Source organism: Nocardiopsis coralliicola (assembly GCF_054779695.1).
Genome location: NZ_BAAGXT010000022.1, coordinates 1 through 57040, shown reverse-complemented (window position 1 = coordinate 57040; position 57040 = coordinate 1). Strand labels below are relative to the sequence as shown.

At 75.2% G+C, this 57040-nt stretch carries 47 protein-coding genes and 3 tRNA genes (1 of these 50 cut by a window edge); 32 read left to right on the top strand and 18 right to left on the bottom strand.

The genetic code is table 11. The annotated features are described in order from the left end of the window. Both ACYVGT_RS16460 and ACYVGT_RS16455 read right to left on the bottom strand, forming a co-directional pair. Positions 1-590 carry the 5' portion of an alpha/beta fold hydrolase gene (locus ACYVGT_RS16460; protein ID WP_460859156.1) on the bottom strand. Its footprint begins 295 nt before the window's first position, so the window shows 590 of its 885 coding nt (coding positions 1-590); it begins with the start codon at positions 588-590; its stop codon lies beyond the left edge, outside the window. Between the two features lie 241 nt (positions 591-831). After that, positions 832-2310, bottom strand: a complete 1479-nt coding sequence (locus ACYVGT_RS16455) for a DEAD/DEAH box helicase (RefSeq protein ID WP_460859227.1) — start codon at positions 2308-2310, stop codon at positions 832-834. A gap of 669 nt (positions 2311-2979) precedes the next feature. On the opposite strand from ACYVGT_RS16455, the gene ACYVGT_RS16450 reads away from it, so the two are divergent. The 3 genes from ACYVGT_RS16450 to ACYVGT_RS16440 all read left to right on the top strand — a co-directional run bounded on the left by ACYVGT_RS16450 (position 2980) and on the right by ACYVGT_RS16440 (position 4720). Continuing rightward, complete coding sequence (locus tag ACYVGT_RS16450) at positions 2980-3720, top strand: ferritin-like fold-containing protein (RefSeq protein WP_460859154.1); 741 nt, start codon at positions 2980-2982, stop codon at positions 3718-3720. A gap of 214 nt (positions 3721-3934) precedes the next feature. Then, positions 3935-4246 carry a DUF6401 family natural product biosynthesis protein gene (locus ACYVGT_RS16445; RefSeq protein WP_460859152.1) on the top strand — a complete coding sequence of 104 codons (312 nt, stop codon included), beginning with the start codon at positions 3935-3937 and terminating at the stop codon, positions 4244-4246. A gap of 231 nt (positions 4247-4477) precedes the next feature. Then, positions 4478-4720 (top strand): hypothetical protein, encoded by a 243-nt coding sequence (locus ACYVGT_RS16440; protein ID WP_460859150.1) that lies wholly within the window; start codon positions 4478-4480, stop codon positions 4718-4720. Positions 4721-5170: 450 nt separating this feature from the next. Here the strand turns inward: ACYVGT_RS16440 and ACYVGT_RS16435 are convergent, their stop codons facing one another. The 3 genes from ACYVGT_RS16435 to ACYVGT_RS16425 all read right to left on the bottom strand — a co-directional run bounded on the left by ACYVGT_RS16435 (position 5171) and on the right by ACYVGT_RS16425 (position 7620). After that, on the bottom strand, positions 5171-6019 hold the full coding sequence (locus ACYVGT_RS16435; RefSeq protein WP_460859147.1) for a mechanosensitive ion channel family protein: 849 nt from the start codon (positions 6017-6019) through the stop codon (positions 5171-5173). Positions 6020-6426: 407 nt separating this feature from the next. Continuing rightward, positions 6427-7059 carry a TetR/AcrR family transcriptional regulator gene (locus tag ACYVGT_RS16430; RefSeq protein ID WP_460859144.1) on the bottom strand — a complete coding sequence of 211 codons (633 nt, stop codon included), beginning with the start codon at positions 7057-7059 and terminating at the stop codon, positions 6427-6429. A 309-nt stretch (positions 7060-7368) separates the two neighbouring features. Next, the gene (locus tag ACYVGT_RS16425) at positions 7369-7620 is read right to left on the bottom strand and encodes a hypothetical protein (RefSeq protein WP_460859142.1); all 252 of its coding nucleotides are present in this window, start codon (positions 7618-7620) and stop codon (positions 7369-7371) included. A gap of 226 nt (positions 7621-7846) precedes the next feature. Between ACYVGT_RS16425 and ACYVGT_RS16420 the strand changes: the two genes are divergently transcribed. From ACYVGT_RS16420 to ACYVGT_RS16395, 6 genes are all read left to right on the top strand, one after another. Continuing rightward, positions 7847-8791, top strand: coding sequence for an alpha/beta fold hydrolase (locus ACYVGT_RS16420; RefSeq protein ID WP_460859140.1), 945 nt, complete (start codon positions 7847-7849; stop codon positions 8789-8791). Positions 8792-8940: 149 nt separating this feature from the next. Next, complete coding sequence (moeZ, locus tag ACYVGT_RS16415; protein ID WP_460859138.1) at positions 8941-10119, top strand: adenylyltransferase/sulfurtransferase MoeZ; 1179 nt, start codon at positions 8941-8943, stop codon at positions 10117-10119. Between the two features lie 208 nt (positions 10120-10327). After that, positions 10328-10690 (top strand): hypothetical protein, encoded by a 363-nt coding sequence (locus tag ACYVGT_RS16410; RefSeq protein ID WP_460859136.1) that lies wholly within the window; start codon positions 10328-10330, stop codon positions 10688-10690. A gap of 146 nt (positions 10691-10836) precedes the next feature. After that, the gene (locus ACYVGT_RS16405) at positions 10837-11193 is read left to right on the top strand and encodes an MGMT family protein (RefSeq protein ID WP_460859134.1); all 357 of its coding nucleotides are present in this window, start codon (positions 10837-10839) and stop codon (positions 11191-11193) included. An 87-nt stretch (positions 11194-11280) separates the two neighbouring features. Continuing rightward, positions 11281-14679, top strand: coding sequence for an ATP-dependent helicase (locus ACYVGT_RS16400; protein ID WP_460859224.1), 3399 nt, complete (start codon positions 11281-11283; stop codon positions 14677-14679). Next, positions 14676-18167, top strand: coding sequence for a UvrD-helicase domain-containing protein (locus ACYVGT_RS16395; RefSeq protein WP_460859132.1), 3492 nt, complete (start codon positions 14676-14678; stop codon positions 18165-18167). The genes ACYVGT_RS16400 and ACYVGT_RS16395 overlap by 4 nt, the downstream gene beginning before the upstream one ends. Positions 18168-18220: 53 nt before the next feature. Here ACYVGT_RS16395 and ACYVGT_RS16390 read toward each other — a convergent pair whose 3' ends face one another. The 4 genes from ACYVGT_RS16390 to ACYVGT_RS16375 all read right to left on the bottom strand — a co-directional run bounded on the left by ACYVGT_RS16390 (position 18221) and on the right by ACYVGT_RS16375 (position 23402). Then, positions 18221-19297: a type III PLP-dependent enzyme domain-containing protein gene (locus ACYVGT_RS16390; protein ID WP_460859130.1), complete on the bottom strand. Its 1077-nt coding sequence runs from the start codon at positions 19295-19297 to the stop codon at positions 18221-18223. Between the two features lie 127 nt (positions 19298-19424). Continuing rightward, positions 19425-20243, bottom strand: a complete 819-nt coding sequence (locus tag ACYVGT_RS16385) for an alpha/beta hydrolase (protein ID WP_460859128.1) — start codon at positions 20241-20243, stop codon at positions 19425-19427. 99 nt (positions 20244-20342) lie between these two features. Continuing rightward, entirely contained in the window at positions 20343-21002 is a 660-nt protein-coding gene (locus ACYVGT_RS16380) for a response regulator (RefSeq protein WP_460859126.1), read from the bottom strand. A 9-nt stretch (positions 21003-21011) separates the two neighbouring features. Continuing rightward, positions 21012-23402: an ATP-binding protein gene (locus tag ACYVGT_RS16375; RefSeq protein WP_460859124.1), complete on the bottom strand. Its 2391-nt coding sequence runs from the start codon at positions 23400-23402 to the stop codon at positions 21012-21014. A 305-nt stretch (positions 23403-23707) separates the two neighbouring features. Between ACYVGT_RS16375 and ACYVGT_RS16370 the strand changes: the two genes are divergently transcribed. Together ACYVGT_RS16370 and nudC are read left to right on the top strand one after the other, a co-directional pair. Next, entirely contained in the window at positions 23708-25084 is a 1377-nt protein-coding gene (locus ACYVGT_RS16370) for a dipeptidase (RefSeq protein WP_460859122.1), read from the top strand. A gap of 123 nt (positions 25085-25207) precedes the next feature. Next, positions 25208-26188 carry an NAD(+) diphosphatase gene (nudC, locus tag ACYVGT_RS16365; protein WP_460859120.1) on the top strand — a complete coding sequence of 327 codons (981 nt, stop codon included), beginning with the start codon at positions 25208-25210 and terminating at the stop codon, positions 26186-26188. A gap of 222 nt (positions 26189-26410) precedes the next feature. On the opposite strand, the gene ACYVGT_RS16360 is transcribed toward nudC, so the two are convergent. Then, complete coding sequence (locus tag ACYVGT_RS16360; RefSeq protein ID WP_460859118.1) at positions 26411-26896, bottom strand: ANTAR domain-containing protein; 486 nt, start codon at positions 26894-26896, stop codon at positions 26411-26413. A 73-nt stretch (positions 26897-26969) separates the two neighbouring features. Further along, a complete protein-coding gene (locus tag ACYVGT_RS16355; RefSeq protein ID WP_460859116.1) occupies positions 26970-27230 on the bottom strand; it encodes a mycoredoxin in 261 nt (86 codons plus the stop codon). Positions 27231-27707: 477 nt separating this feature from the next. On the opposite strand from ACYVGT_RS16355, the gene ACYVGT_RS16350 reads away from it, so the two are divergent. The 6 genes from ACYVGT_RS16350 (at position 27708) to ACYVGT_RS16325 (ending at position 33148) form a co-directional block, all read left to right on the top strand. Continuing rightward, positions 27708-29882 (top strand): ATP-dependent DNA helicase UvrD2, encoded by a 2175-nt coding sequence (locus ACYVGT_RS16350; RefSeq protein ID WP_460859114.1) that lies wholly within the window; start codon positions 27708-27710, stop codon positions 29880-29882. After that, positions 29872-30798 carry an acyl-CoA thioesterase II gene (gene tesB, locus ACYVGT_RS16345; protein WP_460859112.1) on the top strand — a complete coding sequence of 309 codons (927 nt, stop codon included), beginning with the start codon at positions 29872-29874 and terminating at the stop codon, positions 30796-30798. The genes ACYVGT_RS16350 and tesB overlap by 11 nt, the downstream gene beginning before the upstream one ends. A 323-nt stretch (positions 30799-31121) precedes the next feature. Beyond that, positions 31122-31493 carry a hypothetical protein gene (locus ACYVGT_RS16340; protein WP_460859111.1) on the top strand — a complete coding sequence of 124 codons (372 nt, stop codon included), beginning with the start codon at positions 31122-31124 and terminating at the stop codon, positions 31491-31493. Positions 31494-31659: 166 nt separating this feature from the next. After that, the gene (locus ACYVGT_RS16335) at positions 31660-31938 is read left to right on the top strand and encodes a WhiB family transcriptional regulator (RefSeq protein ID WP_460859109.1); all 279 of its coding nucleotides are present in this window, start codon (positions 31660-31662) and stop codon (positions 31936-31938) included. Positions 31939-32062: 124 nt separating this feature from the next. After that, positions 32063-32230: a hypothetical protein gene (locus tag ACYVGT_RS16330; RefSeq protein WP_460859107.1), complete on the top strand. Its 168-nt coding sequence runs from the start codon at positions 32063-32065 to the stop codon at positions 32228-32230. A gap of 312 nt (positions 32231-32542) precedes the next feature. Beyond that, positions 32543-33148, top strand: a complete 606-nt coding sequence (locus ACYVGT_RS16325) for a M48 metallopeptidase family protein (RefSeq protein ID WP_460859105.1) — start codon at positions 32543-32545, stop codon at positions 33146-33148. Between the two features lie 352 nt (positions 33149-33500). Here ACYVGT_RS16325 and ACYVGT_RS16320 read toward each other — a convergent pair whose 3' ends face one another. Together ACYVGT_RS16320 and ACYVGT_RS16315 are read right to left on the bottom strand one after the other, a co-directional pair. Then, positions 33501-34052, bottom strand: a complete 552-nt coding sequence (locus tag ACYVGT_RS16320; RefSeq protein WP_460859103.1) for an NUDIX hydrolase — start codon at positions 34050-34052, stop codon at positions 33501-33503. Further along, a complete protein-coding gene (locus ACYVGT_RS16315) occupies positions 34049-35566 on the bottom strand; it encodes a zinc-dependent metalloprotease (RefSeq protein ID WP_460859222.1) in 1518 nt (505 codons plus the stop codon). The genes ACYVGT_RS16320 and ACYVGT_RS16315 overlap by 4 nt, the downstream gene beginning before the upstream one ends. An 89-nt stretch (positions 35567-35655) precedes the next feature. Here ACYVGT_RS16315 and ACYVGT_RS16310 point away from each other — a divergent pair, with 89 nt between their 5' ends. From ACYVGT_RS16310 to ACYVGT_RS16300, 3 genes are all read left to right on the top strand, one after another. Beyond that, a complete protein-coding gene (locus ACYVGT_RS16310) occupies positions 35656-36861 on the top strand; it encodes an NAD-dependent epimerase/dehydratase family protein (protein WP_460859100.1) in 1206 nt (401 codons plus the stop codon). A gap of 265 nt (positions 36862-37126) precedes the next feature. Beyond that, complete coding sequence (locus ACYVGT_RS16305) at positions 37127-37606, top strand: molybdenum cofactor biosynthesis protein MoaE (protein ID WP_460859097.1); 480 nt, start codon at positions 37127-37129, stop codon at positions 37604-37606. 193 nt (positions 37607-37799) lie between these two features. Continuing rightward, positions 37800-38918 carry a YlbL family protein gene (locus tag ACYVGT_RS16300; RefSeq protein WP_460859094.1) on the top strand — a complete coding sequence of 373 codons (1119 nt, stop codon included), beginning with the start codon at positions 37800-37802 and terminating at the stop codon, positions 38916-38918. 240 nt (positions 38919-39158) lie between these two features. Here ACYVGT_RS16300 and ACYVGT_RS16295 read toward each other — a convergent pair whose 3' ends face one another. Further along, a complete protein-coding gene (locus ACYVGT_RS16295) occupies positions 39159-39680 on the bottom strand; it encodes a PPA1309 family protein (protein WP_460859092.1) in 522 nt (173 codons plus the stop codon). A gap of 374 nt (positions 39681-40054) precedes the next feature. Here ACYVGT_RS16295 and ACYVGT_RS16290 point away from each other — a divergent pair, with 374 nt between their 5' ends. From ACYVGT_RS16290 to ACYVGT_RS16270, 5 genes are all read left to right on the top strand, one after another. Further along, on the top strand, positions 40055-43099 hold the full coding sequence (locus ACYVGT_RS16290; protein ID WP_460859091.1) for a UPF0182 family membrane protein: 3045 nt from the start codon (positions 40055-40057) through the stop codon (positions 43097-43099). Positions 43100-43222: 123 nt separating this feature from the next. After that, a tRNA-Met gene (locus ACYVGT_RS16285) sits at positions 43223-43299 on the top strand. A gap of 280 nt (positions 43300-43579) precedes the next feature. Next, positions 43580-44527, top strand: coding sequence for a hypothetical protein (locus ACYVGT_RS16280; protein ID WP_460859089.1), 948 nt, complete (start codon positions 43580-43582; stop codon positions 44525-44527). Positions 44528-44719: 192 nt separating this feature from the next. Further along, positions 44720-44796 (top strand) — tRNA-Met (locus ACYVGT_RS16275). Positions 44797-46348: 1552 nt separating this feature from the next. After that, positions 46349-46425: transfer RNA gene (locus ACYVGT_RS16270), tRNA-Met, on the top strand. A gap of 59 nt (positions 46426-46484) precedes the next feature. Here the strand turns inward: ACYVGT_RS16270 and hisN are convergent. Further along, positions 46485-47282, bottom strand: coding sequence for a histidinol-phosphatase (gene hisN / locus ACYVGT_RS16265; RefSeq protein WP_460859086.1), 798 nt, complete (start codon positions 47280-47282; stop codon positions 46485-46487). A gap of 166 nt (positions 47283-47448) precedes the next feature. Here hisN and ACYVGT_RS16260 point away from each other — a divergent pair, with 166 nt between their 5' ends. The 3 genes from ACYVGT_RS16260 (at position 47449) to ACYVGT_RS16250 (ending at position 50659) form a co-directional block, all read left to right on the top strand. Continuing rightward, a complete protein-coding gene (locus ACYVGT_RS16260) occupies positions 47449-48093 on the top strand; it encodes a TetR family transcriptional regulator (RefSeq protein ID WP_460859084.1) in 645 nt (214 codons plus the stop codon). 87 nt (positions 48094-48180) lie between these two features. Further along, complete coding sequence (locus ACYVGT_RS16255; RefSeq protein ID WP_460859081.1) at positions 48181-48894, top strand: HAD family hydrolase; 714 nt, start codon at positions 48181-48183, stop codon at positions 48892-48894. 406 nt (positions 48895-49300) lie between these two features. Continuing rightward, complete coding sequence (locus ACYVGT_RS16250) at positions 49301-50659, top strand: YeeE/YedE family protein (RefSeq protein WP_460859079.1); 1359 nt, start codon at positions 49301-49303, stop codon at positions 50657-50659. A gap of 154 nt (positions 50660-50813) precedes the next feature. Here the strand turns inward: ACYVGT_RS16250 and rsgA are convergent, their stop codons facing one another. Both rsgA and aroA read right to left on the bottom strand, forming a co-directional pair. Continuing rightward, a complete protein-coding gene (rsgA, locus tag ACYVGT_RS16245; RefSeq protein WP_460859076.1) occupies positions 50814-51788 on the bottom strand; it encodes a ribosome small subunit-dependent GTPase A in 975 nt (324 codons plus the stop codon). Positions 51789-51805: 17 nt separating this feature from the next. Further along, entirely contained in the window at positions 51806-53083 is a 1278-nt protein-coding gene (gene aroA / locus ACYVGT_RS16240) for a 3-phosphoshikimate 1-carboxyvinyltransferase (RefSeq protein ID WP_460859074.1), read from the bottom strand. A 133-nt stretch (positions 53084-53216) separates the two neighbouring features. Between aroA and ACYVGT_RS16235 the strand changes: the two genes are divergently transcribed. Continuing rightward, positions 53217-53699 carry an OsmC family protein gene (locus tag ACYVGT_RS16235; protein WP_460859072.1) on the top strand — a complete coding sequence of 161 codons (483 nt, stop codon included), beginning with the start codon at positions 53217-53219 and terminating at the stop codon, positions 53697-53699. Between the two features lie 49 nt (positions 53700-53748). Further along, complete coding sequence (locus tag ACYVGT_RS16230) at positions 53749-54636, top strand: SOS response-associated peptidase (protein WP_460859070.1); 888 nt, start codon at positions 53749-53751, stop codon at positions 54634-54636. Between the two features lie 25 nt (positions 54637-54661). Here ACYVGT_RS16230 and ACYVGT_RS16225 read toward each other — a convergent pair whose 3' ends face one another. Beyond that, positions 54662-55507, bottom strand: a complete 846-nt coding sequence (locus tag ACYVGT_RS16225; protein ID WP_460859068.1) for a methyltransferase domain-containing protein — start codon at positions 55505-55507, stop codon at positions 54662-54664. 390 nt (positions 55508-55897) lie between these two features. On the opposite strand from ACYVGT_RS16225, the gene ACYVGT_RS16220 reads away from it, so the two are divergent. Both ACYVGT_RS16220 and rsrA read left to right on the top strand, forming a co-directional pair. Then, positions 55898-56530: a sigma-70 family RNA polymerase sigma factor gene (locus tag ACYVGT_RS16220; protein ID WP_460859065.1), complete on the top strand. Its 633-nt coding sequence runs from the start codon at positions 55898-55900 to the stop codon at positions 56528-56530. Then, positions 56527-56817, top strand: coding sequence for a mycothiol system anti-sigma-R factor (rsrA, locus tag ACYVGT_RS16215; protein ID WP_460859063.1), 291 nt, complete (start codon positions 56527-56529; stop codon positions 56815-56817). Before ACYVGT_RS16220 ends, rsrA begins: the two co-directional genes overlap by 4 nt. Positions 56818-57040: the final 223 nt, after the last annotated feature.

The window sequence follows — 57040 nt, the reverse complement described above, 5'->3', positions numbered from 1 at the left end:
CGCAGGAAGTCCTGGATCTCGCCCGGCAGGCCGCTGGCCTTGTTCACCGCATCGAGGTGGTCGTCCCACAGCCGCTGCAGCTGCGCCGGACTCGGGTCGGCGTGCAGGTAGGAGATCAGCTGCCGGGCGCTGGCCACCCGTCCGGCCGAGACCACGGGGCCCGGGCCGGAGCTCATCAGCACGAGCGACAGCAGCGGCACCTCCGCGCCGATTGCGGTCTCGCGCACCACCTGGCCGCCGTAGGAGTGGCCGAGGAGGTGCAGCGGCCCCTCATCGATCGCGTCCACGACGCTCGCCACCGCGCGGCCGAGCCATCCGGTGCCGTAGGAGCCGAAGTCCTGCGGTTCGGGCGACTGGTACTGGCCGGGCAGGTCGATCGCGACGACCGAGCGGCCCGCCTGGGCGAGGGTCTGCAGGAGTGCGATGAAGTCTTCTTTGCTCCCGGTGAGTCCGGGGACCAGGAGCGCGGTGCGGCGGTCCCGGCCGCCCGCGGCGGGTTCAGCGCGCAGGGCGGCAACCGGCCCGATGTCGGTGGTGATCTCGACGCGCTCGACGCCGGGAGGAAGCTCCAGAAACCGCGGTGTACTCACGACGGATCAGCCTAGACGATGGCGCCGCGCGGCCCGTTCGGGGCCGCTGGCGGCGGGTCGGCTGCGCTGCGGCGCGCCGCTGGGCGAAGGCCGCCGCGCCCGCATGGAGGCCCGGCGCAGAACGGGTGCGGGGCGTGGAGCGGGGGATGGGGGATGTGGTCGGTGACCGCAGTGCGCCGCCGCGGGGCGGTGGCGCCTGCGGGGCCCGTGCGGTGCACGGGCCGCCTGGTACGTGCCTCGGCTACTCGGCGGAGCGCTGCTCGCCGCCGCTGCCCTTGGTGTCGACACCGCTGCGGGTGCGCCTGCGCCGCCGCCGGCGCGGAGCCGGAGCCGCGCCCTCGGCGCTCTCCCCCGAGCCGGACTCCGGTGCCTGGGCCTGCTTCTCACCGGTGGCCGCAGCGTTCCCGGTGCCGCCCGCGCTCCCGGAGCCGCTGCGCCGCCGCCGGTTGCGGGAGCGCCCTCCGGATCCGCCGGCGCCGCCTGCGCCGCCGCGGCCGCCGCGCTCGCGCGGCTGCTTGGCGTGCACGCCGGTGTCGCCGATGTCCTCGACCTCCTCGGCCTCCAGTCCCGCGCGCTCCCGCTGAGCGGCGGCCAGCCGGCCCTTCGTGCCCTCCGGGATGCGCAGGTGCTCGAAGAAGTGCGGCGAGGTGGAGTAGGTCTCCTCCGGGTCCGGGTACGGCAGTTCGAGCGCGGCGTTGATGAGCTTCCAGCGGGCGATCTCGCGCCAGTCGACGAAGGTCACCGCGGTGCCCGAGCGCCCGGCGCGGCCGGTCCGGCCGATCCGGTGGGTGTAGGTCTTCTCGTCGTCCGGGCACTCGTAGTTGACGACGTGCGTGACGTCGTCCACGTCGAGGCCGCGGGCGGCGACGTCGGTGGCGACCAGAACGTCGATCTTGCCGTTGCGGAACGCCCGCAGCGCGCGCTCGCGCTGGCTCTGCCCGAGGTCGCCGTGGACCGCCGCGGCAGCGAAGCCGCGCGTCTTGAGGTCGGCCGCGACCCGGTCGCAGGCGCGCTTGGTCTGGCAGAAGACCATGCTCAGCCCGCGGCCCTCGGCCTGCAGCATGCGGGCGAGCATCTCGCCCTTGTCCATCGAGTGCGTGCGGTACACGTACTGGTCGATGTGGCTCGTGGTGGTCTGGCCCGGCTCGTCGTCGTCGCCGGCCCGCACGTGGGTGGGCCGGTTCAGGTAGCGGCGGGACAGGGTGACGATCTCGCTCGGCATGGTCGCCGAGAACAGCATCGACTGCCGGTTCTCCGGGATCTTGCCGAGGATCCGCTCGATGTCGGGCAGGAAGCCGAGGTCGAGCATCTTGTCCGCCTCGTCCAGCACGACGGCGCCGACGCCGGACAGGCTGAGGTGGCGCTGCTTCTCCAGGTCGAGGAGGCGGCCCGGGGTGCCGACAACGACGTCGACGCCGGCCTTGAGGCCGTCGATCTGCGGCTCGTAGGCGCGCCCGCCGTAGACGGTGAGGATGCGCGCGCCGGTCCGCTTGCCGGCCGTGGTGAGGTCGGCCGCGACCTGGATCGCGAGCTCGCGGGTCGGCACCACGACCAGCGCGCGCGGCGTCTTGGACGTGCCGGGGTCGGCCTGGGCGCGCTGCAGCAGCGGCAGCCCGAAGGCGAACGTCTTACCGGTGCCGGTGCGCGCCTGGCCGATGATGTCGGAGCTGTTCAGCGCGAGCGGCAGTGCGAGGGACTGGATGGGAAAGGGGTCGACGATGCCCTCGGCCTCGAGCGCGTCCGCGATCTGCGGGCTGACGCCCAGGTCGCGGAAGGTCTGGCGGGATGCGTTCGTCTCTGTAGTGCGTGTCAGGGCTCATGCCTCCATCTGGGCGGGCCGCAATGGCGTTCGTGGCCGCGTGGTGGTGCGGACGGGGCGCCGCCGGTAGTGGCACCCGGCGCTGGTGCGCGGTGCTGCGGCACGGCGCGCCGTGCAGCGCGGTATCCCCGCCGCTCGGGCGGGGCCGTTCCCGCGGACGCGGCGCGCAGGGGCCGTCCGCTCTCTCTTGTGCGGGCGCGGTGCCTCCACCGCGCGCGGGCGCCGCCTCCGGCGCCCTGGGCCGTTCTGGGTGAAGCAGGCCCGGCCGCGGTCGTCGACCGCACGGCCCCCGGTGCGGGGGCGGCGCGTCGACCGCGTCAGGCCGCTGATCACGCAGCTGAGTCTAGCGCGGCGCTCCGTTGCTGGATATGCCGCGTTCGGCCCGGGCGGTTCCGCACCCGCTCGGTCGCGGGCCTCTCGCCCACCACGGTCAACTCCGCGGCGGCGGGGAAAAGTCCCGGAGCGCGTGCGCCCCGCTCCGGCGGTGCCGCAGGGGCGGCGCGGCCGGCCGGGGTGCGGCCGTCCCGGCGCAGCGGAGACGGGCGGGCGAGCAGGCCGTAGGCTCTGCCCATGACCAACGGCTCCTCTCCCGACTCTGCGCCCGGCACCGCCGACCTGCTGGGCCTGCTCGCCTATGCCGAGCTCGTCTCCTTCTTCCGCATCGCCGACGAGGCGGGGCTCGCGCCCGATCTCGCGGCAAAGGGCGACCTCGCCGGGGTCGCCGCTGAGGAGTACGCGCAGTACCGCCGGCTCCGCTCCCGCCTCGCCGAGCTCGGGGCCGACCCGGAGGCCGCGATGGAGCCGTTCGTTGCGCCGCTGGATGCCTGGCACGCCCGCACCCAGCCGCAGAACTGGCTGGAGAGCCTGGTCAAGACCTACGTCGGCGACGGGCTGGCCGGCGACTTCTACCGCGTTGTCGCGCGCACCACCGACCCCGCCACCGCCGAGCTCGTCGGCGGCTCCGGCTCGGAGAGCACGCGGGAGAAGGTGATCGGCGGCCGGGTGCGCGCCGCCGTCGAGGAGGACCCCAAGCTCGCCGGCCCGCTGTCGCTGTGGTCGCGCCGGCTCGTCGGCGAGGCGCTGAGCCAGGCCCAGCTGGTCGCAGCGCAGCGCCCGGAACTCGCTGCGCTGGTGGTCCGGGAGGCGGCAGGCGGCGACGGCGGCGGCGAGAGCGGCGCGGAGGGGGCCGGCAGCACGGCGCAGAGCGCGGGGGAGGATGCGAGCGGCGACCTGGCGGCGGTCAGCCGGGTCTTTGCCGGGCTCACCGAGCGCCATGCGGCGCGGGTGGCGGCAATGGGCCTCAGTTCCTGACCCCGGGCGGGCGGACCGCACCCGGTTCCCCCGGGGCGGTCGGCGCCCGGAACGCGCTGCGCTGCATGAACTCCGGACTCGGCGGCCACTTGGTTTCCTGTTGGCCGAAACCCGTGACGCCCCTCACCTGGACACGAAACGGTCATGGTTCGGTTCCGAATTGGCATATAGTCGGTCGCGTTGCAGTTGTCCCCGGCAGTGAGGTCGTCCGTCCATGCGCAGTGGATTCGGCGCGCAGGGCCCGCTGGCCCTCCTCTCCCGCGAGTTCGACGTCTTCGGCCCCCTCCGCGGGCCGCTCGACCCCTGGCTCGTCGCTGAGCTGGACCAGCACACCGCCTCGGTGCGCGATTCCATCGCCGGCGGAGGATCCGACCTCTCGCCGCGCAGCCTCGACGGCTACCTCCGCGGATTCGTGGCGGGGTGCCGCGAGCGCGGCTGGCATTCCGACACCGCCGACTACGACTGGGAGACCGTGCGCCTCCTCGCGATCTGCCGGCTGGCAAAGGAGTGCGGGTTCGTCCGCTAGTTTGGTCGGGCCCCACGGGATCCTCACGGAACGTCGCTGAGCCGCTGCTGCTGCGCCGTTCCGCGAAGTCATCTCACCGAGGCCCTCACGGGGCGTACGCTGATCCGTACCCGGGGTCGATGCTGGTCGCGGCCGCCGCCGCGAGCACCGCGGCGGGCGCCGAACCCTGCGCCGCCCGCGCCCCCGGTTCGAAGATGCGGCCGTCGAGGTGCCGCGAGAAAGGAAGAGCGCATGAGGAGCGGTCGGCACGGGGCGGCACGGCCTCCGATCGGTGTCCTGGTACGCCAGGACCGCGTCGATTTCGCCCTGTACGCCATGATCGCCGTCGTTGCCTTGGCAGTCATGGCCTTCTCCGGTCCCATGAGCGCCCCGTTCTGGCTCTCGCTGCTGCCGATCGTCGGGGCCGTCGTGCTCAGCGTCCGCCGGATCGACCGGCTTTCCCGCGATGAGCTCCGCGACGAGGAGCTGCTCTAGGGCGTGCCGGGTGGGCACCTGTCCTGCTGCGCGGCGCCCTGGCACGCCCCTCGCGGCGTTCTCCTCAATCGACAGGGAAAACCCGCCCTGACTCCTTCGTCGGCCTTGCGATGGGTGCACCAGGACGCCGCTCGCGACGAACGCCATCCACCCGACACGCCCCGGGCGTTCTGGGTGGGCACCTGTCCTGCTGCGCGGCGCCCTGGCACGCCCCTCGCTGCGTTCTCCTCAGTCGACAGGGAAAACCCGCCCTGACTCCTTCGTCGGCCGTGCGGCGGGTGCACCGCCGACGCCGCTCGCGACGAACGCCATCCACCCGACACGCCCTGGACAGCGCAGGCGCACGGCATGCAGGAGGGGCGGGGCCCGGACGGGCCCCGCCCCTCTGTGCTGCACTGCGATGCTGCGCGGTTGCCGGGTCACCCCGGCGGCTGCGCTACCGCGCCCGGGTCAGGGCGACTGCGGCCGGCGGTGCTCGCCGCCGTGCTCCGGGGACTGCATGCCCGGACCCGCGCCGGTGCCCTGTCGTGCCTCTTCGCGCTCCGCCTGCTGCCCGGAGCCCGACTGGGCGCCGGTGCCAGACATGGCGTCCTGGCGGCCGGCCGCGTAGCCCGCACCGTCCTGGCCGGAGCCCTGCACCCGCGAGGTCTCCCGCTCGGCGCTGTCGAGCCACCGGCCCCACCGCTCCTGCATCGGGCGGATCAGGCCGCCGCCGACGCCGACGACGATGACGCCGCCGACGGTCGCCAGGGTCGCGATGAGGACCGGCTGGGTGACGGTCGTGGCGACGCCGATCTGGTTCAGCGCCGCGATGATGCCGAGTGCCAGGATGGCCACGCCGGCGACGTTGGCGACGAACCGCCCGTAGGAGAGCCCGCCCATCGCACCGGAGATGACGTCCTTCGCGGCCTTCGCCAGGATGCCGGCGACGACGACAATGACCAGGGCCACCACGGCCTGCGGAATCCAGGCCACGACCTCGTTGAGCAGTTGGGTGATCGGGTTCGTCGGCCCGAAGACGCTGAACGCCAGCTGCAGCGTGATCAGCACACCCGCGTAGTAGATGATCTTCCCGCAGAGTTCGCTGGCGCTCCAGCGGCTGCGCTGAAAGTACTCACCGACCCCCGATCGGTCCAGCCCGCGGTCCAGCCCCAAGCGCGCCAGTCCCTTGCCGACGAGGCGGCCGAGCCACAGCGCGACGAACCAGCCGATGATCAGGATGACAAGGAAGGCGGCGAGCCTCGGTACGAAGGAAGCGACGGCGGCCCACGCCGTCGTCAAGCCCTGACCGATGTCCATAGTCGTTTCACCCCCGATGGCGCCCCGCGGTATCCGGGGGAGGAACCCCCGGATTCGCCCGACGACCCGAAACGAAAAAACGCGTTCTTCACCACGGCGATTACCCGTTATCGGTGAGGCCGAATCGTCGGAGCGTAGCCGGTGGACACGGAGAGCAGCCGGAACGCCGGTCGGAGACGGGGCGGCGCTGCGCCGGTGGAGCAGCACGGACGCGGGGCCGGCGGGACGCCCCCCGGGCTTCGGGCGCCGGCGGTCCGGGCGCTCGGGGCGCGCCGGGAGGTGCTCCACAAGGGACCGGAACCACCGGGCGGCGGGGCAGCGTGGCGCTGGGCGGGAGCGGCGCGCGCCGCCGGCGTGCTGCCGGCGGCGCACAGTGCCGGGACTGCGGGGCGGAGGCGGGCGGCGGGCTACTCGCCCGCGGGCCGGGTGAGGTCCCAGCCGGCCAGGCCGCGCCAGGCCAGCCGGGCGACGAGCCGCTCCGCGGTCTCCTTGGGGATGGTCCCCTCGTTGCCGATCCAGTAGCGGGCGCTGGTCTCGGCCAGCCCCACCAGGCCGACGCTGAGCAGGTGCGCCTCGTCGGCGGAGATGCTGGTGTCCTGCCGGATGACCTCGCTGATCAGCGCAGCGCAGCGGTCCAGCGTCTCGTCGAGCTTGTCCCGGACCGCCGGCAGGTTGCGCAGGTCGGACTCGAAGACCAGCCGGAAGGCCTCGCCGTCGCCGGCGACGAACTCGAAGAACGCCTGGAAGCTGGCGGCGACGCGCTCGCGGTTGTCGCTCGTGCTCTCCAGCGCGGCGCGCTGCTTTTCCACCAGCGCCGCCGAGTGCTGTTCGAGCAGGGCCAGGTAGAGCTCCAGCTTGCCGGGGAAGTGCTGGTAGAGGACGGGCTTGCTGACGCCGGCGCGCTCGGCGATCTCGTCCATCGCCGCCTGGTGGTACCCCTGGGCGACGAACACCTCCTGCGCGGCGGCGAGCAGTTGCCGCCGGCGCGCGTTCCGGGGCAGCCGGGTGCCGCGCGGCCGGGCGTCTGAAGGAGCTGTCACACCCACACCCTCCGAACTGGTGCGGCACGGGGGGCCGCTGGTCGTGGCGATCACGGTTGGCGGTGCGCCGGGCGAGGGGCCGGGTGCGCAGCGCCACGCCCATCTTACTCGGACGTAGGTTGCGGATCCGCGCGCGGTGGTGCCCATGTGTACCCCGCCACCTGCACCACCGTGCGATCCGGCCGGCCGGGTAGGTCTGCGGCCGGCCCGGCGGCGGAGCTCCGACCAGCGCAGTCGCGATGCCGCTGCCGCCGGTTCGGCGGCGCTGCGCCGGCGGCAGCGGTGCCGCGCACTGCCGGACCAGCCGGTCTAGCGGTACTCCTCGTCCTCGCCGCCGACCTCGAGCCGCTGCTCCACGGCGTCGCCCTCCGGTACGTCGTCGCGCTTGCCCAGGTCCTGATCGGGCGTCCACGCGCCGGGTTCCTCGACGACCGGACGCTCTTCGGCGCGGTCGCCCTCCGAACCGGAGAACCCGTCCTCCAGGGTCTCCTCGTCCGCGGCGCCGAGGGCGTCCTCGGCGCTACCGGACCGCGGATCCTGCTGGTCGCGCTCGGTGTTCACGGTGACCCCCTGGAATCGCGGAAACCTGCACTCCAACGCTACCCGCTCGGCGCTCCGCCACCCGGCGGGCACGACCGCCGCCGGTCCGGGACCGGCGGCGAGGGGGAGTCGGGCGGGTGCGGTCCGCGGTTCCCCGGGGCCCACTGCGTAGAGTTCGGGAACGAGGCAGCGCAGCGCCGCGCGACGGTGCGACTGCACAGCGGAAGGAAACGGTGAGAGGGGCGGCATGGAGGAACCCGTCGACCTGTGGCCGGGCGACTACGTCGATGCCGGCGGGCGCCGGATCTTCCTGCGCACCGACGGCCCGCAGGGCGGCCGGCGCATCCTCTACCTGCATGGCCTCAACGGCTCCTCGACCAACTGGACCGACCTGATGGGCGACCTGGGCCGGGACTACCGCGGCGAGGCGTTCGACTTCCCCGGGTTCGGCAAGTCGCCGCCGCCGGACGACGGCGACCACACCGTGGACGCCGCCGTCGCCGCGGCGGCCGGCCTCATCGACCGCGCCGACGCGCCGGTGCACCTCGTCGGCAACTCGCTGGGCGGCAGCGTCGCGGTAAGGCTGGCGGCCGAGCGGCCCGAGCTGGTGCGCTCGCTCGTCCTGATCGCTCCGGCCCTGCCCGACCTGCGCCCCCGCCTGGTGCCGTACCAGATGGCCGGCGCCCTGGTCCCGGGGATCGGGCCGGCCGCCTACCGGCGGATCCAGCGCAGGCCCGCCGAGGTGCGGGTGCAGGACATGCTCGACGCGACCTTCCACGACCCCGCCTCCGCCCCGGCCCAGCGGGTGCGCGAGGCTCTGGAGGCCGAGCGCGAGCGCGACGCGCACACCTGGGCCGCCGATTCGGTGCTGGACACGCTCCGCGGCCTCGTCGGCGAGTACTTCCGCCGCGGCCCGCGGTCGCTGTGGCGCCAGGCCGCCCGCGTCGCCGTGCCGACCCTGCTGCTCTACTCCGCCGGCGACCGCTTCATCGACCCGCGGTCCGCCCGCCGCGCCGCGCGGACCTTCCCGGACAACCGCGTCGTCCTGCTGCGGGATACCGGCCACGTCGCCATGATGGAGCGGCCGCGCGCCGTCCTTCGCGAAGTCCGACCGTTCCTCGCCCGCGCCGATTCGGCCGCCGGGCAGGAGGCCCAGGCCGGCGGCGGGGCGGAGGGTGCCGCGGAGTCCTGAGTGCCCGATCGCACAGCACACGTCCCGCGTGCGGGAATGCAAACCCCACCCCGTAGGTTGGGTATAGAGGACAAGCGCGCCACCCGCCCCGCCCCCTTCCCGGGCCGTCCGGGGCGCGGCGCCGACGAATCACCGATTGAGGAGCCACTGTGTCGCTGCCGCCGCTGGTCGAGCCAGCTGACGAGCTGACCGTCGACGAGGTGCGCCGCTACTCCCGCCACCTGATCATCCCCGACGTGGGCATGGACGGCCAGAAGCGCCTGAAGAACGCCAAGGTGCTCGTGGTCGGCGCGGGCGGCCTCGGGTCGCCGGCGCTGCTGTATCTGGCCGCCGCCGGCGTGGGCACGCTCGGCATCATCGACTTCGACGTGGTCGACGAGTCGAACCTGCAGCGCCAGATCATCCACGGGCAGAGCGATGTGGGCCGCTCCAAGGCGGAGTCCGCGCGCGACTCCATCAAGGAGGCCAACCCCAACACCGAGGTCGTGCTGCACGAGGAGCGCCTCGACTCCGACAACGCGTTCCGCATCTTCGAGCCCTACGACCTCGTCGTCGACGGCACCGACAACTTCGCGACCCGCTACCTGGTCAACGACGCCTGCGTGCTGCTCGGCAAGCCGTACGTGTGGGGCTCGATCTACCGCTTCGACGGCCAGGCGTCGGTCTTCTGGGCCGACCACGGCCCCTGCTACCGGTGCCTCTACCCCGAGCCCCCGCCGCCCGGCATGGTGCCCTCCTGCGCCGAGGGCGGCGTGCTCGGCGTGCTCTGCGCCTCCATCGGGTCGATCCAGGTCAACGAGGCGATCAAGCTCATCGCCGGGTTCGGCGACCCGATCGTCGGCCGGCTGATGACCTACGACGCGCTGGAGATGAACTACCGGTCGCTCAAGGTCCGCAAGGACCCGGAGTGCCCGCTGTGCGGGAAGAACCCCACCATCACCGAACTCATCGACTACGAGGCGTTCTGCGGGACGGTGTCGGATGAGGCCCAGGACGCGGCCGCCGGCTCCACCATCACCGCGACCGAGCTCAAGGAGATGATGGACCGCGGCGACGACTTCCAGCTCGTCGACGTCCGGGAGAAGAACGAGTACGAGATCGTCAGCATCCCGGGCTCCGTGCTCATCCCCAAGGGCGAGTTCCTGAACGGGGAGGCGTTCGCCAAGCTGCCGCAGGACAAGCCGGTCGTCCTGCACTGCAAGTCCGGTGCCCGCTCGGCCGAGGCGCTCGCCGCGCTGAAGGGCGCGGGCTTCGCCGACGCGGTGCACGTCGGGGGCGGCGTCCTCGCCTGGATCAACCAGATCGACCCGAGCCTGCCGGAGTACTGAGCGGGCGCGCCCCGGCGCATGGGGCGCCGGCCTGCGACGGCCGCCGCGGCATCCGCCGCGGCGGCCGCAGGTGTTTCCGGGGCGGCTGGCGCGTCCGGGCCCGGCGCCGGCGGGGCGCGGCCGCGTGCGGTGCACCGCACGCGGGTAGGTCTCCGGGTGCCGGCGCCGAGCGCCGGAGGATGTGTGCCTGAGGAGATGAGGTGCCCTCATGAACACCAAGGGGCGCTGGACGGACTGGGTGGCGCTGGCCGCCGGGGTCCTGCTCGTGATCGGCTGGGTCTGGCACGGCACCGGCGGGGCCGGAGGCGCGTTCCTCTTCCTCGCGGGGATGCTGATCGTCCTCGCGTCGATCATGTCCATCACCCGCCCGCAGATGATGGCCGGCGAAGGCTTCGTGTTCGCCTTCGGAGCGCTGGCCTTCCTTGCGCCGTGGATGATGGCGCTTCCGCCGGCCGCGGCCTGGACCGGCTGGATCCTCGGCGGTGCGGCCATGCTCGCCGCGCTGGCGGGGGTCGTGCAGCTCGCCCGCAGAGCGCCGGGAGCGCCCGGCGGGCGTCTCGCCGCCCACTGACCGGTTCCGACCGGCCGATCGGGCGCGCCGGCGGCCCCGCCCCGCCGCCGGCCGGGCTGCGGTGCGCCCGGACCGCGGAGCCGGAGCGGGCTGCGGACGGTCCGGCACCGCGGGGCCCTGCCACTGGTACGCCCTAGGATCGGGGCATGCCGCTGCGTGACGCCCTCCCCTCCGAGTACGCCGAGCGCGTGCTCGACCTCGTCGAACGCATCCCGCCGGGCCGCGTCCTGGCCTACGGCGACATCGCCGCGATCCTGGCCGAGGGCGGGCCGCGCCAAGTGGGCACCGTGATGGCGCAGTGGGGCGGGGCGGTGCCGTGGTGGCGGGTCCTGCGCGCCGACGGGTCCCCGCCCCAGGGACTCGAGGCCGAGGCCCTGGCCCGCTACGCCGAAGAGGCCACCCCGCTCCGTGCGCGCACGTCCCGCGTCGACATGGCCGCCGCGCGCTGGGACGAGGCCGATGCCGGCGGCGGCCCGGCTGCAGGCAGGTTTGCCCCGATGTGATCGCGTACACATGTTCGACGCGGATGGCAGCGGTGCGGGTGAGGGTGTGGTGAACTAGGCGGGGTGAGCCCATCCCCGTACCGCCTTGTGCGGCGTGCGCACCGCGCGGCGCCGCCGCCCGTGCTGGACCCCGCGCAGCGGCGCGTGGTCGAGCACAAGGGCGGGCCGCTCCTGGTGCTCGCCGGGCCGGGTACGGGCAAGACCACCACGATCGTCGAGGCGGTCGTCGACCGGATCGAGAACCGCGGCGCCGACCCGTCGTCGGTGCTCGTGCTCACCTTCAGCCGCAAGGCCGCCGAGGAGCTGCGGCACCGCATCACCGCGCGGCTGCGCCGCACCACGCGCGAACCCCTCGCGCTGACCTTCCACAGCTACGCCTACGCGCTGATCCGGCGCGAGTTCCAGCGCCGCGGCGACCTCGCTCCGCGACTGCTCTCCGGTCCCGAGCAGCTGATGGAGGTGCGCGAACTGCTCGCAGGCGAGGAGCTCGACGGTGCCGCCGGCTGGCCGGAGAAGCTCCAGCCCGCGCTGGGCACCCGCGGCTTCGCCGAGGAGCTCCGCGACTTCTGCATGCGCGCCCAGGAGCGCGGCCTGGGCCCGGCGGACCTGGCCCGGCTCGGCGCCGAGCGCGGCCGCAGCGACTGGGCGGCGGCCGGCGGATTCCTGGCCCGCTACACCGGGCGGTTCGACGTCGCGCCGGTCCCCACCCTCGACTACGCAGAGCTGGTCCGCATCGCCGCCAACCTGCTCGCCGACCCGGAGGTGCTCGCCCGCGAGCGTGCCGCTCGGGAGACCGTGTTCGTGGACGAGTACCAGGACACCGACCCCGCGCAGGAGCGGCTGCTGCGCGCGCTCGCCGGCGATGGGCGGGACCTGGTCGCGGTCGGCGACCCGGACCAGTCCGTCTACGGCTTCCGCGGCGCCGACGTGCGGGGCATCCTCGCCTTCCCCGAGCGCTTCACCGGCGCCGCCGGCGCGCCCGCGCCCGTGGTCGCCCTGCAGACCTGCCGCCGGAGCGGTGCCGCCCTGCTGCGCGCCTCGCGCGGCGTGGCCCGGCGGCTGCCCGCCGCGCCGTCGCCGGACGGGGGGCCGGTGAACGCCCACCGCGACCTCGCGCCCGCCGAGGGAGCGCCGGAGGGCGAGGTGCGGGTGCTCACCGCGGAGAGCCCCACCCAGGAGGCGGCGGTCGTCGCCGACGTGCTCCGCCGCGCCCACCTGGTGGACGGGCTGCCGTGGTCGCGGATGGCGGTGCTGGTGCGCTCCACCACCGGACGGCTTCCGGTGCTGCGCAGGGCGCTGACCGCCGCCCGGGTTCCGGTGGCCGTCGGCGGCGACGAGCTGCCGCTCGCCGCGGAGCCGCTGGTGCGGCCGCTGCTCTCGATCGTGCACTGCGGCCTGGACCCGGACCGGCTGGACCCCGACACCGCGCACGAGCTCCTGGTCTCCCCGTTCGGCGACGCCGACACCGTGCTCCTGCGCCGCCTCGGCCGCGCCCTGCGCCGCCTCGAGCTGGACACCTTCGCCGACCGGGACGGCCGCGCCGGCCCGCCGTCCGACGGCTCCGCCGAGGGGGCCGCCGCCGGACCGGGTGCGGACCCGGCCGCGCCGGAGGCACCGGCTGCCGCCGATCCGCGCGCGGCGGCGGAAGGCGGCCGGAGCGCCGCGGGCGAGGCCGCCGCGGCCGCCGATGGCGGATCCCGCGGGGAGGGCGGAGACACTGCCCGGGAGGCGCCGCCCGGAGGAGGCCCCGGCGCCGCAGCGGACGCCGGGCAGCCCGCCGGAGGGCGGTCCGGGCCCGTGCGGCCGCGGCCGTCGGCGGTGCTCATTGCGGATGCGCTGCGGGACCCGCGCGAACTCACCCTGGTCGACCCGGCCGTTGCCGCGCCGGCGCACCGGATCGCGAAGCTGCTCCGGCTGGTCTCCGACACCGCAGCCGGCGGCGGCACCGCCGAAGACGTCCTGTGGGCGGTGTGGAAGGAGTCCGGACTCGGCGACCGGCTGCTCCGCGCCAGCCAGGCCGGCGGGCGGCGGGGCGCTGCCGCCGATCGCGACCTCGACTCCGCCGTCGCCCTCTTCGAGAGCGCCGCCCGCTACTGCGACCGGCTGCCGCCCGGCACCCCCGGCGGCTTCCTGGACGACCTCGAGGCGCAGGAGATCCCCGGCGACTCCCTCGCCGAGCGCGCGCCCGAGGGCGAAGCGGTCCGCATCCTCACCGCACACCGCTCCAAAGGACTGGAGTGGGACCTCACCGTGGTCGCCGGCGTGCAGGAGGGCGACTGGCCCGACCTGCGGCTGCGCGGTTCACTGCTCGGCGTCGAAGAGCTCGTCGACGCCACCACCGGGTTCGCCGCCGATGCGCCCGCCTCCGGCGCCGCCGTCGCCTCCCGGCTGCTCGACGAGGAGCGGCGGCTGTTCTACGTGGCCGCCACCCGCGCCCGCAGCCGGCTGGTGGTGACCGCCGTCGGCGGGGAGGAGAGCGAGGAGCGGCCGTCCCGCTTCCTCACCGAGCTCGGCGTGGAACCGGAGCCGGTCGGCACCGGGCGGCGCTGGCTCTCCGTGCCCGCGCTCATCGCCGACCTGCGCTCGGTGGCCGCCGACCCGTCCCGGCCCGAGCCGCTGCGCCGCGGCGCAGCAGCGCACCTCGCCCGGCTCGCCGCGGAGGGGCACCGCGGCGCAGATCCGGCCGACTGGCACGCCCTCACACCGCTCTCCGACGGCCGGCCGCTCTCCGCCGACGGCACCGGCATCCGCGTCTCGCCCTCCCAGGTGGAGGCGTTCGCCACCTGCCGGTTCCGCTGGCTGCTGGAGAAGGGCGCCGGCGCCACCGGTGCGGAGACCGCCACGGCACTGGGCAGCGTGGTGCACGCGGTGGCCGTCCTGGTCGCCGAGGGCCTCGGCAGGGACGAGATCGACCGGCGGCTCGACGAGATCTGGTCGGAGATGGACTTCGGCGGTCCCTGGTACGCGCGGCGCCAGCGGGAGAGGACCGACGCCATGGTCCGCCGCCTGATGGACTGGCACGCCGCCGATCCGCGCGAGCTCGCGGTCACCGAGGAGGGCTTCCGGGTGGAGGTCGGCGGCGTGCAGATCACCGGCCGGGTGGACCGCCTGGAGCGCGACGCCGACGGGCGCGGCGTGGTCGTCGACATCAAGACCGGCAGCACCAAGCCGCCGGCGGCCGACCTCGGCCGGCTGCCGCAGCTCGGCGTCTACCAGCTCGCGGTGCTGCAGGGCGCGTTCGCCCGGCTCGGGCTGACCGAGCCCGGCGGGGCGGCGCTGGTCCAGGTCGGCAGCGGCAAGACCGCCAAGGAGCAGGTGCAGCCCGCGCTCGGCGAGGACCCCGACCCGCAGTGGGCCGCCCGCCTGGTCCTGGAGACCGCGGAGGGGATGGCGGGCGCGCGCTTCTCGGCGACCCGCAACGACCGGTGCGGCGCCTGCCCCGTCCGCTCCAGCTGCCCCGCCCACGACGAAGGGAGACGCCTGTGACCGCCAGCGGATCTGCCGGCAGCGCCGGTGCTGTGCCCGCCGGGCGCCCGCTCAGCCCCTTCGAGATCGCCCGGCTGCTGGGCCGCCCGGAGCCCACCGCCGAGCAGGCCGAGGTGATCGCGGCGCCGCTGGGCCCGTCGGTCGTGGTGGCCGGCGCCGGATCCGGCAAGAGCGAGACGATGGCGGCCCGCGTGGTGTGGCTCGTCGCCAACGGACACGTCCGCCCCGAGCAGGTGCTGGGCCTCACCTTCACCCGCAAGGCCGCCGCCGAGCTCGCCGACCGCGTCCGCACCCGGCTGGGCCAGCTCGGGGAGGCCGAGCAGGTTTGCGCCGAGCTCCTGGACGGCGAGCCGGAGGTCGCCACCTACAACGCCTACGCCGCCCGGCTCGTCGGCGACCACGCCCTGCGCGAAGCGGTCGAGCCGGATGCGCGGCTGCTCAGCCCGGGCCAGTCCTGGCAGCTCGCCGCGGAGATCACCGACTCCTACGACGGCCCGATGGACGCCGTCGACCTGTCTCCGCAGAGCGTGGTGGAGCGCGTCCTCGCCCTCTCCGGCGACCTCGCCGACCACCTGCGCGACCCTGACGACGTGCGCGGTATCGGCCGGTGGATCGAGGAGCGCACCGCCGCGGTGCCGCGCCGGCAGCAGACCAAGCGCGCCACCGGCGCGCTGGTCGCCGCCCAGCGCACCCGCGAGCAGCTGCTGCCGCTGGTGGAGCGCTACGCCGCGGCCAAGCGCGCCCGTGAGGCGATGGACTTCGGCGACCAGGTGGCGCTCGCCGCGCGGCTCGCCGAACGCCACCGCGAGGTCGGGCTCACCGAGCGCGGCCGCTACCGGGTGGTGCTGCTCGACGAGTACCAGGACACCAGCCACGCCCAGCTGGTGCTGCTGCGCGCGCTGTTCGGCGACGGCCACCCGGTGACCGCCGTCGGCGACCCCTGCCAGTCGATCTACGGATGGCGCGGCGCGAGCGCCGGCGGACTGCGCACGTTCCGCACCGACTTCCCCGAGGCGCCGGGCCGCCCGGCACCGGTGCGGATGCTCTCCACCAGCTTCCGCAACGGCCAGCGCATCCTCGACCTGGCCACGCGCGCCTCGGCGCCGCTGCGCGCCGGGGGCGCCGACGTGCCGGTCCTGCACCCCGGTCCGGTCCAGCGCGGCCGCGGCGCCGTCGCGTGCGCGCTGCTGGACACCGAGACCGAGGAGGCCGAGTGGATCGCCGCAACCGTGCACGCGGCCCTGCAGGCCCGCTCGGACGAGGCGCCGGACGGGGCCGTCTGGCCCGCGGGCCAGGGGCCGCTCACCCCCGGCGGCGTTGCGGTGCTCTGCCGCAAGCGCGCCCAGTTCGCGCCGGTTCGCGAGGCGCTGGAGCAGCGCGGCATCCCGGTGGAGGTGGTGGGCCTGGGCGGGCTGATGACGGTGCCCGAGGTGCGCGACGTCATAGCGGCGCTGCGGGTGGTGCACGACCCGTCGGCCGGCAACGAGCTGGCCCGGCTGCTCACCGGGGCGCGGATCCGGCTCGGCCCGCGCGACCTGGTGGCCCTCGGCGAGCGCGCCGCCGAGCTGGTCGCCGCCTCCCGCCGCGACCTGCGCGGCCCCGCCCGGCAGCCGCCGGCGGCCGAATCGGAGGCTGCGGCGGCCGACGGCGGCACCGCACCCGACGCCGACGACCTGCTGCGCACCACCGTGCTCGACCTGACCGCGGAGAGCGGCAGCCTCGTCGACGCGCTCGACGACCCGGGCTCCGCCGAGCGCTACTCCGCGGCCGGCTATGAGCGGCTCTGCCTGCTCGCCGCCGACCTGCGCGGTCTGCGCAAACTCGCCGCGCAGCCGCTGCCCGACCTGATCGGCGAGATCGAGCGGGTGCTCGGCCTCGACGTGGAGGTCGCCGCGCGCCCCGGCCGGGACCCGCTGACCGCCCGCGCCGACCTGGACGCGTTCGTGGACGCCGCCGTGCGCTTCGCCGGCAGCAGCGAGGACCCCACGCTCGGCGCGTTCCTCGGCTACCTCCGCTCGGCCGAGGACGCCGAGCGCGGCCTCGCGCCCGGCGAGCGGGTCGGCTCCGGTGACAGCGTGAAGCTCATGACGGTGCACGCCGCCAAGGGCCTGGAGTGGCCGCTGGTCGTCGTGCCGGGCCTGGCCGGCCAGGGCGGCCGGTCCTCGGTCTTCCCGACCAGCCCGCGCACCGCCGGCGGCTGGGTGCGGCACGCCCAGCAGATCCCGTTCCCGCTGCGCGGCGACCGCGCGGGCCTGCCGCAGCTCGCCGACGTCGACACCGCCTCGGTGCAGGAGTTCCTCGACGCCGACGCCGATCGGCACCTCCTGGAGGAGCGCCGGCTCGCCTACGTCGCCTTCACCCGCGCCTCGTTCGCGCTGGTCTGCAGCGGCCACTGGTGGGGGCGCGACAGCGGCACGGTGCGCGGACCCTCGCCGTTCCTGGAGGAGGTCCGGGAGGTCTGCGCGGCCGGCGCCGGCCGGGTCGGCCCGTGGGCGCCGCCGCCCGAGGACGGCGCGGCCAATCCGCAGACCTCCGGTGCCGAACCGGTGCAGTGGCCCGCACCGGGCGATCTCGCAGCAGCCGAGCCGCGATCCGGCGGCGAACCCGGCAGCGCGGACGGGAGCGGCCCGGAGGCGGGCGGGGAGCACGGCGGCGGTGACGGCCCTCCGGCGGCCGGCCCTGAGCAGAGCGGCCCCCTCGCCGACGCCGCCGAACTGGTGCGCCGGGCCCGCGACGAGGGCGGCGCCTGGCTGGCGGCGCTGGACCGCTCGGCGCTGCCCGCGTCGATGCGCCGCCGCCTCGACGGCTGGTCCCGCGACACCGAGCTCCTGCTCGCCCAGGGCTCCGGCGAGGAGCCGTCCGGGCCGATCCCCGTCGAGCTGCCCGACCACCTCAGCGTCTCGTCGCTGGTCACGCTCGCCCAGGACCCCGCCGTGCTGGCGCAGCGCATCCGCCGGCCCCTGCCGCGCCCGCCCGCGCCGCACACCCGCCGCGGCACCGCGTTCCACACCTGGCTGGAGCAGCGGCACGGCCAGCAGAGCCTGCTCGGCCCGGACGAACTGCCCGGCGCCGCCGACGACTCCGCGGGCGGCGACGAGGACCTGGACGAGCTGCGCCGCCGCTTCGAAGAGAGCGCGTGGGCGGCGCGCACCCCGCTGGACGTCGAGGTGCCGTTCGAGACGCTCATCGGCGACCGGCTCGTACGGGGGCGGATGGACGCCGTCTTCCACGATCCCGCCGAGGACCGCTACGACGTCGTCGACTGGAAGACCGGCCGCCCGCCGGACGGCGCGCGGGAGCGGTCCGCGGTCGCCGTGCAGCTCGCCGCCTACCGCTTCGCCTGGTCGGAACTGGCCGGCGTGCCCCTGGAGCGGGTCGGCGCCGCCTTCCACTACGTGCGGGCCGACCGCACCGTGCGCCCCACCGACCTGCTCGACGCCGACGGCCTCGCCGCGCTGCTCCAGCGCGTCCCCCCGCCCGGAGACTGACCGGAGGAGGCCCGGCCCGCGCAGGCGCCGGACCCGCCGGTGGCGGAAGCGGGTCAGCCCCGGGGCTCCGCGGGGAGGCAGTGCACCTCCGCGGCGGGCGGGCGGTGGGACGGGCCGGCGGCCAGCGGGTAGGCGACCACGTCGCCCACGCGCATCCGGGGCACCGGGCGGACCGGGAACAGCGGCCGCTCCCCGCCGGACCGGCGGGCCGCCACTGCGACCGGCTCGGCCGCCAGCTCCGGGCGCGGCCAGGGCCACCGCCAGGCGCCGTCCAGGGGCACCACGGCGAACCCCGCGCCCGGCGCCGGCTCCGGGCCGGCCTCGATCAGGGCGCGCCCGCGCCCGTTCCGGTGCTGCACGTCCAGGACCGGCGCGGCGAACCAGCCGCCGGACACCTCCGGCGCCGCCGGCGGTACCAGGGCCACCCGCTCGCCCGGGACCGCGGGCGGCATCGGGTCCGGCCAGGGCGGCGCGGCAGGGGAGGCGTCCCGGTACAGCAGGAAGAGGGGGTCGGCCACGCCCAGCAGCGACGCCCACGGACGCAGCGACTCCAGGGGCGAGACGGGCTCCGCCGCGTCGGTCCGCGCCGCGAAGCCGCGGGCGCGCAGGTGCGTGCTGTGCCGCAGCACCTCGCCGCAGGCGACGAGCGCCGCGTCGTCCATCCCGGCGCCGCCCGCCCGGTCGGCGCCGAGCAGCACGTCGACCTCGGCGCCCGCCCGGCGCGCGCAGTGCTGGAGGACGCGCAGCTCATCGGGGCCGTCGGCGAGGACCAGCACCCCGCCGGAGCTGCCGTCGCGGGCCAGTTCGACCGCGTGCGCCAGCTCGCCCTCGGTCTTGCCCGGGCCGCGGAGCACGGCGGGCAGGTGCGGTGCCGCATGGCGCGCGGCGGCCAGCGCGTCCGACGCGGCCGTGTCGAACCCGTCGGCATGCTCCGCCAGGACCGCGGCGGCCCCGGGCGGCGGGTCGTCCAGCGGGAGCACCGCGGCGAACGGGGCGGGGAGCGCGGCGCGCAGCTCCCGCATGCGGCGGTTGAGGAGGCCGAGGTCGTACACGCGGAGCGGGAACCGCTCCGGTGCGGTGCTGCGGATGTGGTCGCGGATGCGTTTCGGAAGCTCGGGCGGCTCGTGCATGGGGGGCTCGATCCTGGACTCCGAAAAAGCCGTCGATGCGTGCCTTCCTACCCCGCGGCGGCCGGAACGCGCCGCCGCGGAGGGGCCCAGAAGAGCCGGTGCCGGGACGGGTCGGCCCGGCGCCGGGTCAGCGGTCCGGCAGCTGCGCCCCGCCGCCCCGCACCGCGATGGCGGCGGTGGACGCCAGCGTTGCGCTGCCCGGCGTGTAGTACTCGCCGTGGCCGCTGATGCCGCTGTCGGTGAAGGTCCGGGCGCCGAAGCCGGGCTGCACGGGGTCGGTGCCCAGGCCGAGCGCGCCGACCGAGAACCCGGGGACGTTCCGCGTCCAGTCGTCGGCGGTGCGGGTGGCCCAGACGCGCGTGTGCAGGTCCGCGGCCGAGCCGGCGTCCAGCCCGATCCCGGCGAGCGAGACGAGGTCGTCGGCTGTACCCGGACTCCGCGCCGCCGCGCCGCAGGTGGCCGCCCCGTAGCTGTGGCAGACCAGGGTGGTGTGCACACCGGCCGGCAGCAGGGCGGACAGCCGCGCGAGGTCGCCGGCGCCCGCGCGGGCCGCGTCCGGCCGCAGCGCATAGGGGCCGGGATGGGACGGCGGCCGGTAGCCGAGCCAGGCGATGACGGCGACGTCGGGGGAGTGGGCCCGCATCGCGGTGTAGAGGTCGCGGGCGTTGTCCAGCGGCACGGTGCCGGGCGACTCCGGATCGGCGCGGAACGTCGACCGGTCCTGCCCGGAACCGGGCACCACGATCGCGACGTGCTCCGCGCCGCGCAGGTCCCCGACGGCTTCGGCGATGCGCCCGCCGGCCGGGTCGTCGGCGATCACCGCGCGGTCCAGGTCGTACTCCAGCGGTGCCGCGGCCTCGGTCGGCGCCGGAAGGAGGACCGGGGACAGCAGCGCCGCCCCCGTCAAGCCCAGCGTGGCCGCGGCGCGCCGGATGCGTGGAGTCATGCCGCGACGCTACGGAGCTCCGGGTGCCGGGGTCATCGCCCTCCGGCGTGAACCCGGCCCCCCTACTCAAGGGGGAGCGGCGGGCCCGGGTACCGCCGGTCAGACGACGCCGTTCTCGTAGGCGAAGACGACCGCCTGGGTCCGGTCGCGCAGTGAGAGCTTCATCAGGACGCGGCCGACGTGCGACTTCACGGTCTGCTCGGACACGGTCAGCTCGGCAGCGATCTCGGCGTTGGACAGGCCGCGGGCCACCTGGCGCAGCACGTCGGTCTCGCGCGGGGTGAGCGCGGCGAACGCCTCGGGGCGGGCCAGGAGGCGCTCGCGGCGGCGCGCCGCGATGTCGGCGATCAGCCGCTTGGTGACCGACGGCGCCAGCAGCGCATCGCCCCGGGCCACGGTGCGCACCGCGGAGCGCAGTTCCTCTACCCCGGCATCCTTCAGCAGGAAGCCGCTGGCGCCCGCGCCGAGCGCCTCGTAGACGTACTCGTCGAGGTCGAACGTCGTCAGCACCAGCACCTTCGGCGCGCCGGCCCCCTCGTCGGCCGCAGTGATGCGGCGGGTGGCCTCCAGCCCGTCGAGCACGGGCATGCGGACGTCCATCACGACGACGTCGGGATGGAGCTGCCCGGTGAGCCGGACCGCGGCGCCCCCGTCCTCCGCCTGGCCGACGACGGAGATGTCGCCAGCGGCGTCGAGCAGCGTCGCGATCCCGTCGCGCACCATGGTCTGGTCGTCGGCGACAAGCACGGTGATCGGCACGCCGCCACTCTACTGCCGCCGCTGCGGTCCGGCCGGGCCCTGCTGCCCGTCGGGCGGCCGCTGCGGCGGAGCGGCGGGGGCCGCGGCGGGCAGCCCGGCCGCCGGAGCGGACGGAAGGACCGCGCGGACTCGGAAGCCTCCGCCCGGCAGCGCGCCCGCCTCCAGGGTCCCGCCGAGCACCACCGCCCGCTCCCGCATCCCGACGAGGCCGTGGCCGCCCGCATCGACCGGTGCCGGCGCGGGGCCGGGCGGCGGCCCGTTCTCCACCACCACCTCCAGGCCGCCCTCGGCCGGGCCGACACGTACCGCCACGTCGGCGCCCTCGGCGTGCCGCGCCGCGTTGCTCAGCGACTCCTGCACGATCCGGTAGGCCGAGCGGGCGGCGGCGGGGTCCGCCCCGGCCGCGGCGGACCGGTCGTCGAAGTCGATCCGCAGGCCGGCCCTGCGTGCCCCGTCGACCAGGGCGCCCAGCGCCGACAGGTCGGGCTGCGGGGCCCGTTCGGCGGTGTCGCCGTCAGCGCGCAGCAGGCCCACCACGCGCCGCATCTCGCTCAGCGCGCCGCGCGAGGCGTCGCGGATCGCGGTGAACGTCTGCGCAGCGCCCTCGGGCAGGTCCGGGTACTTGTACGGGGCCGCCTCGGCCTGGATCGCGATCATCGACATGTGGTGCGACACCACGTCGTGCAGCTCGCGGGCGATGCGGGACCGCTCCTCGGCCGCGGCCTGGCGCTGCCGGTCGCGGCGGCGCAGCGCGCTCTCCCGGGCCAGTTCGCGCTGCGCCGTGCGGCGCGACCGGGCGCTCGCGCCGAGCACCGTGCACCCCACCGCCACTGCGCTGAGCCAGGCCGGTTGCAGCACCGGCACTCCGGTCAGCGGGACAGCGGCGAACAGGCCCGCAACCACGGTGGCCGCCGCCGCGCCGCCGGCCGTCCGCGCCGGATGCGCCGCGGCCACCGCGTACAGGCATGCGCCCATCACCACCAGGCCCGCGGCAGGCCACGGCCACAGGTCGTTCGGCGGAGCGCCGGCCGCGCCGACGGCCGCCACCCCGGCCGCCATGCCCGCAGCGGCGATACGCCAGGCGAGCAGCGGAGCGACCGGCAGCAGCGCCAGCGGCAGCCCGGCGGCCGCGCCGACCAGGACCGACGGGGCCGGGGACAGCCCGTGGAACTGGGAGAGCTGTGCCGCCGCGGCGAGTGCGGCCAGCCCCGCGGCGATGCAGAGCACACCCCAGGCCGCGCGCTCGCGGGCGGTCACCGGCGGGCCCGCCGCGTCCTCGTCCGGCGGCTGCGGATCGCGCTCGGAGGGCAGCACCAGCCAGAGCGGAAGGTAGCCGAGCACCGTCCACGGGGCGAAGAAGATCGCGGCGATCCGGAGCACCACGCGCATCGCCTGCTCGTTGCCGGCGAGGGCGGCGCACACGCCGCCGATGATCCGCTTCTGCTGCGGGCGCCTGCGTCCGCCGAGCAGTCGCGCCGGGCCACCGGGCCGCCGCACCGGCTCGCGCCACACGGCGTCGACGAGGCCCTGCACGGCGGCGCCCGGGCCGGCCGCAGCCGCGCTCGGCCGGCCGCGCCCGCCGGAGTCCGGTGCGGTGTCCCGGTCGGTGCCGCTGCGCAGCGCCCGGGTGCGCAGCGCTGTGCCGAGCGCCACCGCGGCGGCGGCACCCGCCGCGGACCATACCGGCCCGCTCGCCGTGCCGGACGCCGCGGCGGCGGACAGCCCCACCGCGGCGGCGGCGCCGCCGGCGGCCAGCGCCGTGCCGGGCGCGTACTGCCGCCCGACGCAGAACAGCACCGCCAGGTAGGCGGGCAGAGCGGGCACGAGGACGCCCGCACCGCCGGGATCGCCGCCTTCGCGGGGGAGGACCGCCGCGGCCACCGCGGCCGCGGTCATGATCCGCCACACCAGCAGCGGCGAGGAGGCGAGCAGTAGCAGCGGCAGGCCCACAGTCGCGGCCGTGAGCAGCGACGCCACCGGCGGCGACCCCTGCGCGAGCAGGAAGGCGAATGATCCGAAGCCGGTCGCGATCGCGATCAGGGCGAACAGCAGGGTGCTGCCGAGCGCGGCTCCGCCGCCCTGCCGGGGGTGCGCCGCGGCGTGCACGGTCCACAGCAGCGGATAGGCGAGCAGCGGGAGCACCGTCAGCGCGAAGAGCCACCGGACCCGCTGGACCGGAACGCCGCGCCGCTGGGCGATCGCGGCGCAGACGCCGCCGAGCACCGGCCCCGGCACCGGCCCGGACGGGGGGACCGGCAGCGCACGCGGCTCCGCCCCGGGCGGCCCCCAGAGCGCCGCGACGACCGCGCGCCCCGCGGCCCGCGGGCGCAGTTCCGGCGGGCCCGCCGGCCCGGGGGCCGTGCCCGGGCCGGACCCGTCCGTCCGGATGTCCTCGCCCATGCTTCTCCCCGTGCTTCCTCGGCCTGCAGCCTCCGCCCGCGCTGCCCGGCGCCGGCACCTGCACCGCGGTCCCCGCCAACGCTAGGGGGTGGCCCTCCGCACCGGCGTCCCCCGCGCGGGGGAGTGCCCGCTCCCTCCCGGGGGCGCCTGCGAGCGGCGCCGGAGCGGGTGCGGCGCATCCTGGGCGGTCGTAGTGTGGAGCCGGGATCGCGATCCCGGCGGGCTGCGGTCCGCAGCAGGGGAGACCACGACAACGGCGGCCCGCGCAGGGCGCCGTGCATGCAGGGAAAGGCACCGCCGCCGCCATGGACGTCCGAACCTATGTCGAGGAGCAGCGCGACGCGTTTGTCGCCGACCTGAGCGCCTGGCTGGCGATCCCGTCGGTCTCCGCCGACCCCGGCCACCACCCCGACGTGCGCCGCTCCGCGGACTGGCTGGCCGAGCACCTCCGCCGCACCGGATTCCCCACCGTCGAAGTGTGGGAGACCGGCGGCATGCCGGCCGTCTACGCCGAGTGGCCCGCCGCCGACCCCGGCGCGCCCACCGCACTCGTCTACGGCCACCACGACGTGCAGCCCGCCGACCCCGCGGACGGCTGGGACACCGAGCCGTTCACCCCGGTCCGCGCCGGGGACCGGCTCATCGGCCGCGGCGCCTCCGACGACAAGGGCCAGGTGCTGTTCCACGCCCTCGGCGTCCGCGCGGCCCTCGCCGCCTCCGGTGCCGACGCGCCGCCGGTCACGCTGAAGCTCCTGGTGGAGGGCGAGGAGGAGTCCGGATCGCCGCACTTCGCCGCGCTCCTGGAAGCCCACCGCGAGCGGCTGGCCTGCGACGTCGCGGTCATCTCCGACACCACGATGTGGGCGGCCGACACCCCGTCGATGTGCGTCGGAATGCGCGGGCTGACCGACTGCACCATCGACCTCTACGGGCCGGCGGCGGACCTGCACAGCGGTTCCTTCGGCGGCGCCGTGCCCAACCCGGCCGCCGCAATGGCGCAGCTCCTCGCCGGCCTGCACGACGCCGACGGCCGAATCGCCGTGGCCGGCTTCTACGACGACGTCGCCGAGATCGGCGCCGAAGAGCGGGCGCTCCTCGACCGCCTGCCGTTCGACGAGAAGGAGTGGCTCGCCACGGCGGGCAGCACCGCGCTCGCGGGCGAGGCCGGCTACTCCACCCTGGAGCGCGTCTGGGTGCGGCCCACCGCCGAGGTGAACGGGGTCTGGGGCGGCCACACCGGCGCCGGCAGCAAGACGATCGTGCCGCGTTCGGCGCACGCCAAGGTGTCCTTCCGGCTGGTACCGGACCAGGAGCCGGTGCGGATCCAGCAGGCCGTCCGGGACCACATCGCCGCTGCCGTGCCGGCCGGCATCCGGGCCGAGACCACCTTCGCCGGCCCCGGCGTCCGCCCGTGCGCCTCCGACCTCGACTCGGCCGCGCAGCAGGCCGCCCGCGCCGCGATGGAGCGCGCCTTCGGCACCGAGATCCTCTACACCCGCGAGGGCGGCAGCGGCCCCGAGGCCGACATCGCCGACGTGCTCGGCGCGCCGCTGGTCTTCGTCGCCGTCGGCCTCGACTCCGACCGCATCCACGCGCCCAACGAGAAGGTGGAGATCCCCCTCCTGCTCAAGGGCGCCGAGAGCGCGGCCTACCTCTGGGAGGGGCTCGCCGCCCGCGGCTGACCCCGGCCCCGCCACCGAGAACCGCCCGGCGGCGCAGCCCGCGCGGCGCCGGGCACCGCGCCCAGCGGCGTGCGCCCGGCGGCGCACCTGGCCCGCACCCGAGAGAGGCACCGCACGGTACCCATGGAGACCACCGCAATCCCGCTGCTCGCCCGGACCGGCGTCGATATGGCCGGGCACCGCCGCACCGACACCGAGTGGCTCGCCGCGGCCTGGGCCGATCCGACCACCCGCGTGCTCGTCCTCGAAGGCGGCGACCCCGCCTCCTACGGCTGGAAGGCGCTGCTGGCCCGCCAGTCGCAGGCGCTGGTGCGCGACGGCGCGGGCGGCCCGCAGCTCGTCTACACCGCGCCCGCGGAGGCGCCCGAGGGCGAGCGCTATCTGCTGGGGACCGACGACGGCGGCCGCGCCTACTTCGCGGTGCTGGCCGGAGACGCCCCCTTCGAGGGCCGGACCGGCGGCGGCGTGCGCGCCGCGGGGCTGCGCGAGGTGGGCCCGCTGCTGGACGACCGCGAGTCCGGACTGCTGGTGCACGCGGTGGCGCTCGCCAACTGGAACGCCTCGCACCGCTTCTGCCCCGGCTGCGGCGCCCCGACCCGGCCCGCGGCGGCCGGGCACGTGCGCATCTGCGAACGGGAGGGCACCGAGCAGTTCCCGCGGATGGATCCGGCGGTCATCATGCTGGTGCACCGGACACGGGCGGACGGGGAGCAGGAGTGCCTGCTCGGGCACAACCCTGCCTGGCCCGAGGGCCGCTACTCGGTGCTGGCGGGCTTCGTCGAGCCGGGCGAGTCCCTGGAGCACGCGGTCGTCCGCGAGGTCGCCGAAGAGGTCGGGGTGGCCGTGGCCGAGCCGGCGTACACGGCGTCCCAGCCGTGGCCGTTCCCGCGCAGCCTGATGCTGGGCTTCACCGCCCGCGCGGTGGGGCCGGCCGAGCGCACCGACGCCGACGAGATCACCGACGTGCGCTGGTTCACCCGCGCGCAGCTCTCGGCGGCCGCCGCCTCCGGCGAGATCGCCCTGCCCACGCCGGTCTCCATCGCCCACACGCTGATCGAGCAGTGGCACGGCGCTCCGCTTCCGGAACCGCTGGAGACCTTCTGACCGCTGCGCATGCTCCGGGCGTCCGGGCTGGGGCGCCGGGGCGCGCTGCGGCGGATCCGCCCGGGCAGCGGAGGCGGCGGAGTACCGCGCCGCGGTCCTGCTCCGCGGATGGCCGGGTGCGCCGGCGCGTCCGGGGCCTGCCTCGCGCCGCAGCGCCCATGCCGCCGCATGGACACCGCTGCGCCGTCCGGAGCCGCCCTCAGGCGGGCTGGCCGCGCCGGTTCAGCGGCGGGCCTGGGGCGCCTGCACCGCGGTGTTGGGGCCGGCGAGCTCAGCCGGCAGGGCGGTGAGTGGATTGCTGCAGCTGGCGACCGTGTCCCGGGCCAGGTCGGCGACCTTGCGGCCGCGCGAGCGCGCCGCCGTGCGCAGCCGCTCGAACGCCGCCCGCGGCGTGAGCCGGTGCCGCTCGGCCAGCACACCGATCGCCTGTTCGACGATGACGCGCGTCTGCAGCGCGTGCTCGAGCTGGGCCACGGTGACGCGCAGCCGCTCGGCTTCCGAAGCCGCCTCCGATGCGCGCGGCGGCGGACCGGACGGCGACGGCGCGCCGCCCTCCTCCGCCATCAGCAGGTCGGCGAGGACCATCGCGTTGAGCAGGTCGGGAACCTCTTCGCCGGTCCGTACGCGCCACCCGGACGCCGTACGCACCACCGTGTCGGCGGCGCCTTCTGCGCCGCCCTGTTCGCTGCGGACCGTCTGTGCTGCCACGAGTACCCCCTGTTCTCCTCGGCCGCGCGGCGCAGCCCGCCGGCCGCCCGCGCGGTGCGCGGGCGGCCGACGTTCACGCCAGCGCCGCCAGCTTCTCCTTGACCTGCTTCGCCGACGGGTTGGTGAGGGCCGCACCGTCTGCGAACAGGACGGTCGGGACCGTCTGATTGCCGCCGTTGACCTGCATGACGTAGTCCGCTGCCGCCGGGTCCTGCTCGATGTCCACCTCCGCGACCGCAATGCCCTCCCGGGAGAGCTGGCTCTTCAGCCGCTTGCAGAAGCCGCACCACGGCGTGGTGTACATCGTGATGGGCGCCGTCTCGGGGCTGGTCATCGCTGGTCTTCTCCTTCTGCTCGGGCGCGCGGCAGGAGCGCTCCGGCTGCTCTGCGCACGCCATGACAACACCGTGTGGTGACAACGCGCGGAGCCGTCCGGAGCTTCCCTGCGCATACCGCCAGGTCGGCTCGGCGGACGGTCCGCCGCCGCACACCGGGGGGCCGTCACCGCGTGGGACGCCGCACGCGCGCCACCGGTTCCCGGCCGCTGCCCGCCAAAGCGCGGCGTGGCCGGTCACGGCCGCACAGCGGGCGCGCCGCACCCCTCCGGGCGGGACCGCCGGTGGACAGCAGTGTGCTCCCGCGCCGGAGAATTGAGAGACTCGACGGGTGCCGTGCGGCCGATGTGGCCGGAGGCGGCCGTGCGGCGCCCCGTACTGGGCGCCTCCCGCCCGCTCCCCGCTCCACCGGCCGCCGCCGCGGCGCGGCCGCGGCAGCGCCCGTGCCACTCGGAGCAGACAGCGAAAGGACGCCTATGGACCCGGACCGCGTGCTGGAAGGGCTGGATCCGGAGCAGCTGCAGGCCGCCCGGGCGCTGCGCGGCCCGGTGTGCATCCTGGCCGGCGCCGGCACCGGCAAGACGCGGGCGATCACCCATCGGATCGCGCACGCGGTCGCCTCCGGAGTCACCGCTGAGCAGCAGGTCCTCGCCGTGACCTTCACCACCCGCGCCGCCGGCGAGATGCGCGGCCGGCTCCGCGCGCTCGGCGCGCCCCGGGTCCAGGCCCGCACCTTCCACGCCGCAGCGCTGCGCCAGCTGTCGTTCTTCTGGGAGAAGGCCGTCGGAGGCCCGCAGCCCACCCTGCTGGACAGCAAGATCCCGGTGGTGGCCCGGGCCGCGCACGGCTGCGGCGTCGACGCCGACCGGACCGGGCTGCGCGACCTCGCCTCCGAGGTCGAGTGGGCCAAGGTCACCCAGGTGCGCCCCGCCGACTACGAGAAGGCGATCGCCAAGGCCGGCCGCACCGCGCCGCGGCCGGCCCACGAAGTGGCCCGCGTCTTCGAGGGCTATGAGGAGATCCGCCGCGACCGCAACCTCCTCGACTTCGAGTCGATCCTCGAACTCACCGCCGCGATGATCCTGGAGCGTCCGGAGATCGCCGAGCGCGTCCGGGAGCAGTACCGCTACTTCGTCGTCGACGAGTTCCAGGACGTCAACCCGCTGCAGAAGCTGCTCCTGGACGCCTGGCTCGGCGACCGCGACGACCTGTGCGTGGTCGGCGACCCCGGCCAGACCATCTACTCCTTCGCCGGGGCCACGCCCGCCTACCTCACCCGCTTCGCCGACGCCCACCCGCACGCCACCCTGGTGCGGCTGGTGCGCGACTACCGCTCCACGCCGCAGGTGGTGCGGGTCGCCAACGAGGTGCTGCGCCGCTCCCGCCCGGTGGCCGGCTCGGCCTCCGCCGGCGTCGAACTCGTCGCCCAGCGCCCGGACGGACCCGACCCCTCCTACACCGAGTACGACGACGAGCCCGCCGAGGCGACCTCGGTCGCCCGGCGCATCGCCGCGCTGGTCGACACCGGCACGCCGGCGCGCGAGATTGCGGTGCTGTTCCGCACCAACGCCATGTCGGCCGCCTACGAGCAGGCGCTCTCCGACGCCGGGATCGCGTTCACCGTGCGCGGTGCCACCCGCTTCTTCGACCGCCAGGAGATCCGCCAGGCGGTGCACACGCTGCGCGGTGCGCGGCAGGGCGGCGGCAGCGAGCCGCTGGTGGGCACGGTGCGGCCGCTGCTCGCCCCGCTCGGCCTCACCCCGGAGCCGCCGGAGGGCCGCCAGGCCCGCGAGCGGTGGGAGTCGCTGGCCGCCCTGGCCCAGCTCGCCGACGACGTCGCGGCGGCCCGCCACCGGCACGAGTGCGGGCTGGACGCCGCGCCCGCGGCGCCGCAGGGCGGCCTGCGCGCCGACTGCGCCTGCGGCCGGCCCTACCGGGCGGTTCTCGACGACTTCATCGAAGAGCTGGATGCGCGGGTCGCCACCGAGCACGCGCCCGAACTGGAGGGCGTCACCCTCGCCTCGCTGCACGCCGCCAAGGGCCTGGAATGGGACGCCGTCTTCCTGGTCGGCCTCACCGAGGGCATGCTGCCCATCGTCTACGCCGAGACCGACGAGCAGGTGGAGGAGGAGCGCCGGCTCTTCTACGTCGGCGTCACCCGCGCCCGGGAGTACCTGGCGCTGTCCTGGTCGCTGGCGCGTTCGCCGGGCGGCCGCCGCAGCCGCCGCCCCAGCCGCTTCCTCGACGGCCTGCGCCCCGCCTCGCCGGCGCTGGCGTCCTCCCGCCGCGACCGCCGCTCCGGCCGCACGGTGCGCTGCCGCATCTGCGGGAACACCCTCACCGAGGCGGTCGACCGCAAGCTCGGCCGCTGCGCCGACTGCCCGGCCGACTACGACGAGGCGCTGCTCGAGCGGCTCCGCGAGTGGCGGCGCTCCGCCTCGGCCGCGCAGAAGGTGCCCGCCTACGTCGTCTTCACCGACGCCACACTCCAGGCGATCGCCGAGCACGTGCCGGCCGACGCCGCGCAGCTGTCCCGGATCTCCGGTGTCGGTGCGGTGAAGCTCGACCGCTACGGTGAGGCGGTGCTGGCCCTGTGCGCAGGCCAGGAGCCGCCGTCGCCCGAACCGGAGGGAGAGCCCGATGACGCCTGAGCGCCCCGCGCCGGAGCCGCCGGCCGAGCCCGGCGGCGCGCCGCCCGCCGACCCGGTCCGCGGACAGACCCTCGATGCGCTGCTCGCCATCCTCGACCTGGAGCGGATCGAGGACGACATCTTCCGCGGCTCCAGCCCGGACGACGGGCCGCAGCGCGTGTTCGGCGGCCAGGTCGCCGGCCAGGCCCTGGTCGCCGCGGGCCGCACGGTGCCCGCCGATCGGTCCGTGCACTCGCTGCACGCCTACTTCATCCGGCCCGGCGACCCCGCCGTGCCGATCGTCTACGAGGTCGACCGGGTGCGCGACGGCCGCTCCTTCACCACCCGCAGGGTGAGCGCCATCCAGCACGGGCGGGCGATCTTCACGCTCTCGGCGTCGTTCCACCGGAGCGAGCCCGGCCTGGACCACGCCGCCGGCATGCCCGACGTGCCCGCGCCCGAAGAGCTGCCGACCATGCGGGACCGGCTGCAGGAGGCGTTCGGCCGGGTGCCGCGCTTCGCCACCTGGCACCCGATCGAGATGCGGCCGGTCGGCGCACTCTCCTTCGAGGTCCAGCGCGACCCCTCGCTCAGCACCAGCGAGAACCTGGTGTGGCTGCGGGTCCAGGGCGAACTGCCGGACGACCCGCTGCTGCACGTCTGCCTGATGACCTACGCCTCGGACATGACCCTGCTCGACACGGTCCTGCTCCGGCACGGCCGGGCGTTCGCCGGCATCTCGATGGCCAGCCTCGACCACGCCATGTGGTTCCACCGCCCGTTCCGCGCCGACGACTGGCTGCTCTACGCCCAGGAGACGCCGAGCGCCTCCGGCGCCCGCGGCCTGGCCCGGGGGCTCGTCTACACGCGCAGCGGCGACCTCGTCTGCTCGGTCGTCCAGGAGGGCCTCATCCGCGTGGCAGACGGGGACGCCTGACCGCGCTCACCAGCAGTGCCGCCGCGCGCCGCCGCGTCCCGGACCCTTCCCGGACGGGCCCGTCCCGGCGCTGCCTGGGGGCTGCCTGCGGTCCGCTGCCGCACGCACCCGTGTGGCATTCGCCCGGTTCACCGGTGCGCCGGCGGCGCGCTCCGCCAACGGCGCGGGAATTTCCGCGCCGCGTGGCCGTATGCGGACGTTTCTGCAGGTAGAAAAATGGTTGCCGGGACTGCGCGGCCCGCTCTAGAGTTGACACCGTTCAACGCACGCACCGGCGCGCGGCGGAAGCCGCAGCCCGATCAAGGAAAGGGGTGTTCCACGTGATGACGGAGATTCGTTCGGCCAACGGCCTTGCTGTGCAGGGCAGTGCCATGCGTTCCGACGTGACCATGCAGCAGGGCGCCCCCGCCACTGTGCGTGTCCTCTGCGCTGCGTTCCCGTCGGTGCACTCGGTTCTGCACCCGAACAGCACGGTCGGCAGCCCGGCCCGCATTCGCGGCCTCCAGACCGGCATCGCCGGTTCCCAGCGGTCCTCCGCCTCCGGTCTCGGCACCGGCGAGCGGTGGCTCCGCGGCGGAGCCGATGCGGCCGCCGACGGAGCAGATTCGGCCGACCACCTGCAGCAGGCCTATTTCGCAACCGCCCCGCGCCTGACCGGCGCACCGAGGGCGTGTCTACGGAGCGGCCCGGCTTAGACGAAGCCGGGAGCACCTCCCGTAGCCGCGGCCCTCGCTGACGAGGGGCCGCGGCTTTTTTCGATTCCCACGGACATCTGCGTCCGCGGGTCTCGCTGAGTCCGGCCCCGATCGACGCTCCGATTCGCGCACCGCGCGAAGGAACAACGAATCAGGGAGGACACCGATGCTCGCGTCGGTCCTGGAGACCCCGTGGCTCGGCGAGACCGAGGTGCCGTGCCGCGCCGACCCCGACCTCTTCTTCGCCGAGTCCCCGGCGGACGTGGAGGCCGCCAAGCTCGTCTGCCAGAGCTGCCCGTTCAAGGACGACTGCCTGTCCGACGCCCTCGAGCGCCGGGAGCCGTGGGGCGTCTGGGGCGGCCAGCTGCTGGTCGCTGGAAAGGTCGTCGCCCGCAAGCGGCCGCGCGGCCGCCCGCGCAAGCACCCGGCCCCGGTCGCGGCCTGACCGGCGCCCGGGTCGGGGAAGCGCAGCGGCACCCGCTGTGATCGGCCCCAGCGGCACGGAAAACGACACGCCGGCGCGTCCCGCACCGGCAGATCCACGACGGAACACCAGAGCAGGGATGGACATGCACGTGATGTTGGAGCTCATCGGTACCCCGCGGCCCAGCGACGCCGCACCGCGCTCGACCCGGCAGGAGCGCCGGCTTTCCGCCCGGCGCGTCCGCGCCGAGCTGCGTGAACGCGAGCGCCAGGAGCATGCGATGGCGGAAATAGCGTGGTCGCGGCTGTGTTGATGCGCGCCAGCGGGGACCGCAGCGGTCCGTGAGACCACCTGAGGGGGCGCCGACCGGCGCCCCCTCAGCCGTTGTGCGGAAACGGCGCGCACAGGCGAACCGCCCGGCACGGCAGAACCGGTCCTGGCCGGATGCGGACAGGCGGGCCCTCCGTGCGGGCCGGCCGTGCCCCGGGTGGTGGGCGGGAGGCCCGGGGGTGCGGGGATTCGGGGGAGCTCGGTCGCGAGCGGTGCACCCGGGTGCCTGGTCTGGGGTGGTTTATCGGGAAAACAGGGCCTAGGGCCGCAGCGGCGTCTGGGATACCGTGAGCGTGTGCCTCGGAACACGGAAGTAGAGGTACGCCGCAGTCCCCGCCGGCGGCGGACGGTCTCCGCCTACCGCGACGGGGACAAAACGGTCGTCCTCGTGCCCGCCAGCTTCTCCCGCGCTGAAGAACAGCAGTGGGTGGACCGGATGCTGTCCCGCCTCCGCAAGCGCGAGGTGCGGCGCCGCCCGCGCGACACCGAGCTGTTCGACCGCGCCCAGGACCTGGCCGACCGCTATCTCGACGGCCTGCCGCGCCCGGAGTCGGTGCGCTGGGTGGACAACCAGACCACCCGCTGGGGCTCGTGCACGCCGGACACCGGCGCCATCAGGCTGTCCCGGCGCCTGTCCGGCATGCCCTCCTGGGTGGTGGACTACGTACTCGTGCACGAGCTCGTCCACCTCCTGGTCCCGCACCACGGCCCCGAGTTCTGGGAGCTGGTGCACCGCTTCCCGAAGGCCGAGCGCGCCCGCGGCTTCCTCGAAGGGCACACCGCCGCCCAGCGCGGCGGCCCGGACGGCTCTGACGACGGCGACGGCTCCGACACGGTCGACACGCCCGGCGATCCGGCGGGCCCGGACGCCTCGGACGGCCCCGCCGGCGAGTGCACCTGAGCCGGTCTGCACGCTGCGAACCGGGGCGGCGCACTGCGGCGGGCGCGCTGATCGCCGGCTGCTCCGCGGCCGACACGCCGAAGCGGCGCCGCGCGTCCCCACCGGCTGCCGCCGCGGTCGGACCGGATCAGGGGAGCGGGCCGGGGCGTGTGCGGCGGACAACCGCCCCGCCGCGCCGGCGAGCACGGGGGTGCCTCCGGGCCCCGCCCCGGGATCCCTCCCCGCGCGGCGGCCTTCGGCGCGGGCGGGTGCTGCGGGCGGAGCAGCGCGGCCGGGCCGGCCCGTCCAGCGGTCCCGCGCCGGCCCTGCGGGGTTCCGGGGGCCGCCCCGGCGGCGGAGCGCCCGAGCACCGTCAGGCAGCGGCGCGGACCGCGGCCGACGCGGCGGCGACCAGCGTGGTGACGGAGTGGTCCGTCTTCTCAGGCAGGGCGTCGACTCCGAACCAGGCCAGGTCGGCGGACTCGCCGGGGTCGGCCTGGAGCGCGGCGCCCTCCGGGGCCACCACGGCGTAGCGGACGTCGAGGTGCTGCGTGCCGCCGGCGCAGAAGTCCACCGGGTGCACGTCCAGTTGGACCGGCCCGGGAAGGATCCGCAGGTCGGCGATCCCGGACTCCTCGCGCGCCTCGCGCAGCGCGGCTTCCTGCAGCGTCGCGTCGCCGTCCTCGCAGTGCCCGCCGGTCTGCAGCCACAGGCCGGCCTTGGCGTGCAGCGTCAGGACGGTGGCGCGGCCCGCCGGGTCGAGGATGGCGGCGCTCGCAGTGAGGTGGCCCGGCACGCAGGTGCGGCGCATCGCATCCGGGTACGCGGCCAGGTGGCGGAGCATGGTGCGGCGCAGCTGCTCCTGTCCGCTGTCGGGCGCGCGCCAGGATTCCAGTTCCGCGCGGGCGTCGGCGGCCAGGCTCACCGGCCGCTCCCGGAGCCGCCCGAGTCTCCGGCGTTGCCGGAGCCGTCCGAACCGTCTGTGCCGCCGGCGTTCGAGCTGTCCCCGCCGTCCCCGCCGTCCCCGCCGTCCTCGCCGTCGGCGTTACCGGCGCTGCCGTCGCCGGTGAGCCGGGCGATGGCGGAGTCGATGTCGACCGCGTCGCGGCCGGCCACGAACGCGTCCGGATCGTCGAGGTCGTCGGCGGACGGCATCAGGTCGGGGTGCTCCCACAGCGCGTCCCGGCCGTCGGCCCCGCGCGCCTCGGTCAGCGCCGACCACAGCGCCGCCGCCTCGCGGAGCCGGCGCGGCCGCAGTTCGAGGCCGACCAGCGTGGCGAAGGTGTGCTCGGCGGGGCCGCCGGTGGCGCGCCGCCGCCGGGTGGCCTCGGCCAGCGCCGCGGCCTGCGGCAGCCGGCCGTCCACCGCGGTGCCGACGACGACCGACACCCAGCCCTCGACCAGTGCGAGCGCGGTCTCCAGCCGGGCCAGCGCCGCCTTCTGCTGCGGCGTGTCCTCCGGCTGGAACAGCCCTTCGCCCTCGCCGCCGGCCAAGGCGTTCTGCAGCTCCTCCGGGTTGGACAGGTCGAGGCCGCCGAGACGCTCCTCCAGGCCGCTCATGTCGAACGACATGCCGGCGGCGTACTCCTCGACCAGCGTGAACACATGGCCGCGCAGCCACGGCACGTGCGCGTAGAGCCGGTGCAGGGCCGCCTCGCGGGCGGCCAGGTAGAGCCGGACCTCGTCGGCGGCGACCCCCAGGCCCTCGCTGAACCGCTCGACCCCGCCGGGCAGCAGCGCGGCCCGGCCCTCACCGGCCAGCGGCAGGCCCACGTCGGTGGTGCCGATCACCTCGCCGGCGAGCTCGCCGATGGCCTGCCCGGCCTGCTGCCCGACGAGCATGCCGCCCATCTGCTGCATCATGCCGACCAGCGGCCCGGCGACCGACTGCATCTCCTCGGGCATGTTCTGGCTCATCGAGGAGACGATGCGCGACGTGAGCGGATCGCACAGCCGCTCCCAGGTGGGCATGGTGCGCTCCACCCATTCGGCGCGGCTCCACGCCTCGGCGGACTGCACGCCCGACGGCAGCGGGGTGGCCTCGTTGAGCCACAGGTCGGCCAGCCGGACGGCCTCGGCGACCTGCGCGGAGACCACCGGGCCGACGCTGCTGTCGCCGCCCTGCGAGACGGTGTGCCGGGCGATGTTCTTGGCCATGTCCCAGTTGATGCCGGAACCCTGTCCCGCGCCGGAGCCCGGCTTGTCGCCGGGGCCGGGCTGGGCGGCCATCATGTCGGCGAACTGGCGCAGCATCTGCGCCATCTGCTGCGGGTCGCCGAACGGGAACCCGCCGGGCATCTCCGGGCCGCCCGCGCCGGGGCCGCCGCCGAAACCGCCGCCGCCGAAGCCGCCGCTGTCACCAGAGCCGCTGCCGCTGCCGCCGGAGCCGCCCGACCCGCCCGAGCGCCCCGAGGAGCCGTCATCGGGGTCGTTCGGCATGCTGAAACCAAAAGGCTGGTCGCTCACGATTAGACCTCAGGCAGGATTAGGTTTGTCTCCACTGTCACGTTAGCTGGGAGCACACCGGAGTGAGTACCGAAAACGGCCAGGTTCGCCCACAGCACAGTCCGGACGGGGACGGTCCTGCGGTCGCGGTGACCGGGGCCGCCCAGGGCGCGGGCCTGCTCCTGGTGGAACGGCTCGCGGCTGCTCTGGGTTCCGGTGCGGTCCGCCGGGTGGTGGCCATCGGCGGGGAGGAGCCGGACGGATCCGCCGCGCTGGAGGCAGGGGAGCCCGACTCCGGGGGCGTTGTGGAAGCTGGCGCCGCGCGTCCCGCCGCGCCCGGACCCGACGGCGTCGAACGGCACACCGCCGACCTCCGCGATCCGCGGGTCGCCGCGCTGCTGGAGGGCGTCGACGTCCTCGTGCACACCGCGGTCGAACGCGGCGCCGACGCCCGCCACCGGGAGCGCCGCTCCGCAGCGGTCCGCGCCGCGCAGACGCTGCTCACCGCGGCCGCCGCGCAGCGCGTCGGCCGCGTCGTCCTGGTCACCAGCACCATGGTCTACGGTGCCGCGCCGGACAACCCGGTGCCGCTGCCCGAGGACGGCGCCGTCGTTGCGGACAGCGGCGACGGCCTCGTCGGCGACTTCACCGAGATCGAGGAGCTCGCCCGGCGCGCCCGCCGTGCGCACCCCGGCCTGTCGGTCACCGTGGTCCGCCCGGCGCCGCTGGTCGGACCCGGCCCGGACACCGTGCTGGCCCGGCACTTCGCCGCGCCGCGGCTCATCGCGGTGAAGGGCGTCCCCCAGCGGTGGCAGTTCTGCCACGTCGCCGACCTCGCCTCGGCGCTGGAGCTGGTGGCGGTGCAGGGTGTGGACGGTCCCGGGGGAGCGCTGGCGGTCGGCTCCGACGGCGCGCTGTCCCAGGCCGAGGCCGAAGAGGTCTCCGGCCTGCGCGGCTTCGAGGTCCCGGCCGGGCTGGCCTTCGGCGCCACCCACCGGCTGCACCGCGCGGGGATCACGCCGGCCTCGGCCGGCGAGCTCAAGTTCCTCGTCTACCCCTGCGTGGTGGAATGCGCCACCCTGCACCGCGCCGGGTGGAAACCCGCCTTCACCAACGCCGGCGCCCTGGAGGCGCTGCTGGAGGCGCGCACCGGCCGTACCGCCCTGGTCGGCCGCGAACTCGGCCGCAAGGAGGCCGCGATCTCCGCGGCCGGCGCGGCGGGCGCCGCCGTGGCCGCCATCGGCACCGCAGCCGCGGTCCGGCACATCCGCAAGCGCCGCCGCACCTGACCCGCCCCGAAAACCGGCGCTTCACACTGCAGATGCCGCCGAATTCCGCTGATCAGGTGGCAGATGCGAGGGCTGATGGACGCTGCGGGGCCGCGGTGGTCTAATGCCCGAATGGTGCCCGGCGGCCCCGGAGCCGCGTACGGTCCAGGGCGCCGCCGCGGGAAGGCGGACGGTGCCCGGCCGCGCGGCCACTGAGCGCCGGTGCTTCGGCCCGGAGGGGAGTGCGGAGTGCGGCCGTGCCGCGGCTCCGCCGGAACGAATGGGGATGGCGATGAGGGAAGAGGTCCTCGACGCGGAAGACGCCGGCGCCGGCACGGTCGCACTCGCCGGGATCCGGGAGGCCCGGCTCTCCGTCGACGAGGTGCTGGACGCGGTGGCCGACCCGCGCGCGGGCGGCACGGCGTTCTTCATCGGGACCGTCCGCGACACCGACGAGGGCCGCCCCGTCGACGCGCTCGGCTACAGCGCCCACCCCACCGCCGCCGCGGAGATGCGCCGGGTGATGGAGCGGGTCGCGGCCGATGCGTCCGCTGCGGGGACACCGGTCCACCGCGTCGCTGCGCTGCACCGGGTGGGCGACCTCGCGATCGGCGACACGGCCGTGGTCGTGGCCGCCGCCGCGGGCCACCGCGCGGAGGCGTTCGACGCCTGCCGGCGCCTGATCGACGAGATCAAGGCCGAGGTGCCGGTCTGGAAGCACCAGCGGTTCCGCGACGGCGCCGCCCAGTGGGTCGGCGCCGAATAGGCCGCACGGCCGCGCTCCGGCCCGCGAAACGGCTCTGATCAGGGGGTTCCGCTCGCCAGGCGCCGTGCGCCAGCGGCTCCGCAGGACGCGCGCGGGCAGCGGGCTCCGCGCCCCGGGGTGCCCGCCGGCGGGGCGCCCCGCGCCGCCGTGCCGGGCGGCGGGGCGGGCCGCAACGGGACGTAGGCTGTCCTCCATGTTCCGTCGCGTCAACGCCCTTGTCGCCGCGGTGGTAGCGCTCGCCGCGCTCTCCGCCGGCGCGGTCTTCCTTCCGGTGCCCTACCTGGTGTCTTCGCCCGGCCTCGCGCTGAACACGCTCGGCGACAACTCCGAGGACGAGCCGGTGATCCACATCGAGGGCACCGACGAATACCGGCACGACGGCAGCCTGTCGATGGTCACCGTGCAGTACGCCGGCGGCCCCGGACGGCGGCTCAGCATCCTGGAGGTCGTCAGCGCCTGGTTCTCGCCCACCCAGGCGGTGCTGCCCGAAGCGGCCCTCTACCCGCCGGACCAGACGGTGGAAGAGGTCAACGAGAGCCAGACGCTGGAGATGGACGACTCGCAGACCACCGCCACTGCGGCGGCGCTGAACGAGCTCGGCGTGGACTTCACCCTGCACCCGGTCGTGGCCGGCGTGGAGAAGGGCGTGCCGGCCGCCGGCGAGCTGGAGGCGGGCGACGTCATCCGCGAGGTCGACGGCGAGCGGGTGAACGGCAAGACCGAGGCGGCCGAGGCCGTCGGCGAGCGGGAGCCGGGCGACACGGTTGAGCTGACGGTGGTCCGCGGCGCCGTCGACCCGGAGGACCCCCAGGGCGGCGAGGTCGACCTGAGCGGCCCCGAGGAGACGATCGAGCTGAAGACCGAAGAGGGGGACGAGGGCAAAGCGGTCGTCGGCATCCTCATCGCCGACGACCCGGAGTTCCCCTTCGACGTCCAGTTCCAGGTGGGCGAGATCGGCGGCCCGAGCGCCGGGATGATGTTCGCGCTGGGGATCATGGACCGCCTCGACCCGGAGGGGCTGACCGGCGGAGCGAACGTGGCGGGCACCGGCACCATCGACTCCGAGGGCACCGTGGGCGGGGTCAGCGGGGTCGCGCAGAAGATGGTGAGCGCGCGCGACCAGGGCGCCGACTACTTCCTCGTGGCCGAAGAGAGCTGCTCGCAGACCTTCGAGTCCGCTGCGGCCGGCGACATCGAGGTCCTCAAGGCGGCCGAGCTGTCCGACGCCGTCACCGCGCTGGAGACCGTGCGCTCCGGCGGCGACACCGGCGACCTCCCGCGCTGCGACCCCGCGGAGCCCGGCAGCAGCTGAGCCGGCCGCCGGCTCCGGGGCGGGCCGGGGGAGCGGCCGGCGCCCGTGCAGCTTCCGGGGGCGGCGCGGTGGTTCCGCGCCGCCCCCGGAAGCCCGCCACCGGACCGCCGGGGGCGGTGGGCCGTGCGCCCCTGCGCCACCCGTCCGGGCAGCCGTTCGCGGATGCGCCGCCGGGCCGGCCGGCCGCTCGGCGATGCGCACCGCTGCCGGTCCGGGCAGGGGCCTTCGCCGGAAGGCGCCCTAGTCCTCGTCCAGAGTGAGCGCGAGTGCCGAGGTCAGCGCCGGCACCAGGTCCTCGCCGCTGAGCACCTGCTCCTCGCTGTCGTGCGCGCGCATCCGCAGAGCGCTGTGCCGCCCGCCTTCGCGCAGTACGCCGGCCACCAGCCGGATCTCCTCGCCGTCGTCGCGGCCGCCGGCCCACTCCGCGGCGTCGGCGCCGCGCGGCGGGTCCAGCGTCTCGTCCGAGCCGCGGATCACGATCCGCTCCATCACCAGGGCGCAGCCGGCAACGGATTCGGGCCAGGCCATGCTGCCCAGCGCCTCCTCCAGCGGTACGCCGTCGGGCAGCGGCTCCTGCTCGACCGGGGTGAGTTCGGCGGGGTCGGCCTCGGCCGACAGGCCCAGCATCGAGGCGAGAGCGGGTTCGGCGCGGGCCAGCTCGGCGGTGGGGACGAGGGCGTAGACCCGGGGGGCCTGGTCCCAGCCCTGCTCGGCGGCGTGGCGCTCCAGGTCCATCACGGCGTCGCGGATCAGATAGGTCACCCCACCATGGTGCCCGAGCCGCCGCACCGCCGGAGCCGCTCTGCCGCAGCTGCGCCGGCGGCGGGTTCCGCCGCCCGCCCGGACCGGGCCGCACCCCCGTCCCGCGAGCGGATCCGGGGCGGTCCGGACGGAGCGCGCGCCCCGGGTTAGGGTCGCAGGGGACCGCCGCCGAGATCCGGGCGATGCCGCACCGATGTGATGTTGTCACCCCTTCGGCGCGGGGTTTCGGGAACCCGGGGGCGACCCAATAAGTTGCCGATACGCGGGGGCCCGTACACGCCCCGCACCCAACTCCGGGGAAACCGCCGGATCACTGACCGTCATGACGAGGGGGAGGCGTGAGCTTCCGATCGCCCGGCGCACCACCCGCGCGCATGCCTCGACGAAACCGGCTGCTCGCGCCCGTCGCAGCGGTCGTCGTCGTCATCGTCGCGGGACTCCTGGTCGCCGCCAATTTCGTGACCGACTACAAGTGGTACTCGTCGGTCGGCTACACCTCGGTCTTCGTGACCGAGCTGCGCACCCGCGCCCTGCTGTTCGCCGGTGCGGCCGTGCTGATGACGCTCGTCGTCGGCGCCAGCATCTACTTCGCCTACCGGTCCCGGCCGCTCACCCGCCCCATGAGCATGGAGCAGCAGGGGCTCGACCGGTACCGGATGGCGATCGAGCCGCACCGCAAGATCTTCTTCTGGGTCGTCGCGGGCGGTCTCGGCGTACTGACCGGCGCATCGGCCTCAGCCGAGTGGGGCACCTTCCTGCAGTACGCCAACCGCAACCCCTTCGGGGCGGCGGACGCCCAGTTCGGGATGGACATCTCGTTCTTCGCGTTCACCTACCCGTTCCTGCGGGTGGTGCTCGGCTACCTCTTCGCGGCCGTCGTGCTGGCGTTCATCGCCGCCGTGATCGTGCACTACCTGTTCGGCGGGGTCCGCCTGCAGGGCGACGGGCAGCGGGCCACCCCGGCCGCGCGCGTGCACCTGTCGGTCCTGCTCGGCGTCTTCGTCCTGCTGAAGGCCGGCGCCTACTGGCTCGACCAGTACGGACTGGTGTTCTCCAACCGCGGCTACACCTACGGCGCGTCCTACACCGACGTGAACGCGGTGCTGACCGCCAAGATCATCCTGGCGATCATCGCGGTCGTCTGCGCGCTGCTGTTCTTCGCCAACATCTACTTCAAGAACGCCATGGTGCCGCTGGTCAGCCTCGGCCTCCTGGTGCTCTCCGCGGTGCTCATCGGCGGCGTCTACCCGCAGCTCGTGCAGCAGTTCACCGTCAACCCGAACGAGCAGCGCGAAGAGAACCCCTACATCAGCAGGAACATCGAGGCGACCCGCGAGGCCTACGGCATCGCCAACGCCGAATCGGAGACCTACGACGCCAAGACCGAGCTGACCTCCGATCAGCTCGCCGCCGAGGCGTCCACGATCCCCAGCGTCCGGCTCGTCGACCCCTCGGTCGTCTCCCAGACGTTCCAGCAGATGCAGCAGGTCCGCGGCTTCTACCAGTTCCCCGACGTGCTCGACGTGGACCGGTATGAGGACGCCGACGGCAACTCCGTCGACACCATCATCGCCGCGCGCGAGCTCGACGGCCCCCCGGAGGGCCAGGACAACTGGCTGACCCGGCACACCGTCTACACGCACGGCTTCGGCATCGTCGCCGCGGCGGGCAACCAGGTCGACTCCGAGGGCCGCCCGGTCTTCACCGAGTACAACATCCCGCCGCAGGGCGAGCTGTCCGAGGTCACCGGCGAATACGAGCCGCGCATCTACTTCGGCCAGCGCGGCGCCGAGTACGCCATCGTCAACGCCGAGCCCGAGTACGACTACCCGCTGGACTCCGGGGACCCGGAGAACATCACCACCAGCGAGGACGTCGAGGGCGAAGACGGCGGCGGTGGCGGCGGCGCCGATGAGGCCCGCGCCCCCGCTGACGGCGCGGACCAGAGCCCCGAAGCCAGCCCGGAGGAGAGCCCCGAGGGCGGCTCCGGCGGCGAGGGCTCCGGCGGCGAGGGCTCGGGTGACGGCGAAGACGGCGGCACCCAGGCCACCAACCACTACGACGGCGACGGCGGCGTCCAGCTCAGCTCGTTCTTCGACCGCGTGCTCTACGCGCTCAAGTACCGCGAGCCGGACATCCTGCTCAACACCGCGATCACCGACGAGTCGCAGATCCTCTACGAGCGCGACCCGTCCGACCGCGTGGAGAAGGTCGCCCCGTTCCTCACCGTGGACGGCAAGCCCTACCCGGCGGTGGTCGACGGCCGCGTGCAGTGGATCGTCGACGCCTACACCACCAGCTCCGGCTACCCGTACTCGACGCCGATCGACTTCTCCGACGCCACCGAGGACACCTTCAGCGAGGGCACCGAGGCGGCCACGACCCTGCCCGGAAACCAGGTCAACTACATCCGGAACTCGGTCAAGGCCACCGTCGACGCCTACGACGGCACGGTGAAGGTCTACGGCTGGGACGAGCAGGACCCGGTCCTCAAGACCTGGTCGGAGGCGTTCCCCGGCGTCGTCACCTCCAAGGAGGAGATCGGCGAGGAGCTGGAGAACCACCTGCGCTACCCGGACGACCTGTTCAAGGTCCAGCGGGAGATCCTGAAGCGCTACCACATCACCGACGCGGACGCCTTCTACGGCGGCCAGGACTTCTGGGACATCCCCAACGACCCGACCGACGACGCGGAGAACCCGGAGCCGCCCTACCGGCAGACCCTCCGGTACCCGGGCGACGAGGAGGCGAGCTTCGCGCTCACCTCGACGTTCGTGCCGCGCGGCAGGGAGAACCTGGCGGCGTTCATGTCGGTGGTCAGCGACGTGGAGTCCGAGGAGTACGGCAAGATCCGGATGCTGGAGCTGCCGCGCAGCACCGTCATCCTCGGCCCCGGCCAGGTGCAGAACGCCTTCCAATCCGACGCCGGTGTCCGCGAGGTCCTGCTCCCGCTGGAGCAGAGCTCGGCCGAGGTCACCTACGGCAACCTGCTCACCCTGCCGTTCGGCGACGGACTCCTCTACGTGGAGCCGCTGTACGTGCAGGCGGGCGGCGGAGGCGACGCCTCCTACCCGCTGCTGCAGCAGGTCATGGTCGGCTTCGGCGAGGAGGTCGCCATCGGCTCCAACCTGCAGGAGGCGCTCAACAACCTCTTCGAGGGCGGCGAAGGCCCGCTCGACGAGGGAGCCGCCGAAGGCGGCGGTGGCGGCGACTCCGAGGCCGGCGGCGAAGGCGGCGGCGGTGGCGGAGGCGGCGACGATGAGCTGAGCCAGGCCCTCGACGACGCCGCCAAGGCGTACGAGGAGAGCCAGGAGGCCATGCGCGAGGGCGACTGGGAGGCGTACGGCGAGGCCGTCGACCGCCTCGGCGACGCCCTCGACCGCGCCGACGCGGCCCGCCGCGACGACGAGGGCGACTAGGGCGCGCCCTAGCCCCTCGCGGGGCGGGGCCCCGGCCCCGCCCCGCGCGCCGCGCCCTGACCCCGCGCGGCGCGCTCCGATTCGACACGGGGGGCCCACCCCGATACCGTGGAGGAACACCGACGCGGGGTGGAGCAGTTCGGTAGCTCGCTGGGCTCATAACCCAGAGGTCGCAGGTTCAAATCCTGTCCCCGCTACCACCGAGAGGGCCCCTGGCCCGGGAGAGATCCCGGGCCAGGGGCCCTTTTCGTGTTGCGGCCTCCGCAGGGCGCCCGGCTTCCTGCGCGGGCGCGTAGAAGACTTGACCAGGTGCGCAGGGTTGCTGCGGCCCCCTTCCGGCGTGCCGGGTGTGCCGGTAATTGCGCCGCGCAATGCCCGAATCGGAAGCAATGCGTCGATTGCCGTCCGTTGCGTGCGCCCGCCGCGAAGATGCCGCGGCCGGCCGCCCCGGGGCTCCACACAGGGAAAGGATCCGCGCGGGTGTCCGCGCGAACCCCAACGATGACCTCCTCCACCACACGCTCTTCCGCACGCCCCCTGCTCATTGCCGCTCCCGCGGCGGCCGTGCTGCTGCTCGCCGCCTGCTCCTCGGGCTCTGACACCTCCTCGGGCGGCGACGGCGACGGTGCGTCCGGCCCGACCGGCCCCGTGTTCGAGTTCCAGCCCGAGGGCGTCGAGCCCGCGGACGAGATCACGATCCGCGTCCCCGACGGCCTGCGCGAAGCCATGGGAGCCGGGGCCGAAGGCCTCATCGCCGAAGAGATCACCGCCACCGCGCACGAACTCGACGGCGTTGACCGGTGCGCCGTCGACCTCGCCGTCACCTATGGCGACGGCCAGCCGGACGCCCTCCTGGAGAGGGACTCCGACGAGAGCCGCAGCGCCGCCGAGGCCGAACGCCTGATGGAGAAGCTCGGCGTCTCCTCGGTTGAGGAGGTCGCCGCCGAGGTCGACAGAATCATCGAGTCGAACATCGAGGAGGGCACTCCGGGGCGGACCGCCGGTGACGTGAACGAGCTCCTCGACTACATGCTCGACTACGAGGAGGGCGACACCGGGCAGGACGTCGTCGACCGCGCCCTGGAGGGGAACGGGAAAAGCAGCGGCGACAGTGTGGCCGGCGCGTTCGACGTCGCGGACCTGAGCGGCGCCGGCCGCCCCATCGCGGAGCTGGACGCGGCAGACCCGGAGCAGGGCGCCTACGTCAGCGAGGACCTGTCGACCCTCACCGCCGTCGGCCTCTGCTCCGCTTCGCCGAACGACGAGGACGACGCCATTGAGGCGTCCCTGCCGCTCATCGACGAGGACGGCGACGTCAAGGACGCCGCCACCGTGGAGATCTCGGTCATGACCGACGGCACCCTCGGCGTCATGGGCGAGGTCAGCGGCTACGTCCAGGACGCCAACGGCAACTGGATCGCGGACTGACCCGCGCACCGGGGGCAGGCCCGACCGGGCCTGTCCCGGGGTAGCGGCGACGGCGCGGCGGAGCGTCCCGAAGGCGCGTGCGCGGACGGGCGGCCCGGCGGGCCCTTGGCCGCACCGGGCAGGGGGCTCAGGGCCCCGGAAAACCGAGTTGGCACTGGTCGGCGGTTCCCGGTAGAGTCATAGACACACCGACGCGGGGTGGAGCAGTTCGGTAGCTCGCTGGGCTCATAACCCAGAGGTCGCAGGTTCAAATCCTGTCCCCGCTACCAAATCCGAAGGCCCGGATCCCTCAGGGATCCGGGCCTTCGGTATTCGCGGACTGCCGCGAAACGGATGCCGTGGCGGCCCCCCGGTCAGGTCGGAGGATTCCGCACCTCTGCAGCCGTCCCACCGGCATCCGGCGCGTCGGACCAATGGCAGCTGGAGCGACGGCGAGGCTGGGGGCGCTGGGTAGTCGGCCGGGTTCCGGGCGGCCGCGTAGCGGGGCTCACGGCAACGCAGCAAGGGCGGCTTCGCGGGCAGTCTTATCGGCTCTGACCCGCCGCTTCGGGGCGGTGTGCGGACAGTCGTGCGGCTGTTCATGGGGCCAGAACGGCACGGACCGAAGGCTCCCGCAGTCCTGCAGCCGGCCCACCCGTGTTCTGTGCGTCGGACCAGCGGAAAGGCGGCAGTGGCGGCGAGGATGGGCAGACGGCTCGACTGGCCGGCCGGGTGTCGGCTGGCCGCGTGGCGGAGTCGGGGGACAAATGCCAGGAAATCGGACACTACAACGGGGTCCTGAACACGCCATCCAGGCAAGGGGCGTCCTCCTCCCTGCGGACCCTGCACGGAGAGCCGATTCCGCACCACGCCGACCTGCACAAGTACGAGGTCACGCAGTGTCGCGGTGTCCGATTCCCGCGCACCCGCCTTTTTTGCGGCCTGGTCGGCGAAAAGGCGGCAACCGCGGCGGCAGGGTGCCCCACTTTGGGTGATGTGATGCAGGAGTGATCTCGCCACTCCGTGAAATGGAACGCGCCGCGCTCCTGCGCATGGGCCCCCGGGTCGGATGCCCGGACTCCGCCGGTAACTGACGCCCGGTTTGTCCCGATATGTCGCCACGCAGAGTGGAACTGGCCCGGCGATTGGGCCGCGGAACGCTCACACCTCCCGGGTTTTCCGCGCATCCGCCGTCGAGAAGTTGGGAGTCGTGGCGCCGATGGGGTGTTACCAAGGGTTCGCGAACCCCCCGCGCGCTTACACGGCCGGCCAGCCGCCAACCCTGCAACCCCTGCAGTCCCGCTATCCACACCAGTCACACGAGGCACGCCCGCCCCGCTGCCAGCCCGCGCCCGGCCGCCGACCCGAGGGCCCGGGCAGCCTCGCCGTCGCTGCCGCTTTTGGACTTTTCCGACGCACGGACCAACCCGTCACCCGGCCGCCCCGCGCGGGAGCCAGGCAACCTCCCCCGCCCCTGCAGTCACACCCACCCCACGTGCCCGTCCAGCCAGCCCGCGCCCACCGCCGTCCTGAGGCCCCGGCCGGCCTCGCTGTCGCTGCCGCTTCTCGCTCTTGCGACGCACCGACCAGTCCGCCGCCCGGCCGCCCTCGCGCGGGAGCTAGGCAACCTCCCCCGCCTCAGCAGCCACCAGCCCCGCGGCCCTCCCGCCACCCGGCCGTCGGCCCCGAGGTCCCGCCCCCGCCGCCGCTTGTGCGCTTGTCCGACGCGCCGACCAGCCCGCCGCTCCTGCCGGCCCTCGCGCGGGCGCGCCTGTCCGGAGGTGGGCGAGACGCCGAGTTGGCACTCGCCGCCGGACCCCGCTAAAGTCGCAGACACAGCGACGCGGGGTGGAGCAGTTCGGTAGCTCGCTGGGCTCATAACCCAGAGGTCGCAGGTTCAAATCCTGTCCCCGCTACCATCGCGAAAGGCCCGGACTTCCACGAGTCCGGGCCTTTCGCCTGTCTGGCGCCGCCGCGTTCAGGCCCGCAGGGGTCCGCCGTTGAGCCAGGTGAGCGCGGTGTCGTGCAGCGCGCCGTTGGTGCAGACCAGCGCGCCGCCGTCGGTGAAGCCCTGGCCGCGCAGGTCCGTGGCGCGCCCGCCGGCCTCCTCCAGGATGATCGGCAGCGGAGCGGCGTCCCACAGCGACAGCTCCGGCTCGGCCGCGATGTCCACCGCCCCCTCGGCCACCATCACGTGTGACCAGAAGTCGCCGTAGGCACGGGTCCGCCACACGCTGCGGGTGAGGCCGAGGAAGGAGTCCAGCCGGCCCTGGTCCTCCCACTCCGACAGTTCGGAGAAGGACAGCGAGGCGTCGTTCAGCGCGGACACCTTCGACACCGAGCAGCGGGACGCCTTCGTCAGGCTCCGCCCGGTCCAGGTGCCGCTGCCGATCGACGCCCACCACCGGCGCTGCAGCGCCGGCGCGGACACCAGGCCCACCACTGGGCGGTCGTGCTCCAGCAGGGCGATGAGCGTCGCCCAGACCGGCACGCCGCGCACGTAGTTCTTGGTGCCGTCGATCGGATCGATGACCCACACGCGGCTGCTGTTGCCGGTCTTGCCGTACTCCTCCCCGACGACGGCGTCGCGCGGACGGGCCCGGGAGAGCACGCTGCGGAGCGTCTCCTCGACGGCGCGGTCGGCCTCGGTGACCGGGGTCAGGTCCGGTTTTGTCTCCACGTGCAGGTCCAGGGCGCGGAAGCGCTGCAGGGAGATGTCGTCGGCCGCGTCCGCCAGGACATGGGCCAGACGCAGATCATCGTCGAAGGACGCCATGCGCAGAACGCTACCCTTTGGGCGCGATCGGGGCCCGTACGGCACCCCTGCGTGACCGTTCCGTTAGCGGTTTCCGTGCCGCCGCCACTGCAGCGGATCCGGGCGCGCTCCTCCGGGCCGGGCCCGGAAGCGCCCGGGCCGCTCCCGCCGATGGCACGATGGAGCCATGCCCGATCCGCTCGCCGACTCCGGCACCGCGCCCGCCGACACCGCCGGGGCCGCGGCCCCGGCGCCCTCCGACGGAAGGTCCGGGGTGCGCGAGCGCCTGCTCGACGCCGGCTACGCCGCCGTGGTCGCCGGCGGCTGGACGCGCATGCGCATGGCTGACATCGCCGCCTCCGCCGGGGTGTCCCGGCAGACGCTCTACAACGAGTTCGGCGCCAAGGAAGGGCTGCTGCAGGCGGTGGTGGTGCGCGAGGCCGAACGCTTCCTGGACGGCAGCGAGGGCGTCCTGGACGCCCACCCGGGCCCGCCGGCCGCGGCCGTGGCCGCCGCGGCGCGCTGGATCCTCGCAACGACCGCCGAGGACCCGCTGCTGCGGGCGGTCGCCACCGGCGACGAGACGCTGCTGCCGGTGCTGACCACCCGCGCCGAGCCGCTGCACGTCGCGCTCGAGCAGCGGCTGACCGCGTCGCTGCGCCGCCGCACCCCGGCGCTGTCCGCAGAGCGCAGCGCCGCGCTGGTCGAGGTGGCCGTCCGCCTCACCCTGTCCTACGTCCTGCTGCCGTCCGACATCGACCGCGCGGCCGGCCGCATCGCCGCCACGCTGCACAGCCTCGCCGCCGTGCCGCCGCACCCGCAGGGCCAGTAGCTGAGCGCGGCGCTGCCGCCCCGGCTGTTCCGCGGGGGCGCGGAGCGCCGCCTTCGCTGCACCGGCAGTGCGCGGGAGACTGGAGCGGTGACCGAGAACTCCGCGGGCACCGGGTTCGCCGTGCCGCCTCCCGCGCCGCCGGCGCTCCTGTTCGACCTGGACGGAACGCTCATCGACAGCGTCTACCAGCACGTGATCGCCTGGCGGTACGCGCTGGCGCGGTCCGGTATCGACCTGTCCGTGTGGCGCATCCACCGCCGCATCGGGATGAGCGGCGGCCTCTTCGTCGATGCCCTGATGCGCGAGACCGGGGTGCGCCTGGACGCCGCTCAGGTGGAGGAGGTGGTCGCGGCGCACGCGGAGGAGTACCTGCGGATGCACGACACCGTGTCGCCGCTGCCCGGCGCCGCCGACCTGCTGCACGCGCTCACCGGCCGCGGGATCGCCTGGGCCATCGCCACCAGCGGGGCCTACCGCACCGCGGGCCGCGCCCTGGCTCTGCTGGGCCTGCCGGAGGATACGCCGATGGTCACCCGCGACCAGGTCCGCTACGCCAAGCCCGACCCCGACCTGTTCCTGGCGGCCGCGGCGCGCCTGAACGCCGACCCGCGGCACACCATCGTCGTCGGCGACAGCGTGTGGGACCTGCTCGCCGCCCGCCGCGCCGGCGCTCTCGGCGTCGGCCTCCTCTCCGGCGGCTACGGCCGCGACGAGCTGGAGCGCACCGGTGCCTACCGGGTCTATACCGATCCGGCCGACCTGCTGGCCCGCATCGACGAACTGGGCGTCCGGGTGCGCTGACCGCGGCTGCGCCGGACCGCGCCTCGGAAAGCGCATCCGCGGCCGTCGCGCATCGGTGCTGCCCGGCCGCGCTCCTGCCGCCATCCGCTCCGTGCGGCCCCGGAGACCGCCGCTCGCCCGCACCGTTCGGGACGCGGCGGGAGCCCGGGGCGGGGATGCCGGCCCGGGAGCCTTTCGCGTATGCTTGCGTCCTATGTCCGGTCCCACCCGCTTCCTGCGCATGGTGCTGATCTCCATGTCGCTGACGAGCACCGATGACGGCCTCTGTCGCCGCCGGTGCCGCCGAAGCGTGCGCTGAGACCGTTCTCCCCCGGCCCCCGGGCTGTTCGGCCGCGTACGAGCGGCGGTACCGGTGCGTCTCCACCACCGACCACGGCCGTCCTCCGCACACCGGGAGCCCTTCCCCATGACGTCGCAGCCGACCACCGGCCCCGCGCCCGATTCCGCCGAGCCGCCGGCGCAGACGGGCAGTGACTCTGCCACTGCCACTGCCGCTGGCACCGCCACCGCACCCGCTCCGGCACTCGCGCTGACCTGGAAGCCCACCCTCTCCACCGCGCAGCCCGCGGCCCCCGAGCCGGGCCCGGTGAAGTGGCCGCCGCTCGCGATCGCCCTGGGCGCCGCCGCGGTGCTGGCCGTCTACGTCGGCGCCCAGCACGGCCTGCAGCCGGCGGCGCTGCTGGTCCTCGGGACCGGCCTCGGCCTCGCCCTGTTCCACTCCCGGTTCGGGTTCACCTCGGCCTGGCGCCAGTTCATCGCCGTCGGCAACGGCGCCGGACTCCGCGCCCACGCCGTGCTCCTCGGCACCACGGCCACCCTCTTCGCGCTGGTGATCGGAACCGGAACCGGACTGTTCGGCAACGACCCGAGCCCGTCGGCCGGCCCGATCGGCATCGCGCTCTTCCTGGGCGCCTTCCTGTTCGGGATCGGCATGCAGCTCGGCGGCGCCTGCGCCTCGGGCACCCTGTTCGCGGTCGGCTCCGGCCAGTCGGCCATCCTGATCACGCTCGTCGGCTTCATCGCCGGCTCGGTCATCTACAGCGCCGCCTGGCCGCTGGTCGCCGACCTCCCCGCCGTCCCGCCGGTCCTGCTCTCCGACCACGTCGGCTGGTTCGGCTCCTGGGCGATCACCATCGCCGTCCTCGCCGCCCTGGTCGTCGGCACCCGCGCCGTGCAGAACCGCCGCGTCCCGCCGCCGACCGGTGCGGTCCCCTCGGTCCGCGGCGCCGCCCGCATCGTCCGCGGCAGCTGGCCGATGATCGCCGGCGCGCTGGTGCTCGCGGCGCTGGGCGCCGGCGTCCTGATCGTCTCCGGCGGCGCCTGGGGGATCACCTCGGCCTTCAACCTGTGGGGCGCCAAGGCACTGCAGCTCGTCGGCGCGCAGCCGGAGACCTGGGCGTTCTGGAGCCAGCCCGACCAGGCCGAGCAGCTCGCCGGCCCGGTCCTCGCGGACAAGAACAGCCTCACCAACATCGGCATCATCCTCGGCGCGGCGGTCGCGGCCGCCGCGGCCGGCGCCTGGAAGCTGCACACCGGCCTCTCCGGCAACGTGGTCGCGGCCGGTCTGGTGGGCGGCGTGCTGATGGGCATCGGTGCGCGCCTCGCGGGCGGCTGCAACATCGGCGCCTACCTCGCCGGGATCGCCTCGGGTTCCGTGCACGGCTGGCTGTGGGCGCTCGTGGCGCTCGCCGGAACGTGGGTCGGCCTGCGGGCCCGCACCCTCTTCGGGCTCGGGGTCCCCAAGCCGAACGACAGCGTCTGCTAGCAGCGCCGCCCCGCTCCGGGGCCGCGCAGGACCCGCAGTGTCCCGGCCGCACCCGCGGCCGGGACACTGCGCGTCGGGCAAGGGCCCCAGGGCTGCAGGGGCTGCACCGGGGTTCCGGTCGGCGTCCCCGCCGCTGGCAGGCGCGGGGGAGCGGTCAGCCGGCCGCAGCTTCGCCGGCGCGGCTCGCCAGCAGCCGGCGCAGGGAGTCCACCCGGCCCGGGTCGATGCTCCCCGCAGCGGCGCCGGCGTCCAGTGCGCACCCGGCGGCTCCGGCCGCATGGGTGCAGTCCTCGGGGCAGCCCCGCGCGGCCTCGTCCAGGTCGGGGAAGCCGGCCAGGATGTCCTCCGGGGTGACATGCGCCAGCCCGAAGCTGCGGATCCCCGGCGTGTCCACGATCCAGCCGCCGTCTGCCAGCGGCAGCGCGACCGCCGAGGTCGAGGTGTGCCGGCCCCGGCCGGTCACCGGATTGACGCCGCCCACCGCCCGCGCAGCGTCCGGAAGCAGCTGGTTGACCAGCGTCGACTTTCCGACCCCGGACGGCCCGACCAGCACGGTCACGCGCCCGTCCAGCAGGCCGCGCAGCTCCGCCGGATCGCTGCCGTGCTCGGTGACGACCGCGCGGACGTGCAGCGGTGCATAGGCCGCGAGCAGCTCGTCCGGATCCGCCAGGTCGGACTTGGTGAGGCAGAGCACCGGCTCCAGGCCCGCGTCGTAGGCCGCCACCAGGCAGCGGTCGATGAACCGCGGCCGCGGCTCCGGGTCGGCCAGCGCGGTGACGACGGCCATCCGGTCGGCGTTGGCGACGATGACCCGCTCCACCGGATCGGTGTCGTCGGCGGTGCGGCGCAGCACCGAGGAGCGGTCCTGCACCCGGACGACGCGCGCCAGGGTGTCCGGGAGCCCGGAGAGGTCCCCGACGAGGTCCACCCGGTCGCCCACCACGATGCTGCCGCGGCCCAGCTCGCGCGCCTTCATCGCGGTCACCGGAACGCCGTCGACCAGGCACCGGTAGCGGCCGCGGTCGACCGCGACGACCATGCCGGTGCGGGCGTCGCGATGCTCGGGCCTGCGCCGCGTCCGCGGACGCGAACCGCCGCGCGCGCGGACGCGCACGTCGTCGGCGTCCATGTGCCGGCCGCCGCCCCTCACGCGGCCACCACCCGCTCCCACAGCCCGGGGAAGTCCGGCAGCGTCTTGCCGGTGGTGGCGATGTCCTCCACTTCCACGCCGGGCACCGCCAGCCCGAGCACCGCCCCCGAGGTGGCCATCCGGTGGTCGTCATAGCTGCGGAACACGCCGCCGTGCAGCGGCCGCGGCCGGATCACCAGGCCGTCGGGGAGCTCCTCGGCGTCGCCGCCGAGCCGGTTGACCTCGGCGGCCAGCGCGGCGATCCGGTCGGTCTCGTGCCGCCGCAGGTGGGCGATGCCGGTCAGCCGGGACGGTGAGTCGGCCAGTGCCGCGACGGCGGCGATCGTCGGCGTGAGTTCGCCCACTTCGCGCAGGTCGGCGGTGATGCCGTGCACGCTCCCGGTGCCGCGGAGCGTCAGGCCGTCCGGGCCGAACGCGGCCGCGCCGCCCATCCGGGTGAACAGGCTGCGCAGCACGTCGCCCGGCTGGGTGGTCTCCTGCGGCCAGCCGGCGACGGTGACCGCGCCGCCGGTGACCAGCGCGGCGGCGAGGAAGGGGGCGGCGTTGGAGAGGTCCGGCTCGACGTCGATCTCCGCGGTCGAGACGGGGCCGGGTGCGACGGTCCACACGTCCGGCTCGGGCGTTTCCACAGAAACACCCGCGGCGCGCAGCATCGCCGCGGTCATGGCGAGGTGCGGGCGGGACGGGACCGGCGGGCCGTCGTGGCGGATCTCCACGCCGTCGTCGAAGCGGGCGCCGGCGAGCAGCAGCGCCGAGACGAACTGGGAGGAGCCGGAGGCGTCCAGCACCACCCGGCCGCCCTTGAGCGCTCCGGTGCCGCGGACGGTCAGCGGCAGCGCGCCGCGGCCGCCGTCGTCGATGTCGGCGCCCAGCGTGCGCAGGGCGTCCAGCAGCGGTCCGACCGGCCGCTCGCGGGCGCGGGGGTCGCCGTCGAAGGAGATGGCGCCGTCGGCCAGCGCGGCGAGCGGCGGCACGAACCGCATGACGGTGCCGGCGTTGCCGACGTCGAGCTGCGCGGGGCCGCGCAGCGCGGCGGGCGCCACGCGCCAGTCGGCGCCGTCCGCGGCGATGTCGGCGCCCAGGGCGCGCAGCGCGCCCGCCATCAGCTCGGTGTCCCGGCTCCGCAGCGGGCGCCGCACCGTGCACGGGCCCTCCGACAGGGCCGCCAGCACCAGAGCGCGGTTCGTCATCGACTTCGATCCGGGCAGCGCAACGGTCCCGGAGACGGGGCCCGGGGCGGTCGGCGCGGGCCACAGCAGTGCGGAGTCAGGCATATCCACAGGCTATCGGGACCGGGAAGCCGGCCGTTGTTTCCCCGGCGCGGCCGTGGAAGAGTGGCGGGCCGGGTGCCGGCTCCGCTGCTCGGCAGCGCACCGGTACCGCGGCCGGCCGAGCAGAGGGGCGCGAGTGCAGCACAGGGACAAGGAGCACGCCTACGAGGTGCGCGTGCACTGGACCGGGAACCAGGGCCCGGGCACGGCGTCCTATCGCGGCTACGGCCGCGACCACGAGGTGGCGGCCGACGGGCGGCCCACCCTGCTCGGATCCGCCGACCGCGCGTTCCGCGGCGACCCCGACCGGTGGAACCCGGAGGACTTGCTGGTGGCCGCGCTCAGCGAGTGCCACATGCTCTCCTACCTCGCCCTCGCGGCCGCCGAGGGCCTGGTGGTGACGGGCTACGACGACACCGCCACCGGCAGCATGACCACGCACGCCGACTCCGGCGGCGAGTTCACCGAGGTCGTGCTCCACCCGGTCGTGCAGATCGCCGACCCCGCCGACCGCGAGCGCGCCCGCGCACTGCACTCCCGCGCCCACGAGGTCTGCTTCATCGCCCGCTCCGTCAGCTTCCCGGTGCGCTGCCGGCCGGAGACCACCGTCGCCGGCTGACGCCCCCGGCGGGTCGGACCGGCCGGAGCACGGTGGCAGACTCGGAGCCATGTGCGGACGGTACGCGCGGGTGCGCAGCGCGAGTGAGCTCCAGCTGGCCTTCGACTTCCCCGAGCCGGACGCCTCCGGTGCGGACCTGCCCGCCGGGGCCGCGGCCGTCCGGGGCCGCCCTCCGCAGGAGCAGCTGGAGCCCGACTACAACCTCGCGCCCGGCGCGCAGGTCTACGGCGTGCTCGGCACCCCTCCGGGCGAAGCCGGCCGCGGCGCTGCGGCCGGACCGCAGTCGCTCGCCGCCTTCCGCTGGGGCCTGGTGCCCTCCTGGGCCCGCGACCGCAACGCCGGCTACCGCATGATCAACGCCCGCAGCGAGACCGCCGCCGAGAAGCCCGCCTTCCGCGAGGCCCTGCGGCACCGTCGCTGCCTGCTCCCCGCCGACGCCTACTACGAGTGGCAGTACCTTCCCGATGCCGAGCCCGGCGCCGCGCACGCCGGCACCTCGCCCGCCACCGACCCCGACCACGCCCGGCGGAAGGCGGCCTCCCGCAAGCGCCCGTTCGCCGTCTCCCGGTCGGACGGAACGCCGCTCGCGCTGGCCGGCCTGTTCGAGCGCTGGCGCGACCCCGAGCGCGCCGACGACGACCCCGCGGCCTGGCTGTGGACCTGCGCCGTGGTCACCACCGAGGCCGCCGGTGCGCTCGCCGGTATCCACGAGCGCATGCCGGTCGCGCTTCCGCCCGAGGAGTGGGCCGCCTGGCTCGACCCCCGGTCCGGCTACGCCGACGTCGAGCGGGCCATGGCCGCCACCCCTGTCGGAGCCCTCACCGCCCGGTCGGTCAGTACCGCGGTGAACAGCATCCGCAGCAGCGGCCCCGGGCTCCTGGAACCGCCCACCGAGGAGGAAGAGGCGGCGCTCCTGGGCCCGCCGACGCTCTTCTGACCGTGCGCCCGCGCACCTCCCGCGCTCAGCCCGGCTTGACCGCGCTGGCCAGCAGGTGGACACCCACGTAGTCGTCGGACTCTTCGGCGTGCAGCTCCATCTCGACCAGTCGGTGCAGTGCGCCCGGATCCGGCGCGGAGTCGGACAGGTGCTCGACCGTGGACGCCGACAGGACCGTGCGCGGCCGGATCCACTCCGCCTTCAGGCCGGCGCCGGCCAGCAGCTCGGTGAGCTGCTCGCCGGTGAAGCAGCGGGTGATCGACCCGTCCGGCCACGGCACGAGCAGCACGTCCGCGGTCGGCGCGAAGCTCAGCTCGGGCCAGCAGTCCTGCTCGGCGAGGAGCGCCATGCCCAGCACCACCGAGTCGACGCAGACCAGCACCCGGCCGCCCGGCCGCAGCACCCGGGCGATCTCGGCGAGGGTGGACTCGGTGGCCAGCTGGCGGGAGAGCACGCCGTTGTCGGCGACCACGCCGTCGAACGCACCGTCGGCGAACCCGGCCAGCTGCCCGGGGTCCCCCACCACGGGGCGGAGCCGGCCGGGCGGGCGGGGCCGCCGCGGATTCGGCGCGTGCCCGTTCACCAGGGACAGCGGGCGGCGCGGTGTCATGTCCGCGGACGGCAGCAGCGTCACCACGTCGTGCCCTTCGGCGATCGCGCGCGGTGCGCCGCGGAAGTCCGGCGCGGACATGTCCAGCAGCAGGGACGGCGAGTCCGGCAGCCATCGGGCGAGCTGGGCGCCGGCCACCGCCCAGTAGAACCGCCAGTAGGCGGAGAGGGCGTCGGTGGCGGCGAACTGCGCCGCAGGGGAGCGGGGCGGAGCCGGCCCCGCGGCTGCGGTTGCCGTGTCGCGGCTGGAGGACGGATGCACGACACTCCTCTCCCTGCTCTACACCGGGGTTCTACCCGCACGCGCGGCACCTTCACGCGCAGGCCGCTCCGCCCTGGGCGGAAACCGGGCCGGGCGTCCGGGAACCGTCGGCGGCGGAATCAGCCGCCGCCGCGCGTTGTTGGGACCGTCACCGCGGCAGCGGACTGCGCAGCAGTCTGGGCGCACCGCCGCCGGGCTGTACAGGCCTGAGACCCGGTGCGCCGCACCGGGTCGCGGCGAACGGAGGTCCGCAGAGTGCTCACCGATGCCCCGCCGGCCGGCGGAACGGCCGCGCCGCCCCGCTCCCCACGCGTGCGGGCCGCTCTGTCTGCGTCGTATCGTGAGGCGACGGTTGCCCCACGGCACACCAGTACAGGGAGGCAGGCGGGTTTGAGTCAGGGCCAGGAGACACTCGACGAGCAGGGGGCTCGGTTCGAGCGGGACGTCCTCCCGTACTTGGACCAGCTGTACTCGGCGGCGCTGCGGATGACCCGCAACCCCGCTGACGCCGAGGACCTCGTCCAGGAGACGTTCGCCAAGGCTTTCGGTTCGTTCCACCAGTTCAAGGAGGGCACGAACCTCAAGGCGTGGCTGTACCGGATCCTCACCAACACCTTCATCAACTCCTACCGCAAGAAGCAGCGGGAGCCGAAGCAGGCCGGGACCGAGGACGTCGAGGACTGGCAGCTCGCCCAGGCGGCCTCGCACTCCTCCAGCGGGCTGAAGTCGGCCGAGGCCGAGGCGCTCGAGCACCTGCCGGACAGCGACGTGAAGCGGGCGCTGCAGGAGCTGCCCGAGGACTTCCGCATCGCCGTTTACCTGGCGGATGTGGAGGGGTTCGCGTACAAGGAGGTCGCCGAGATCATGGACACGCCCATCGGGACCGTGATGTCCCGGCTGCACCGCGGCCGGCGGCAGCTGCGGACGCTGCTGGAGCACTATGCGGTCGACCGCGGCGTCCTGTCGAGCGAGGGCCTGGCGGGAACGGCGCAGTCCGCCGGAGCGCGGAAGGGGCGGAAATGAGCTGCGAGGCACACCGGCACGGGCACCACGAGACCCCGTGCAGCGAGGTCCTCGAGAACCTCTACGTCTACATCGACGGTGAGCTCTCCGACGCCGGCTGCGAGGAGGTGCGGCGCCATCTCGACGAGTGCCGCCCCTGCCTGGAGGAGTACGGCCTGGAAGAGGTCGTCAAGAAGCTCGTCGCGAAGCACTGCGGCTGCGACCCGGTTCCGGAAGGGCTCCGCAACAAGGTGCTCTACCGCATCGAGGCCGCCCGGGTAGAGCTGCGCGGGACCGCCGCGGAGTAGTCCGGGACGGTCCTGCGGAGCCGGGCCGGCATTCCCGCCGGCGCGCGGCGCCCCCGTCCGGCGGCGGGCGGCACGCCGTCCCGGCGGCACAGCGGCGGGGCACCGGCTCGGCGCGCCGCGCCAGCGCCACCGAACAGCGGCGGCGCCCCTCACCCGGGGGCGCCGCCGTTCTGCGTGCGGGGTCCGGCGGCGGCGCAGGGCGGGTGCGCCCAGCGGGGAAGTC

Excerpts from the sequence above, each read along its gene's own strand:
- ACYVGT_RS16450 (WP_460859154.1), top strand. The coding sequence starts at position 2,980 with ATGACCAACGGCTCCTCTCCCGACTCTGCGCCCGGCACCGCCGACCTG.
- ACYVGT_RS16405 (WP_460859134.1), top strand. The coding sequence starts at position 10,837 with ATGCCGCTGCGTGACGCCCTCCCCTCCGAGTACGCCGAGCGCGTGCTC.
- ACYVGT_RS16385 (WP_460859128.1), bottom strand. The coding sequence starts at position 20,243 with ATGACTCCACGCATCCGGCGCGCCGCGGCCACGCTGGGCTTGACGGGG.
- ACYVGT_RS16390 (WP_460859130.1), bottom strand. The coding sequence starts at position 19,297 with ATGCACGAGCCGCCCGAGCTTCCGAAACGCATCCGCGACCACATCCGC.
- rsgA (WP_460859076.1), bottom strand. The coding sequence starts at position 51,788 with ATGGACGCCGACGACGTGCGCGTCCGCGCGCGCGGCGGTTCGCGTCCG.
- ACYVGT_RS16290 (WP_460859091.1), top strand. The coding sequence starts at position 40,055 with ATGCCTCGACGAAACCGGCTGCTCGCGCCCGTCGCAGCGGTCGTCGTC.
- ACYVGT_RS16355 (WP_460859116.1), bottom strand. The coding sequence starts at position 27,230 with ATGACCAGCCCCGAGACGGCGCCCATCACGATGTACACCACGCCGTGG.
- ACYVGT_RS16260 (WP_460859084.1), top strand. The coding sequence starts at position 47,449 with ATGCCCGATCCGCTCGCCGACTCCGGCACCGCGCCCGCCGACACCGCC.
- ACYVGT_RS16315 (WP_460859222.1), bottom strand. The coding sequence starts at position 35,566 with ATGCCGAACGACCCCGATGACGGCTCCTCGGGGCGCTCGGGCGGGTCG.
- ACYVGT_RS16340 (WP_460859111.1), top strand. The coding sequence starts at position 31,122 with ATGACGGAGATTCGTTCGGCCAACGGCCTTGCTGTGCAGGGCAGTGCC.
- ACYVGT_RS16440 (WP_460859150.1), top strand. The coding sequence starts at position 4,478 with ATGAGGAGCGGTCGGCACGGGGCGGCACGGCCTCCGATCGGTGTCCTG.
- ACYVGT_RS16230 (WP_460859070.1), top strand. The coding sequence starts at position 53,749 with ATGTGCGGACGGTACGCGCGGGTGCGCAGCGCGAGTGAGCTCCAGCTG.
- ACYVGT_RS16300 (WP_460859094.1), top strand. The coding sequence starts at position 37,800 with ATGTTCCGTCGCGTCAACGCCCTTGTCGCCGCGGTGGTAGCGCTCGCC.
- ACYVGT_RS16435 (WP_460859147.1), bottom strand. The coding sequence starts at position 6,019 with ATGGACATCGGTCAGGGCTTGACGACGGCGTGGGCCGCCGTCGCTTCC.
- ACYVGT_RS16375 (WP_460859124.1), bottom strand. The coding sequence starts at position 23,402 with ATGGGCGAGGACATCCGGACGGACGGGTCCGGCCCGGGCACGGCCCCC.
- ACYVGT_RS16350 (WP_460859114.1), top strand. The coding sequence starts at position 27,708 with ATGGACCCGGACCGCGTGCTGGAAGGGCTGGATCCGGAGCAGCTGCAG.
- ACYVGT_RS16250 (WP_460859079.1), top strand. The coding sequence starts at position 49,301 with ATGACGTCGCAGCCGACCACCGGCCCCGCGCCCGATTCCGCCGAGCCG.
- ACYVGT_RS16370 (WP_460859122.1), top strand. The coding sequence starts at position 23,708 with ATGGACGTCCGAACCTATGTCGAGGAGCAGCGCGACGCGTTTGTCGCC.
- ACYVGT_RS16305 (WP_460859097.1), top strand. The coding sequence starts at position 37,127 with ATGGCGATGAGGGAAGAGGTCCTCGACGCGGAAGACGCCGGCGCCGGC.
- rsrA (WP_460859063.1), top strand. The coding sequence starts at position 56,527 with ATGAGCTGCGAGGCACACCGGCACGGGCACCACGAGACCCCGTGCAGC.
- ACYVGT_RS16410 (WP_460859136.1), top strand. The coding sequence starts at position 10,328 with ATGAACACCAAGGGGCGCTGGACGGACTGGGTGGCGCTGGCCGCCGGG.
- ACYVGT_RS16445 (WP_460859152.1), top strand. The coding sequence starts at position 3,935 with ATGCGCAGTGGATTCGGCGCGCAGGGCCCGCTGGCCCTCCTCTCCCGC.
- aroA (WP_460859074.1), bottom strand. The coding sequence starts at position 53,083 with ATGCCTGACTCCGCACTGCTGTGGCCCGCGCCGACCGCCCCGGGCCCC.
- ACYVGT_RS16420 (WP_460859140.1), top strand. The coding sequence starts at position 7,847 with ATGGAGGAACCCGTCGACCTGTGGCCGGGCGACTACGTCGATGCCGGC.
- nudC (WP_460859120.1), top strand. The coding sequence starts at position 25,208 with ATGGAGACCACCGCAATCCCGCTGCTCGCCCGGACCGGCGTCGATATG.
- ACYVGT_RS16330 (WP_460859107.1), top strand. The coding sequence starts at position 32,063 with ATGCACGTGATGTTGGAGCTCATCGGTACCCCGCGGCCCAGCGACGCC.
- hisN (WP_460859086.1), bottom strand. The coding sequence starts at position 47,282 with ATGGCGTCCTTCGACGATGATCTGCGTCTGGCCCATGTCCTGGCGGAC.
- tesB (WP_460859112.1), top strand. The coding sequence starts at position 29,872 with ATGACGCCTGAGCGCCCCGCGCCGGAGCCGCCGGCCGAGCCCGGCGGC.
- ACYVGT_RS16335 (WP_460859109.1), top strand. The coding sequence starts at position 31,660 with ATGCTCGCGTCGGTCCTGGAGACCCCGTGGCTCGGCGAGACCGAGGTG.